The 57,671-nt window shown below is 64.2% G+C and carries 48 protein-coding genes and 3 pseudogenes (2 of these 51 cut by a window edge); 29 read left to right on the top strand and 22 right to left on the bottom strand.

All coding sequences use genetic code 11. The features are described 5' to 3' along the window. From NH14_RS16330 to NH14_RS16310, 5 genes are all read left to right on the top strand, one after another. Window positions 1-481: the 3' portion of a choline ABC transporter substrate-binding protein gene (locus NH14_RS16330; RefSeq protein ID WP_035525560.1), read on the top strand. 470 nt of this gene lie to the left of the window's left edge; only the last 481 of its 951 coding nucleotides appear in the window; its start codon lies off the left edge, out of view; it ends in the stop codon at window positions 479-481. 60 nt (window positions 482-541) lie between these two features. Continuing rightward, the gene (gene cdhC, locus NH14_RS16325; protein ID WP_035525562.1) at window positions 542-1,471 is read left to right on the top strand and encodes a 3-dehydrocarnitine:acetyl-CoA trimethylamine transferase CdhC; all 930 of its coding nucleotides are present in this window, start codon (window positions 542-544) and stop codon (window positions 1,469-1,471) included. Between the two features lie 59 nt (window positions 1,472-1,530). Next, window positions 1,531-2,496: an L-carnitine dehydrogenase gene (locus tag NH14_RS16320; protein ID WP_035525564.1), complete on the top strand. Its 966-nt coding sequence runs from the start codon at window positions 1,531-1,533 to the stop codon at window positions 2,494-2,496. Window positions 2,497-2,585: 89 nt separating this feature from the next. After that, a complete protein-coding gene (locus NH14_RS16315) occupies window positions 2,586-3,089 on the top strand; it encodes a thioesterase family protein (RefSeq protein ID WP_035525565.1) in 504 nt (167 codons plus the stop codon). After that, window positions 3,076-4,068 carry an alpha/beta hydrolase gene (locus tag NH14_RS16310; RefSeq protein ID WP_052147987.1) on the top strand — a complete coding sequence of 331 codons (993 nt, stop codon included), beginning with the start codon at window positions 3,076-3,078 and terminating at the stop codon, window positions 4,066-4,068. The genes NH14_RS16315 and NH14_RS16310 overlap by 14 nt, the downstream gene beginning before the upstream one ends. A 23-nt stretch (window positions 4,069-4,091) precedes the next feature. Here the strand turns inward: NH14_RS16310 and NH14_RS16305 are convergent, their stop codons facing one another. The 3 genes from NH14_RS16305 to NH14_RS16295 form a co-directional block, all read right to left on the bottom strand. Further along, window positions 4,092-5,825 (bottom strand): sensor domain-containing diguanylate cyclase, encoded by a 1,734-nt coding sequence (locus NH14_RS16305; RefSeq protein WP_052147988.1) that lies wholly within the window; start codon window positions 5,823-5,825, stop codon window positions 4,092-4,094. Then, entirely contained in the window at window positions 5,822-6,964 is a 1,143-nt protein-coding gene (locus NH14_RS16300) for an extracellular solute-binding protein (protein ID WP_084225336.1), read from the bottom strand. Before NH14_RS16300 ends, NH14_RS16305 begins: the two co-directional genes overlap by 4 nt. Window positions 6,965-7,503: 539 nt before the next feature. Beyond that, window positions 7,504-8,544 carry a LacI family DNA-binding transcriptional regulator gene (locus tag NH14_RS16295; protein ID WP_035525566.1) on the bottom strand — a complete coding sequence of 347 codons (1,041 nt, stop codon included), beginning with the start codon at window positions 8,542-8,544 and terminating at the stop codon, window positions 7,504-7,506. A 249-nt stretch (window positions 8,545-8,793) separates the two neighbouring features. Here NH14_RS16295 and NH14_RS16290 point away from each other — a divergent pair, with 249 nt between their 5' ends. The 6 genes and pseudogenes from NH14_RS16290 (at window position 8,794) to NH14_RS16265 (ending at window position 14,988) form a co-directional block, all read left to right on the top strand. Then, complete coding sequence (locus tag NH14_RS16290) at window positions 8,794-10,203, top strand: uracil-xanthine permease family protein (protein WP_084225338.1); 1,410 nt, start codon at window positions 8,794-8,796, stop codon at window positions 10,201-10,203. A 26-nt stretch (window positions 10,204-10,229) separates the two neighbouring features. Beyond that, the gene (locus tag NH14_RS16285) at window positions 10,230-11,726 is read left to right on the top strand and encodes an amidohydrolase family protein (RefSeq protein WP_084225340.1); all 1,497 of its coding nucleotides are present in this window, start codon (window positions 10,230-10,232) and stop codon (window positions 11,724-11,726) included. 68 nt (window positions 11,727-11,794) lie between these two features. Then, on the top strand, window positions 11,795-12,511 hold the full coding sequence (locus NH14_RS16280) for a sulfite exporter TauE/SafE family protein (protein WP_035525567.1): 717 nt from the start codon (window positions 11,795-11,797) through the stop codon (window positions 12,509-12,511). A gap of 86 nt (window positions 12,512-12,597) precedes the next feature. After that, window positions 12,598-13,692 carry a porin gene (locus tag NH14_RS16275; protein ID WP_035525568.1) on the top strand — a complete coding sequence of 365 codons (1,095 nt, stop codon included), beginning with the start codon at window positions 12,598-12,600 and terminating at the stop codon, window positions 13,690-13,692. 13 nt (window positions 13,693-13,705) lie between these two features. Then, window positions 13,706-13,978, top strand: a pseudogene (locus tag NH14_RS16270) (GMC oxidoreductase); the annotation flags it as partial. Window positions 13,979-14,490: 512 nt separating this feature from the next. Then, window positions 14,491-14,988 carry a hypothetical protein gene (locus tag NH14_RS16265; RefSeq protein WP_152617121.1) on the top strand — a complete coding sequence of 166 codons (498 nt, stop codon included), beginning with the start codon at window positions 14,491-14,493 and terminating at the stop codon, window positions 14,986-14,988. A 168-nt stretch (window positions 14,989-15,156) separates the two neighbouring features. On the opposite strand, the gene NH14_RS16260 is transcribed toward NH14_RS16265, so the two are convergent. Continuing rightward, window positions 15,157-15,999, bottom strand: coding sequence for an FTR1 family iron permease (locus tag NH14_RS16260; RefSeq protein WP_035525571.1), 843 nt, complete (start codon window positions 15,997-15,999; stop codon window positions 15,157-15,159). Window positions 16,000-16,013: 14 nt separating this feature from the next. After that, complete coding sequence (locus NH14_RS16255; RefSeq protein ID WP_407947155.1) at window positions 16,014-16,337, bottom strand: cupredoxin domain-containing protein; 324 nt, start codon at window positions 16,335-16,337, stop codon at window positions 16,014-16,016. 417 nt (window positions 16,338-16,754) lie between these two features. Here NH14_RS16255 and NH14_RS16250 point away from each other — a divergent pair, with 417 nt between their 5' ends. Further along, window positions 16,755-17,399 carry an FMN-dependent NADH-azoreductase gene (locus NH14_RS16250; protein ID WP_035525573.1) on the top strand — a complete coding sequence of 215 codons (645 nt, stop codon included), beginning with the start codon at window positions 16,755-16,757 and terminating at the stop codon, window positions 17,397-17,399. A 22-nt stretch (window positions 17,400-17,421) separates the two neighbouring features. On the opposite strand, the gene NH14_RS16245 is transcribed toward NH14_RS16250, so the two are convergent. Further along, on the bottom strand, window positions 17,422-18,378 hold the full coding sequence (locus NH14_RS16245; RefSeq protein WP_035525575.1) for a LysR family transcriptional regulator: 957 nt from the start codon (window positions 18,376-18,378) through the stop codon (window positions 17,422-17,424). A 101-nt stretch (window positions 18,379-18,479) separates the two neighbouring features. Here NH14_RS16245 and NH14_RS16240 point away from each other — a divergent pair, with 101 nt between their 5' ends. Beyond that, window positions 18,480-19,838 (top strand): NAD(P)/FAD-dependent oxidoreductase, encoded by a 1,359-nt coding sequence (locus NH14_RS16240; protein WP_035525577.1) that lies wholly within the window; start codon window positions 18,480-18,482, stop codon window positions 19,836-19,838. A gap of 287 nt (window positions 19,839-20,125) precedes the next feature. Here the strand turns inward: NH14_RS16240 and NH14_RS16225 are convergent, their stop codons facing one another. Genes NH14_RS16225 through NH14_RS16215 form a run of 3 tightly spaced genes read right to left on the bottom strand, consistent with a single transcriptional unit; the run spans window position 20,126 to window position 23,558 of the window. Then, window positions 20,126-21,250, bottom strand: coding sequence for a DUF2817 domain-containing protein (locus tag NH14_RS16225; RefSeq protein ID WP_035525579.1), 1,125 nt, complete (start codon window positions 21,248-21,250; stop codon window positions 20,126-20,128). Window positions 21,251-21,268: 18 nt separating this feature from the next. Then, window positions 21,269-22,480 (bottom strand): 2Fe-2S iron-sulfur cluster-binding protein, encoded by a 1,212-nt coding sequence (locus NH14_RS16220; RefSeq protein WP_052147990.1) that lies wholly within the window; start codon window positions 22,478-22,480, stop codon window positions 21,269-21,271. Between the two features lies 1 nt (window position 22,481). Further along, window positions 22,482-23,558, bottom strand: coding sequence for an aromatic ring-hydroxylating dioxygenase subunit alpha (locus tag NH14_RS16215; protein ID WP_035525580.1), 1,077 nt, complete (start codon window positions 23,556-23,558; stop codon window positions 22,482-22,484). Between the two features lie 143 nt (window positions 23,559-23,701). Between NH14_RS16215 and NH14_RS16210 the strand changes: the two genes are divergently transcribed. Continuing rightward, a complete protein-coding gene (locus tag NH14_RS16210) occupies window positions 23,702-24,646 on the top strand; it encodes a LysR substrate-binding domain-containing protein (RefSeq protein ID WP_035525582.1) in 945 nt (314 codons plus the stop codon). Window positions 24,647-24,648: 2 nt separating this feature from the next. On the opposite strand, the gene NH14_RS16205 is transcribed toward NH14_RS16210, so the two are convergent. The 3 genes from NH14_RS16205 to NH14_RS16195 all read right to left on the bottom strand — a co-directional run bounded on the left by NH14_RS16205 (window position 24,649) and on the right by NH14_RS16195 (window position 29,128). Further along, window positions 24,649-25,431 carry an ABC transporter substrate-binding protein gene (locus NH14_RS16205; protein WP_035525584.1) on the bottom strand — a complete coding sequence of 261 codons (783 nt, stop codon included), beginning with the start codon at window positions 25,429-25,431 and terminating at the stop codon, window positions 24,649-24,651. Window positions 25,432-25,572: 141 nt separating this feature from the next. Continuing rightward, a complete protein-coding gene (locus NH14_RS16200) occupies window positions 25,573-27,501 on the bottom strand; it encodes a potassium transporter Kup (protein WP_035525585.1) in 1,929 nt (642 codons plus the stop codon). Window positions 27,502-27,688: 187 nt separating this feature from the next. Beyond that, on the bottom strand, window positions 27,689-29,128 hold the full coding sequence (locus NH14_RS16195; RefSeq protein ID WP_035525587.1) for an MFS transporter: 1,440 nt from the start codon (window positions 29,126-29,128) through the stop codon (window positions 27,689-27,691). Between the two features lie 370 nt (window positions 29,129-29,498). On the opposite strand from NH14_RS16195, the gene NH14_RS16190 reads away from it, so the two are divergent. Continuing rightward, a complete protein-coding gene (locus tag NH14_RS16190) occupies window positions 29,499-30,209 on the top strand; it encodes a hypothetical protein (RefSeq protein WP_035525590.1) in 711 nt (236 codons plus the stop codon). 77 nt (window positions 30,210-30,286) lie between these two features. Here NH14_RS16190 and NH14_RS16185 read toward each other — a convergent pair whose 3' ends face one another. Continuing rightward, entirely contained in the window at window positions 30,287-30,994 is a 708-nt protein-coding gene (locus tag NH14_RS16185) for a 2OG-Fe(II) oxygenase (RefSeq protein WP_035525592.1), read from the bottom strand. Next, window positions 30,991-31,806 (bottom strand): 2OG-Fe(II) oxygenase, encoded by an 816-nt coding sequence (locus tag NH14_RS16180; RefSeq protein ID WP_084225344.1) that lies wholly within the window; start codon window positions 31,804-31,806, stop codon window positions 30,991-30,993. Before NH14_RS16180 ends, NH14_RS16185 begins: the two co-directional genes overlap by 4 nt. A 202-nt stretch (window positions 31,807-32,008) precedes the next feature. On the opposite strand from NH14_RS16180, the gene NH14_RS16175 reads away from it, so the two are divergent. Beyond that, window positions 32,009-33,250 carry a multidrug effflux MFS transporter gene (locus NH14_RS16175; protein ID WP_035525594.1) on the top strand — a complete coding sequence of 414 codons (1,242 nt, stop codon included), beginning with the start codon at window positions 32,009-32,011 and terminating at the stop codon, window positions 33,248-33,250. A gap of 34 nt (window positions 33,251-33,284) precedes the next feature. Here NH14_RS16175 and NH14_RS16170 read toward each other — a convergent pair whose 3' ends face one another. Then, window positions 33,285-33,497 (bottom strand): hypothetical protein, encoded by a 213-nt coding sequence (locus tag NH14_RS16170; protein ID WP_035525595.1) that lies wholly within the window; start codon window positions 33,495-33,497, stop codon window positions 33,285-33,287. Between the two features lie 61 nt (window positions 33,498-33,558). Continuing rightward, entirely contained in the window at window positions 33,559-34,614 is a 1,056-nt protein-coding gene (locus NH14_RS16165) for a GlxA family transcriptional regulator (protein ID WP_052147991.1), read from the bottom strand. A gap of 255 nt (window positions 34,615-34,869) precedes the next feature. Between NH14_RS16165 and urtA the strand changes: the two genes are divergently transcribed. From urtA to urtE, 5 genes are all read left to right on the top strand, one after another. Continuing rightward, window positions 34,870-36,171, top strand: a complete 1,302-nt coding sequence (urtA, locus tag NH14_RS16160) for an urea ABC transporter substrate-binding protein (RefSeq protein ID WP_035525597.1) — start codon at window positions 34,870-34,872, stop codon at window positions 36,169-36,171. 92 nt (window positions 36,172-36,263) lie between these two features. Continuing rightward, the gene (gene urtB / locus NH14_RS16155) at window positions 36,264-37,874 is read left to right on the top strand and encodes an urea ABC transporter permease subunit UrtB (RefSeq protein WP_035525741.1); all 1,611 of its coding nucleotides are present in this window, start codon (window positions 36,264-36,266) and stop codon (window positions 37,872-37,874) included. A gap of 1 nt (window position 37,875) precedes the next feature. Beyond that, window positions 37,876-39,075 carry an urea ABC transporter permease subunit UrtC gene (urtC, locus tag NH14_RS16150; protein ID WP_035525599.1) on the top strand — a complete coding sequence of 400 codons (1,200 nt, stop codon included), beginning with the start codon at window positions 37,876-37,878 and terminating at the stop codon, window positions 39,073-39,075. 3 nt (window positions 39,076-39,078) lie between these two features. Continuing rightward, window positions 39,079-39,930: an urea ABC transporter ATP-binding protein UrtD gene (urtD, locus tag NH14_RS16145; protein WP_052147992.1), complete on the top strand. Its 852-nt coding sequence runs from the start codon at window positions 39,079-39,081 to the stop codon at window positions 39,928-39,930. 75 nt (window positions 39,931-40,005) lie between these two features. Beyond that, window positions 40,006-40,698, top strand: a complete 693-nt coding sequence (gene urtE / locus NH14_RS16140) for an urea ABC transporter ATP-binding subunit UrtE (protein WP_035525602.1) — start codon at window positions 40,006-40,008, stop codon at window positions 40,696-40,698. 106 nt (window positions 40,699-40,804) lie between these two features. Here the strand turns inward: urtE and NH14_RS16135 are convergent, their stop codons facing one another. Next, complete coding sequence (locus NH14_RS16135; RefSeq protein WP_052147993.1) at window positions 40,805-41,071, bottom strand: hypothetical protein; 267 nt, start codon at window positions 41,069-41,071, stop codon at window positions 40,805-40,807. 338 nt (window positions 41,072-41,409) lie between these two features. Between NH14_RS16135 and NH14_RS33195 the strand changes: the two genes are divergently transcribed. Beyond that, window positions 41,410-41,871, top strand: coding sequence for a hypothetical protein (locus NH14_RS33195; protein ID WP_035525604.1), 462 nt, complete (start codon window positions 41,410-41,412; stop codon window positions 41,869-41,871). Between the two features lie 463 nt (window positions 41,872-42,334). Here the strand turns inward: NH14_RS33195 and NH14_RS16125 are convergent, their stop codons facing one another. After that, window positions 42,335-43,279: a LysR family transcriptional regulator gene (locus NH14_RS16125; protein ID WP_035525607.1), complete on the bottom strand. Its 945-nt coding sequence runs from the start codon at window positions 43,277-43,279 to the stop codon at window positions 42,335-42,337. A 166-nt stretch (window positions 43,280-43,445) separates the two neighbouring features. Here NH14_RS16125 and NH14_RS16120 point away from each other — a divergent pair, with 166 nt between their 5' ends. Both NH14_RS16120 and NH14_RS33530 read left to right on the top strand, forming a co-directional pair. Continuing rightward, complete coding sequence (locus NH14_RS16120) at window positions 43,446-44,663, top strand: FAD-dependent monooxygenase (protein ID WP_035525608.1); 1,218 nt, start codon at window positions 43,446-43,448, stop codon at window positions 44,661-44,663. A gap of 51 nt (window positions 44,664-44,714) precedes the next feature. After that, window positions 44,715-45,128: pseudogene (locus NH14_RS33530) on the top strand (transposase); the annotation flags it as partial. A 90-nt stretch (window positions 45,129-45,218) separates the two neighbouring features. On the opposite strand, the gene NH14_RS16110 reads toward NH14_RS33530, so the two are convergent. Next, the gene (locus NH14_RS16110) at window positions 45,219-46,181 is read right to left on the bottom strand and encodes a LysR substrate-binding domain-containing protein (protein ID WP_035525610.1); all 963 of its coding nucleotides are present in this window, start codon (window positions 46,179-46,181) and stop codon (window positions 45,219-45,221) included. A gap of 108 nt (window positions 46,182-46,289) precedes the next feature. Here NH14_RS16110 and dsdA point away from each other — a divergent pair, with 108 nt between their 5' ends. Further along, window positions 46,290-47,615 carry a D-serine ammonia-lyase gene (gene dsdA, locus NH14_RS16105; RefSeq protein ID WP_035525612.1) on the top strand — a complete coding sequence of 442 codons (1,326 nt, stop codon included), beginning with the start codon at window positions 46,290-46,292 and terminating at the stop codon, window positions 47,613-47,615. Window positions 47,616-47,628: 13 nt separating this feature from the next. On the opposite strand, the pseudogene NH14_RS16100 reads toward dsdA, so the two are convergent. Together NH14_RS16100 and NH14_RS16095 are read right to left on the bottom strand one after the other, a co-directional pair. Then, window positions 47,629-47,940, bottom strand: a pseudogene (locus NH14_RS16100) (Arm DNA-binding domain-containing protein); the annotation flags it as partial. Further along, complete coding sequence (locus NH14_RS16095; RefSeq protein ID WP_162531584.1) at window positions 47,888-48,028, bottom strand: hypothetical protein; 141 nt, start codon at window positions 48,026-48,028, stop codon at window positions 47,888-47,890. The gene NH14_RS16095 and the pseudogene NH14_RS16100, both read right to left, overlap by 53 nt. 512 nt (window positions 48,029-48,540) lie before the next feature. On the opposite strand from NH14_RS16095, the gene NH14_RS16090 reads away from it, so the two are divergent. The 4 genes from NH14_RS16090 to NH14_RS16075 all read left to right on the top strand — a co-directional run bounded on the left by NH14_RS16090 (window position 48,541) and on the right by NH14_RS16075 (window position 54,573). Beyond that, window positions 48,541-50,556, top strand: a complete 2,016-nt coding sequence (locus tag NH14_RS16090; RefSeq protein ID WP_035525614.1) for an ATP-binding protein — start codon at window positions 48,541-48,543, stop codon at window positions 50,554-50,556. Next, entirely contained in the window at window positions 50,553-51,287 is a 735-nt protein-coding gene (locus tag NH14_RS16085; protein ID WP_035525616.1) for a response regulator transcription factor, read from the top strand. Before NH14_RS16090 ends, NH14_RS16085 begins: the two co-directional genes overlap by 4 nt. Before the next feature lie 41 nt (window positions 51,288-51,328). Next, window positions 51,329-52,942: a type VI secretion system protein TssA gene (gene tssA / locus NH14_RS16080; RefSeq protein WP_035525618.1), complete on the top strand. Its 1,614-nt coding sequence runs from the start codon at window positions 51,329-51,331 to the stop codon at window positions 52,940-52,942. A gap of 65 nt (window positions 52,943-53,007) precedes the next feature. Then, window positions 53,008-54,573: a serine hydrolase gene (locus tag NH14_RS16075; RefSeq protein ID WP_202031679.1), complete on the top strand. Its 1,566-nt coding sequence runs from the start codon at window positions 53,008-53,010 to the stop codon at window positions 54,571-54,573. Between the two features lie 74 nt (window positions 54,574-54,647). On the opposite strand, the gene NH14_RS16070 is transcribed toward NH14_RS16075, so the two are convergent. After that, window positions 54,648-57,671, bottom strand: the 3' portion of a protein-coding gene (locus tag NH14_RS16070) for a type VI secretion protein IcmF/TssM N-terminal domain-containing protein (protein WP_035525620.1). Its footprint extends 846 nt past the window's final position; 3,024 of the gene's 3,870 nt are visible here — the last part of the coding sequence; the start codon falls outside the window, past its right edge — the gene reads right to left on this strand; its stop codon occupies window positions 54,648-54,650.

Here is a 57,671-nt window from a genome sequence, read left to right as displayed (position 1 = left end):
GAATGCCGCGATCCAGAAGATGATCGCGACCAACCAGTTCGGTCTGGGCGGATTCAAGCTGGTCGAATCGAGCGAGGCGGGCATGCTCGTGACCGTCGAGCGCGCGGTGCGCGAGAAGAAATGGGTGGTCTTTCTCGGATGGCAGCCGCATCCGATGAACATTCAGCTCGACATGAAATATCTGACCGGCAGCGAAAACGTATTCGGTCCCAACGACGGCGAAGCGCGCGTCTATACGCTGACATCGCCCGATTTTCTGACGCGCTGCCCGAACGCCGGAAAACTCGTCAGCAATCTGCGCTTTACGACGCAAATCGAAAACGTGGTCATGCAGTCGGTGATGAAGAAAGAGAAGCCCGCCGACGCCGCCAAGGCCTGGCTGAAACAGAATCCGCAAGTTCTCGATACATGGCTGGCAGGTGTCAAGACCTATGACGGCAAGGACGGCTTGCCCGCTGTGAAAGCGTATCTCGGTCTTTGATCCCGTATCTCCAGCAGCACTGCGTACTTTCCATTGCAACGTCTAACAGGAATTGCAAGCATGAACCTCGAAGTAATCGTGACCTGTGCCGTTACGGGAGCAGGCGACACCGTCGGCAAGCACCCCGCCATTCCCGTCACGCCCAAGCAGATTGCCGACGCGGCAATCGAGGCTGCAAAAGCAGGCGCGACCGTCGCGCATTGCCATGTGCGTGATCCCAAAACCGGGCGCGGCAGCCGCGATCCGAACCTGTATCGTGAAGTCGTCGATCGCATCCGCTCTGCGGATACGGACGTCATCATCAATCTGACCGCGGGCATGGGCGGCGACCTCGAGATCGGTCCCGGCGAAGATCCGATGCGTTTCGGCGCGAACACCGACCTGGTCGGCGGCTTGACGCGGCTTGCGCATGTGGAAGAACTGCTTCCGGAGATCTGCACGCTCGATTGCGGCACGCTCAATTTCGGCGATGGCGACTATATCTATGTGTCGACGCCGGCTCAATTGCGCGCAGGCGCGAAGCGCATTCAGGAACTCGGCGTCAAGCCCGAACTGGAGATCTTCGATACGGGCCATCTGTGGTTCGCGAAGCAATTGCTGAAGGAAGGCTTGCTCGATGCGCCGCCGCTGTTCCAGTTGTGCCTCGGCATTCCTTGGGGCGCGCCGGCCGACACCACGACGATGAAGGCGATGGCCGACAACCTGCCCGAGGGCGCGCAATGGGCGGGCTTCGGCATCGGCCGCATGCAAATGCCGATGGTCGCGCAAGCGATGCTGCTGGGCGGGCATGTGCGCGTCGGCCTCGAAGACAACATCTGGCTCGACAAGGGCGTGCCCGCGAGCAATGGTTCCCTGGTCACGCGCGCCATCGAGATCATCGAGCGTCTGGGCGGCCGCGCGCTGACGCCCGCCGAAGGCCGCAAGAAACTCGGCTTGCGCGCACGCGGCGAACGGCTGCTCGACAAGCGCGCCGCCGAACAGTACGCGTGACACGTCGAAACACATCGACCGCTTTAACCCCATTCAACCCTTCCAGATCATCACCGCAAATGAAAGAGATCACCAGCATCAAGACATTCGCCGCCATCGGCTCGGGCGTGATCGGCAGCGGCTGGGTCGCGCGCGCGCTGGCGCACGGACTCGACGTTGTGGCATGGGACCCGGCCCCGGGCGCGGAAAAACAGTTGCGCGACAATGTCGCGAACGCCTGGCCCGCGCTCGAACGCATTGGACTCGCACAAGGCGCCTCGCAGGAGCGGTTGCGCTTCGTGAAGACGATCGAAGAATGCGTCGCGCAGGCCGACTTCATTCAGGAAAGCGCACCCGAACGCGAGGAACTCAAGCTCGCGCTGCATGAGCAGATCAGCCGCGCGGCGAAGCCCGATGCGATCATCGCGTCGTCGACGTCGGGTCTGTTGCCGACCGACTTCTATGCACGCGCGTTGCATCCCGAACGCTGCATCGTCGGCCATCCGTTCAACCCCGTTTATCTGCTGCCGCTGGTCGAAGTGGTGGGCGGCGAGCACACGGCGCCTGCGACTATCGATGCCGCAATGCGTATCTATCACGAGCTTGGCATGCGGCCGCTGCATGTGCGCAAGGAGGTGCCGGGCTTTATCGCCGACCGTCTGCTCGAAGCGTTGTGGCGCGAGGCGCTGCATCTCGTCAACGAGGGCGTTGCGACCACGGGCGAAATCGACGATGCGATCCGCTTTGGCGCGGGCATCCGCTGGTCGTTCATGGGGACGTTCCTCACCTACACGCTCGCGGGCGGCGACGCGGGCATGCGCCATTTCATGCAGCAGTTCGGTCCCGCACTTGAATTGCCGTGGACCAAGCTCGTCGCGCCGAAGCTGACCGACCAATTGATCGATCGCGTTGTCGACGGAACCGCGCAGCAGGTGGGGCCGCGATCGATCAAGCAACTCGAACGCTATCGCGACGAATGCATCACGAACGTGCTGCAAGCGATTGCCGACACAAAAGCGCGCCATGGCCTGGGTGCCGACGAATAAAGTCGAGCACTGTCTGGACACTCGCAGGGCATTGAAGCACGATGCCCCGCGAGCACGAACCCTCATTCAAAACAACGGAGCCATTGACCATGCCGCGACACGCTCAATTGTCGGCGTATCACGATGTCGTGCGCGCCGAGTGGGTCGATTACAACGGCCATCTGCGCGACGCGTTCTATATGCTGATCTTCAGCTTTGCCGTCGATGCGCTGATCGACGAGATCGGCCTCGACGACAGCGTGCGAAAAGCGCGCGGCCGCTCGATCTATACGCTCGAAGCGCATATCCACTATCTGCAGGAAATCAAGCAAGGCGCGCAGGTGCGCGTTGAAATGCGCGCGCTCGCTCACGATGCGAAGCGGATTCATCTGTACCTCGAAATGTTCGCGGACGATGGCGACCAACCCGTCGCAGCCGGCGAGCAAATGCTGCTGCACGTCGATACGAGCGGGCCGCGCTCTGCCGCGTTCGATAGCGATGTGCAAACGCGCGTGCGCTCGCTCGTCGACCGGCAGGCCGCGCTGCCGGTTGCCGAATATGCCGGGCGCGTGATTGCTTTGCCTGCGCAAGCCCGCAATCATGCTCGAACCTGAGATCGCCGCGTTCGTCGAGCGCGCCAATGCGTTGTATTCGGGCGATCACCCCGCTGCGACCGTGGACGATCAACGCGCGACGTACGAACGGTTTGCCGCCGCGTTCACGCCGCCGTTGCCCGATGGCGTGCGCACGCACGATGCGCCGTTCATCTCGCCCGCTGGTCAGACGGTGATGCTGCGGTTGTATGCGCCCGCCGGGCGCGCGCAGTCGAAGGGCACGGTGCTGTATTTTCATGGCGGCGGGTTTGTCGTGGGATCGATTCAAAGCCACGATCTGATCACGGCGCGCCTCGCAGCGGATACGGGCCTTTGCGTGGTCGCGCTCGACTACCGGCTTGCACCCGAACATCCCGCACCTGCCGCCCACGACGATTGCCTCGCCGTCACGCGTGCAGCGCTCGCCGGGCGCTTGCCGTTCGGAGCGCTGCCCCGGTCGCTGCAACTCGCAGGCGACAGCGCGGGCGGCACGCTCGCCGCGAGCGTCGCGCTGCGTTTGCGTGACGAAAGCATTACCGGCGTGGATGGCATCGCGCTGGTCTATCCGCTGCTCGGTATCGAGCCGCAGCTGCCCGCGCGCGATACGCAAGCCGACGCGCCGATGCTCACGCTCACCGACGTAAAACACTACGGCGCGCTGTACTGGGGCGCGGACGTCGAGAATCGGACGCTTGCCGCATGGACCGTTCCGCTCGAAGCCTCTCGCTACGACGGCTTGCCGCCCACGCTCGCGATTGGCGTCGAGCACGATCCGTTATGCGACGACGCGCGCGTGTTCGCCGAGCGCATTCGCGCGGCGGGCGGCCACGCGCATGCCCCTGTGGGCGCCGGCCTCGTGCACGGCTCCTGGCGTGCGCTGGCGACGAGCCCTGGCGTGCAATGGATGCATCGCGAGGTATGCCGGTTCCTGGCCGGGAACGCAGCGGCATGCTCCAATGCCGGGCGCGGTGTATTTCGTGTTGACCGGGCCGCCGGGTGAAGACGTCTCGATCGGCGCGGGCGTCAGCCCTCCGACGCGCTCGCCAACTCCTGATAGCGCACGAAGTGCGAGCCCGCTGCGGCTTTCGCCGCATACATGGCGGTATCGGCCTTCGCCAGTAGTTCTTCGGCATACTTGCCGTCGGCGGGAAATTCGCTGATGCCGATGCTCACGCCCACCGTCATCAGATGCTCGCCCAGTTGCACGGGCGCCTCCATCGCCAGTTGCACGCGGCCAGCGGCCACGCGCAGCGCGTCGGTCGAGCGCACGCCGCCCGCCAGGATCACGAACTCGTCGCCGCCGTAGCGGGCGACCACATCGGTGCCGCGCAACGCCGCGCGCAGGCGCTGCGCAACGGCCACGAGCGTCTGGTCGCCGGTCGAATGCCCGAATTGATCGTTGATCTGCTTGAAGTCGTTCAGGTCCACGAACATCACTGCCAGCGGCTCGTCGCTCAGCGCCGCGCGGCGTATCGCCAGCTCGAACTGTTCGAGGAAGTGCGCGCGGTTGGGCAGGCCGGTCAGCGGGTCGTGCCCCGCCCGGTGCGCCAGCTCCTGCTGGCGGGCATGCAGCGCATCCACCTGGGAGCGGATCTCCATGCGCATGCGGTCGAAGCAGCGCGCGAGCACACCGATCTCGTCCGAGCGCCCGACCGGCAAACGCTCGATGGCGTCCTCGTCGAAGATGTGCGTCACTGCATAGGCGAGCGTGCGCAGCGGCCGCGCCAACGCGCGCGCGAACAACATCGCCAGCACGATCGCGATGGTGCTGGAGATCAGCACGAGACGCATGATTTGCGCGCCGAGTTCGTTGGCGGGGGCGAGCACGTCCGTGAGCGGCCGCGCGAGCCCGAGCGCGATAAAGCGCTTGCCGCCCGCGAGGCCGAACGGCGAGCGCACGAACGCGAACACTTCGGCCGGCGGCTCGTTGCCGCGCGCAAAGCCGTTGAACGTCAGGCTCGGCGGCCCGTTCGTGAAGAGCGGCTCGGTGGCGGGAAAGCTTTTTTGCATCAGCACGCGGTGGCCGCGCTCGAAGCCGAAGGTCTGGCCGGGGTCCGGATGAAGCAGAAAATCGCCCCACTCGTTGGCCATATACACCGCGTAGTCGGACGGCAGATCGCGTTCGATGCGCTCGAACACCTTGGTGAGATCCACGTCGATGACGAGCACGCCCACCTTGTCGCCGTTTTGATTGGTCACCGGCGCGCCCACCATCACCACCGGCAGCGTCGAGCCCGGTTCCGAACCATGCTGCGCCTTCAGGCCGATCGGCGAGATGTAGACGCGCTCCGCATTCGCTGCCAGCGCGTCGTACACGTACGGAAACTGGCCCTTCTCCTGCAATTGGTCATCGGGCACGACCTCGATGCCGCTCGCGTCGCGCTCGACGCGAACGCGCTCCAGACCGTATTGCCCGCGCGAAATCAGGCGTATCTGCAGATATTCGGCGTGATGCAGCATGAAGCCGCTGAACACCTGCTTGAGCCGCGCATCGGCGGGACGCGGCGCGTCGCCTTGCGCGACCGCCATCGACGAAGGCAGGGTCGCGAGCACGAGCGCGTCGTCGGCAACGTCGCCGAGCGCGGCGGTGAAACGCTGGCTCAGCAATTGCGTCGAGGTGAGCAGGCTGCGCTCCGCTTCGTGCATGAGCATCTTGCGATTGGCGCGATAGGTCGAATAGCCCGTTGCACCCGACGCCGCCACGCCAATGCACACCAGCAGGATCGAAAGCCGCGAAGTCAGTCCGAGTTTGATCATGGTGCGAAGCGCTCCAGCGGGTCGCCCGCTTTGATCCGGCGCCACAGCACTTCTCGCTCGTCAGTGCTCTCGACGCCCTGGATCCAGACGAGGCGCGGCCCCGCACCGGCGCGATCGCCGGAAGCAACTCCAGACAAGGGCGTCATGGTGTTGGCAAGCCCTTCGCGCTGCGTCAGCTGCTTGCCGACATCGGGCTCCAGCATGGTGTCGATCCAGTGGTAGGCCAGCGCCGGATTGGTCGCGTTGCGCGTGATGGCCCAGCAATCGAGCCACGCCAGCGCGCCCTCGTCCGGAATCACGTAGCCCACGTCGACGCCGGCATGGCGCAGCTGCTCGACTTGCTGCGTGCCGTAATTGCCGAACATCAGCGCCACGTGATGCTGCACGAACTGCTCGGTGGCGTCTTCGGGCAACGTGTAGTACGTGAGCAGATTGCGCCGCAAGCGCACGAGTTCGCGCGTGACGGTGCGCAGTTGCTCGGGCGTCAGGTGGAACGGGTCGGGATAGCCCAGCGCCAGCGCGGTGAACGAGAAGTTGTGCTGCGCGCTGTTGAAATCGAGCACCTTGCCGCGATAGCGCGGATCCCATAGCGCCCGCATCGAATGAGGCGGCTCGGCAATCTGCTTGCGGTCGTAGATAAGCCCCATCGACGAGTAGGTGAACGGAATCGCGTAGGTGCGGCCCGCGCTCACGAGCCCGCGAATCTCGGCTACCCGCTGAAAATAAGGCTGCTGCCAGCGGCGGTTTGGAATGCGCGAAAGGTCGAGCGCGGTGAGCAGGCCGGCTTGCGCGTAGCGCTCGATCTCGGCGGTATTGGCCGCCAGCACGTCGAACGGCTGCGGCTCCGCGCTGTGCATGCGGGCCCAGAGCGCTTCGTCGGAATCGACGAACGTGACTTCGACTTTGGCGTGGAAGCGCTTCTCGAATGCGCGAACCCAGTCCTCGTCCGCATAGCCGGGCCACGCGAGCACGCGCAGCACGGACTGCTTCGGGCCGTGAGAATCCGCGAGCGTATGCGCCCAGAAAAAGGACATCAACAGGACGGCCAAAGCCGCCGGCGTGACCCATCTGCCCGCGCGGCGGGGTGTGCCTTTTCCCCGGATGAAACGGCCAACGACCGTATTGAAGCGTCGCCTCATTTCGCCAACTTATTCGATGCTGCTTCAGGCTTGCGCGAAGCGCATTCTCGTTTTTGACCAAGCGAAAACGCCGCTTCGCTCGACCCCTTATCCCGATGGGAATCTTTTATGCGTTCCCGCTGCACATCTTATCGAAAATCGAAAACCAGAATATGCAATTGGAATATTTTTCGACGCAAGGGAAAGTGCGATTGGATGAAATGGGACGAACCTTTAAACGATATCTAACTTCTTTAAATCCTCTTTTAGTATGAAAAAAAACCCGAGGCTCGTCCGACGGAGACAGTCGAAGCCAGCCTCAGGCAAGTCACTCATTTAATGCCGGTCCTATTTCGCCCTGATTGGTCCAAGAGCCTCAATGACGTCTTCAGAACGGTTCACGAATCCTCCGTTGCGTGTATTTGCGTAAAGGGAGAATAGGCATGCCGACACGTAGCGGAAATCAGGTTTTCCTGATTTGTGACTCAGGAATTGCCTGGAGCCGTTGAAAACCCGCGAAGGTGGTTTGCAGGCATCCAGGCTTTGTTGCGCGCGAAACCTCAGGCGTTGTCCCGGGCAGCAGCCGAAGACTCGCGAATCACCAGTGATGGATCGGGCGGCGTGGCAAAGTCCGCCCCGCCCTTGCCCGCCAGATGATCGAACAGCAGCGCCACGGCTTGCGAGGCCATTTCGTCGAGGTGAAGATCGACGGCCGTGAGCGGCGGCCGGCAACTGCGCGCGCGAATCCCGTCGTAACGGGTCGCGATTTTGATGTCCTCGGGTACGCGCCGGCCTGCGTCGGCAATGCCCTGCACCGCGCCCACGGCAAACGCGTCAACCAGCGCGCACAGCCCATCGAGCTGCGGGTGCTGCTGCAACAGCGCAGCGCATGCTTCGCGGCCTGCTTCCTCGCCGCCCGCTTCGTCGGCCACGGCGATCACGGGCGTCATGTCGTGCTCCGCGCAGAATTGCTCGTACGCAGCGCGCGATTCGACATATGAATTGCGCTGCTGCGCGCCAATCAGAAGCGCAATCCGCCTGCTGCCCTGCTCATGCAGATGGCGCAGCAACAGCGCCGTGGTGGCGAACGAGTGGATGTCGACATAGGGCAGCGCGTCGTTGCCGGGCATGCGCCCGAGGCACACGACCGGCAAGCCGCGCGCCTGCAGATGGGCCACGTTCGCATCGTCGGCGGTGGGTTCGATCACGATGGCGCCGTCGATGTCGAGCTGCTCGAGCGGCAACCGCCCCGCCATGATGGGCGGCACGAGCACCAGCGCGAGACCGCGCGTGAGCGCGGCAGCGGCCGCGACCGCCGCGATTTCCATCAGAAACCCGAGCCGCGACGCGCCTCCGGCGATTTCGAACGGCATCGACGAAAGCAGCGCGATGGTGCGCGCTTCGCCGGTGCGCAGCCGCTGCGCGCGCACGCTCGGGCGGTAGCCCAGTTCGCGCGCCACGTCCTTCACGCGCTGGCGCGTTTGCGGATCGACATAGCCCTTGTCGTTCAACGCATGCGAAACGGTGGTCGTGGAGACGCCCGCTGCGCGGGCAACGTCGGCAATGGTCGGCCGCGGCTTGGGCGGCGCTGAACTTTGCATGCTGTTTTTCTCGCTTGGAGTCCGGGGTTTGTGGGCTATCGCGACCAATCGGTCGATAAATAATCCGGCTTGACAAGGCCTTCGGGACGCACCATTCTACGATAGCAAATCGATTTTGGGCGCCCGCCCAATTTTTTGCGCGCGATCCCAAATCGATTTGGGATGCGGTTTTTGTAAAGCAGCTTCCCCAGAACAACGACACACCCTCGCAGACGTGAGGCGGTCTGCGGCACATGGAGACACGCAGTCATGACGAAAGCCCAGCAGGTTCACCCCGTAGACGAGCGCTTGCCGCTCGTCAAACTGATGTTGTTCGGCCTTCAGCACGTGCTGGTGGTGGCCGCTTCCCCCATCACGGCGGTCTTTCTGGTCGCGAAAGCGCTCGGGCTGTCGTCGGCGCTGACCGTCGACTTGATCAGCGCGACCTTTCTCGTCTGCGGAATCGGCACGCTGCTGCAATCGTTCGGCCCGCTGCGCTTTGGCGCGCGCCTGCCGTTCATCATGGTGCCGGGCGGCGCGCCGGTGGTCCTGTTCGTGCTGATCGCGCAGCAAACCGACCTGCGCACGGCCGCCGGCGCGACCATCCTCACAGGCCTGTTCTACTTTCTGCTGCTGCCGGTGTTCCGCCGCTGCCTGCGCTTTTTCCCGCGCATCGTGATCGGCACGATGCTGATCCTCGTCGCCGTCAACCTGATCCGCATCTACGGCGTGGTGATCGTTGGCCGCCCCGGCACCGCCGAGTTCGGCAGCCCCGCCGGGATCGGCCTCGCGCTCGCCACGGTCGCCTTCACCGTGCTGTTCGCGAAGCTCTTCAAGGGCATGCTCGGGCAACTGGCCGTGCTGCTGGGCCTGCTTGCGGGCGCGGCGCTGGCCTCGGCGCTGGGCTTGATGAGTTTCGCCAGCGTCTGGAGCGGCGCGCTCGTCACGCTGCCCACGCCGCTGCCGTTCGGCATGCCGCGCTTCGACCTCTTCGCCGCGCTGCCGCTCTTGATCTTCAGCGTGATTTCGATGGCGGAGGCCACCGGCCAGACCGTGGCGATCGCCGAGATCGTGGGCAAGGAAATCGACCCGCGCGTAGCCGTGCCGCAAACCATTCGCGCCGATGCGCTCATGTCGATGGTTGGCGGGCTTTTCGGCACCTCGCTCATCATTACGAGCAGCGAAAACATCGGCATCGTGGAGGCAACCGGCATCCGCTCGCGCTTCGTCACCGCGATGGCCGGCGCGCTGCTGATCGTAATCGCGCTGCTCGCGCCGCTCTCGCGCCTCGCCAACGCCATTCCCGCCGCGGTGGTGGGCGGCACCGCGCTGATCGTGTTCTCGATCATCGGCGTCATGGGCATCAACTTGCTGCGCCAGGTGGACCTGCGCGCGCGCGCCAACATGTACACGCTCGCCGCCGCGCTCACGATGGGCATCCTGCCGATCGTCGTGCCCGGCGTCTACAGCCGCTTTCCCGCGACGCTGCAAATCGTGCTCGGCAACGGGCTCGCGATGGGCGCGCTCACCGCCGTGATCGTCAACTTGATCTTCGAACACCTGAGCCTGCGCTGGCGGCCGCGCACAAGCCGCACAAGCCGCACCGCCCATGCGGCCCACGCATCCCATGCGGCTGGCGCGCTTGAAGCAACCGTCAACGAAACCCCTTCCTGCCACTGAACCCCATACAGCCCAACTTCATCATCATGCAAACTCGCTCCACAGCCGCTTCGCCCTGCTCCCTTTCCCGCACCGAACTGTGCGCCGATGAACTGCTGCTGTTGCCCGAAACGCTGCTGCTCGCCGAAGGTCCGGTGCGCGAGCATGCGGTCGTGGTCGCCAACGGGCGCTTTCGCGACATCGGCCACGCCGACGAACTCGTTGCGCGCTACCCGCTGCTGACGCCGCTCGCGCTGCCGGGCAAGCTGCTGATGCCCGGCTTCGTCGACGCGCATCACCATCTCACGCAGTCGTTCGGCAAGGCGCTCGCGTTTGGCGAGCCCTCGGAGATCTACCGCCGCATCTGGGTCCCGCTCGAAAACTGCCTCGACGAGAACCTGCTGTACCTGTCGACCAGGCTGGCCGCGCTCGAAGCGCTGCGCGGCGGCTTCACGACCGTTTGCGACGCCGGCACGCGCTCGGACAGCGACATCTCGACGATCGCCGCGGCCACCCAGGAAGTGGGCGTGCGCTGCGTGCTCGGCAAGATCTGCAACGACATGGGCGACCATATCGACGCCCGCGAGCGCGGCGCTATCGTCGCCCGCGCGCAGGCCCATCTGGGGCATTGGAGCGGCCATGCGCTCGTGCATCCGTCGCTGGCTATTTCGGTGCCCGAAGCAGGTTCGGACGGCATGCTGCAAACCGTGGCCGCTATGTGCGCCGAGGCCGGCGCGGTGTTCCAGACGCATGCCAACGAGCACCTCGCCTCCGTCGAGCGCTCGATCGTCGCGCGCAAGATGCGCCCCATCGAGCACCTTCACCATGCGGGCGCGTTGGGGCCGCAAACGCTGATCGCGCATGCCACGCTCGTCACGCCTTCCGAGCTGAACCTGCTGCGCGACACGGGCGCGGCCGTGAGCTACAACCCCGTCGCGAGTTCGTGGAAGGGCAACGCGGTGGCCCCGGCGCTGCAGATGGCCGCGCTCGGCATTCGCTTCGGCCTCGGCACCGATGGCACGCGCAGCGACGCATTCCGGTTGCTCGACGCAGCCGAGACCGCGCAACGTTTCGCCTTCGGCCTTGCTACGGGCGACTCGTCGTGCGGCGCGGGCAAGCTCTGGCTCGATCACGCGCTGCGCGGCGGTGCCGACGCCGTGCGCCTTGGCGCATTGACCGGCGAAATCGCGCCGGGCAAAGCCGCGGACTTTCTGCTCGTGGATCTCGACGTGCCCGAAATGCGGCCCTCGTGGGAGCTCGAATGGGAGCTCGTGCGCCTCGCCAATCGCAGCCAGATCGATGCGGTGTTCGTGGCGGGACGCCTGCGCCTGTGGCACGGCTGGCCCATCGACTGGGACGCGCGCGCGCTGCTGCGCGAAGTCGATGAAGCCGCCGCCGCCGTCGTTGCGCTCGCACCTATCAAGCGGGTGCATGCTGCGCCTTTGTCGATCAACCCGGTCACGCCAGACACCCCCACGGTTTGCGGCGCAACGCAGGCTCAGTCCGCCACGCAAACGCTCTCGCCGCTGGTATCGAGTAGCTGAAACACGCGGGCGCGATTGCCGTTCGATCCGCCCCGCGCATAGCTGTCCATCCTTAGGAGAACCCATCTGTGAGTCTGACCGTATTCCTCATTCTTGCCGCCACCGTAACGATTGCCGCGTTCATTCAAGGCGCGGTGGGGGTGGGCTTCGCGCTCATCTGCGCCCCCGTGATCGGCTTGATCGATCCGGGCCTCTTGCCCGTGTCGCTGCTGATTCTGATGCTGCCGCTCAACGTCTATCTCGCGTGGCGCGAGCGCCCGGCGCTCGATTCGAACGGCACGCTATGGATCACAGTCGGGCGCACGGTGGGCGCGGTGGGCGGCGTGCTGATCATCTCGCGCATCTCGGCGCACGACCTGAACCTGTTCATCGGCGCATCGACGATTGCCGCCGCTGTCGCCACGCTGTGCGCGCCCACCTTCGCGCCAGGCCGCAACGCGCTGATCACGGCGGGCGCCGTGACCGGCATCACCGAAACCGCAACGGGCATTGGCGGACCGGCGCTCGCGATGGTCTTCCAGCACTACCGAGCGCCCGCGCTGCGCTCGACCATCGCGCTGTGCTTCGCGATTGGCGAAGCGGTTTCGCTGGTGATGCTCAGCTTCACCGGCCAGATCAGCGTGGACCGGTTCGTTTCCGCGCTGCTGCTCGTGCCGCCCGTCATTCTTGGCGCCTTCATCAGCCAGCACGTGCATCAGCGACTGAACAGCAAGGTCCTGCGCATCAGCGTGATGGGCTTCGCGATCGTTTCGGGCGCGGCAATCCTGTACCAGACCTTGACGTGAATCCCCGAAGTCATTGCAGACAAGAACGGCTCGTTCAGAGCCGGCTCGTTCAACAGAGAAAATAGAGCATCGCGATGAGACCCCCAATGAAGAAGTATCTGTTAGCGCCCGCCTGCATGGCGCTTAGTATTGCCAACATTTCTGGTGCGCACGCACAGAGCAGCATTACGCTGTACGGCAGTCTGGACGCGGGCGTTGGCTACGTCAGCAATCTGCACGGCTCGCATGCGTTCATCGCTGAACAGGGCACGTTTCAGGCCGATCGCTGGGGCCTGACGGGTACCGAGGATCTGGGCGCTGGGCTTAAGACCGTGTTCAAGCTGGAGTCGGGCTTCTCGACGCTCACCGGCGCAATGTCGAGCGCCGGAACGCTCTTCAACCGCCAGGCCTGGGTGGGTCTCGTGAAGAACGGCATCGGCACCGTCACGCTCGGCCGCCAGACCGACTTCCACTTCGAAATGCTCGGCCCGCTTTCGACCGCCCAGTCGCTTAGCGACTTCTCCGCCTTTCATCCGGGCAACGTCGACGGGCTCGCCAACACCGTTCCCGTCGAACTGTCCAATACGGCGAAGTTCGTGAGCCAGCCGTTCGCAGGCCTCACCATTGGCGCGCTCTACGGCTTCACGAATTCGAGCAGCAGCACGACAGGCCACACCATCAGCTTCGGCGCGAACTATGGCTACGGCCCGCTGAAGCTGGCCGCCGCCTGGTCGGAGTACCACGACCGCTCGCTCAACCTGGCCGGCGGGCTGGGCCTGAATGCATTCGAGGGCGTGAGCCTCTCCAATGGCGCACCGTTCGTAGCCGAGCGCGTGCGCAATGCGGGTATCGGCGGCAGCTATCAGTGGGGGAGGGTTCAATTGCATGCGCTCTACACGCAGGTGCGCATTGAACGGCATGGCGAGGCGCAGAACTACCGCACCATCGACGGCGGCGCCAATTTCCAGATCACGCCCGCCTATATGGTGGGCGCGGGCGCCTGGACCACGACGCTCGCCGGCAAGCGCTGGACCCAGGCGACGCTCGCCAATGTGTACTCGCTCTCGAAGCGCACGCAGCTTTATATGGACGTGATGGTCGAGCGCGCATCGTCGGGCGCGGTTGCCAGCACGATGGGGATAGGCGCATCGTCTTCGGGATCGCAGACGGTCGTGCTGGCTGGGATTCATCACTTCTTCTAGCGCGGCGGCGGGGCACAGCCGCCGTTGGTTGAATCAATCGGACCAGCGCGCCGTGGAGCAGGATATCCTCCGCCGCGCCGACACCCAGTACCATCCGGTGGGCACCTGCAAGATGGGCAGCGATCCGCTCGCGGTGGTGGATGCGCAATTGCGCGTGCATGGGATCAACGGGCTGCGCGTCGTGGATGCGTCGATCATGCCGACGGTGGTGAGCGGCAATACCAATGCGCCCACGATCATGATTGCCGAGAAGGCTGTGGATATGATCCGGCAGGCGGCGAAGTAATCGGTCTGCTCGGAATAGCCGCCCATTGACGTTGACGATATCAAGCGTCAATGGGCGCTTTTTTTATTTCTATGCGATGAAGTCCAGGTAGTCGAGTGTCATTCCTCGCGATACCTTCCCCGCGGTCCGCACCTCCCAATTTAATCGCAAAAATCCTCGCGGCTCGTCGATCTCGCCACGTTTATCTCCTGCGACAAGCGGTCCAGGGCGTCACCCTGTCACTTAGCGCAGACGCTCATTATCCCGATAATGAATGCCAGAGCGTCGCTGAAACAGCAGCGACCCGGGGTGAGAGCCGGAAATGCAAAGGCGGACCGCCGCCGCTCGCGAGCGGCGTTTTTTTCGTCCGCATGCCAATGCCAATGCGCGCCTTCAATGGCCGGGCCTTGGCGGGGGAGCTTCGGCTCACCGGTTCCTTTGCGCCGGCCTCTCAACCCCGTCTTGCGCCCGGCCACCCCCACCCCGATTGAGAGCGGGAGCCGGGCCTCACACCCAGCACAGGAGATTGCGCTGTGAACACTCCCACCGACGACAGGCGAGGGCACTGTATCGACTTCACTGTCCCCGACACTCCGGTTTTTAATTTCGCTCCCGAACTCGGTTATTTCGAAGTGCTCGGCACCATGGAGCAACTCATTGACGAAGCGTTAATCCCGCGCGAACTCGAATGGCCCACGGGTTTCAATCACCGGTTATGGAACGACGAAAAATTCGAATGGCGGTTGTGCCGGCAGCGCCCGGAAGGCGCTCGCGGCCCACGGCGGTTCTACGCTGAGTTCGATTACTGGTCAGTGCGCTCGACGGTGCGTGGGCGGCCCATGAGTGTCGTGCGTGCGCTATGGACCCGCCGCGAGGCCGAACGGATTGCCGCGATCCTCCAATGGACCCGCGAGGATGAAGCGCAGGTTCACGCGGTGGCACGCGCACATCGCGACGGCGCGTTCCAGCAATTCAAGCAGCTTGTGCCGGCGCTGAACGGGCTGGCGAGGAAAGGTCGCCGCCGCGCGTAGGAGCAGCGGCGCGGCATTCATCATGTCGCCACCGGTTACTGAACCGTCTGCCACCCCCGCGCATCACCCTCGAGTGCTTAGTGGTTCTATGAAGTAACACGGCAAACAATCATGCCCGCCCGAGGCGCATCTTTATCCCGTGGGACTAGCTCGCTCCCGCAGCCGCCGCTACGCAGATTGTCGTGACTGCCCTGCAGCTGCCGCCGCCTGTGGACGGCCCACTGCGCGAGCGAGCAGCACGATGATGACCAGGGTCGCGATATAGGCCGCAATCTGAATGCCGGCCGGCCGCGCGGTATAGCCAACGAGCGTATGAAGCATCTTGCCGACGACGCTGGAATCGCGGAGCAACCAGGACGTGTCCCAGATCGTATCGCCCCACGACGGCAGGATTCCCACCGCCGCCAGGTAGCCCACGCCCTGGCTCGCCATGCCCGCAGCAAGCAGGATAACAAGTACGTTGGTCACCGCGAAGAGACGCTTGAGTGGTATCCGCAGAAGACCTGCATACATCGCGGCACCCAGACCGACGCCACCGAAGACACCCAGCAATCCGCCGACGATCATCTGCGGCGTCTGCCCCGCGTCTCCCGCTGCGATGCCATACAGAAACAGGACAGCCTCCGAACCCTCGCGCAGCACCGCCACGCCAACGACAATCGCGAGCCCGGTCAGCGGCCGGCTTCCCGCCGCCACCGCCTTGCCTACTGCCGAAATCTGCTGCGCCATTTCGCGGCTGTGCTTGCCCATCCAGATGCAGTGCCATGCGAGCATGGCGACCGCAATAAACATCACGCCGGCGTTGAACACTTCCTGGCCCATGCCCGACGCCCACGACGAAATGACGTCCGCAAACAGGGCAATGAGTCCCGCGCCGATGACGCCACCGAGCAAGCCACCGCTCACCCACCATCCACGATTGAGGACCCCTTTGGTAGCCGCCAATACAATCGACACGACCAGGGCGGCTTCGAGGACTTCACGGAAAACAATGAGAGCGGTGGATAGCATGATGTCGCTTGCGCTTATTTGACGATCAGATAGGTCTTCGATTCTGCTTCGTGGTACTCGTCGTGAAACTCATACTTGCCTGCCTTCAACGGTCCGATAAAGACATCAACCTGTTTGCCGGCGGGAATCACCTTCTCGGCCTTGAAGTCATCGCTTTCGAATTCAGCGGGCGTCGCATCAAGATTCTTCACCGTAACCTTCACCTTTTTGTCCGCTGGGATGGTCAGCTCGGCCGGCGAGAACTTGTGGTCTTTCACAGTCAGGCTGTATGACTCATCCGCTGCGAACACGTTGTGTGCTTGCAAGACCCCCGAGGCCAGGACCATAGCGACGAACATGCGTGTTGTTTTCATGAGGATCGGCTGTTCAGTAACAAATAGTAATAAAGGAGATAATAAGATCGATTCGCATCTTCTGAAGATTAACCACTTTGGCACTATGGATTTCACTTTGTATCAAACAGGAACACGGCATCAAGGACGCCCCGAAGAAGCCAGGCGGCGCTTACCTGAGTTGAGCTGATCCCCCAACGCAAACCCGCTCTCGATGGCGAGGATGGCCGATGTGTCACGGCCAGGGCTTATCAGCACCCTGGTATGAACAACATGCGCACCGCGATGGTGCCGTCGCGCGCGCAGCTTGATAGGATCGCTCCTTAGCGCATATAGCGCAAAAACCGCACTCGCCTCGCGAACATCGATTTTCACGAACGTTCCCGGATTGGATCGGTGCATGGAATCGGAGGCCGTCGAGGCGTGAACCAGATCTTGCATATCGAGTGCAGCCCGCGCGGCGACGCCTCGGTCAGTAGCCAGGTGACGCGCTACGCGGTCGAGTCGCTGCTGGGCGAAAACCCCGGGGCGCGCGTGCAGCGGCGCGATCTGGGCAACGCGCCGCCGCCGCACCTGAGCGCCGAATTCGTCGACGCCATGCTGGTCGCGGCCCACTCGCGCAGCGCAGCGCAACACGAAGCCCTCGCGCTTTCTGAACAGCTAATCGAAGAACTCGAATTGGCCGACGTGGTCGTGATGGGCACGCCCATGCATAACTACGGCGCGCCCTCGGGATTGAAGGCCTGGTTCGATCACGTCATGCGCCTCGGGCGCACCTTCACCATGACCGCGCAGGGCAAGATCGGCTTGCTCAGGGATCGCCCCGTGATGGTCGCGGTCTCGTCGGGCGGACTCTTCACCTGGGGCGGCGCCGCGCGCCAGCCCGACTACCTCACGGGCTACATTCGCGCGGTGTTCGCGACCATCGGCATTCGCAATGTCGAGTTCGTCACCGTCGAAGGCGTCAGGAGCGGCCCCGAGCAGCAAGCCATCATGCTCGCCAGCGCGCGCCGCTGGATCGACGCGAACATCGTCGCGCTCAAACGCAGGCGGCCACGGGGGATTTGAACGTCTGAGCGCGCCTGACTCCCTACTTTCTCCGCCGCGCGCCGGAAGAGGCCAGCATCGCGAGATCGATCACCGGCGCGCCCTGTTCGATGAGGAAATCGCGAAACAGCCCGGTCACCTGGGAAATGCGCCGGTCGGCCAGCGTCACTACGTACCATTCGCGCTCGACCGGGTTGCCCGCGAACGGCAGTTCCTTCAGCAGCCCGGCGCGCAGTTCCAGCGCGCACGCATGACGCGACAGAAACGCCACGCCGAGCCCGGCTTCGGCCATCTGCTTGATTGCCTCGTTGCTAGATAGTTCGGATCCCACATGAAATCGATGACCAGACGTCTTGAAGAGGCTCTCGACCGTCGTTCTCGTCCCCGCGCCGCGCTCGCGCACCAGCAGGTGCGCCGATTCCAGATCCTTCATTGAAATACGCTTGCGCTGCAAGAGCGGATGCTCCGGCGCGGCGACGAACACCATCGGATGCTTCGCGAATTCAGCCGCATGCGTGCGCAGTTCCTTGGGCGGACTGCCCATGACCGCGAGATCGATTTCATGCGTGGCGAGCATGCGAATGATCTCCTCGCGATTGCCCACCTTGAAGTAGGTCTTCACATGCGGGCGCGTGGCCGTGAATCGGACCAGCAGCGGCGGAATCAGATATTCGGCGGTTGTGATCGCGCCGATGCGCAAGGTCCCGCCCAGATCGCCCTTCAAGGCCGCCACTTCGTCACCCGCTTCTCGCCAGAGATGCAGGATCTCGCGCGCATAGCGGCCCACGATTTCGCCCGCCGTGGTCAGTTCCACGCCCCGGCCCACCCGTTGCAGCAACGCCGCGCCCACGGCTTCCTCCAGCAGGCGGATTTGCAGCGACACGGCCGGCTGCGTCAGATGCAGTTCCTGCGCCGCGCGCGACACGCTCCCCATGCGCATGACCATGTCGAGCGCCTTGAGCTGCCGGAACGTGGCCGCCTTTCCTATAAGTGAAAGCATATCGGTCGCCTATAAACATTAAATTGTTCTTGGGTTCGCGAAACGATATCGTGAAATCAAGTCGCGCGATATTCAAACCGATTTCATTCTGGAAGACAACAATGGCACTCATCCCTGGCATTCTCGCGAAGGAGCGCGCGGCTAACCCGCCCCGCATCCTGATTGTCGGCGGCGGCGCCGGCGGCCTGCAACTCGCTACGCGCCTGGGCAGCACGCTCGGCCGCCGCGGACAGGCGCACATCGTTCTCGTCGACCGCTTACCGACGCACTTCTGGAAGCCGCTTCTGCATGAAGCCGCATCGGGTCACCGCGATCCCGCTTCGCACACGATCGAATATGCGGCGCAGGCAAAGCGCTATGGCTTCGAGTTCGTGCAAGGCGAATTGAAGTCGGTCGATCGCGCGCGCCGCATCGCCACCATCGGTGCGGTGCTGGACAACGACGGCGCGCAGATCGTGCCGCAACGGGAGGTGCCATATCACGACCTCGTGCTGGCCGTGGGCAGCGTGACTAACTTCTTCAATGTGCCTGGCGCCGCGCGCCATGCGCTGCCGCTCGAACACGTCGGGCACGCCGAGGATTTCCGCAAGCGGTTCCTCGCAGCCTGCGCGAAGGTCAATCACCTCGCCGATGCTCCCGGTGCGCCGCTCGTGCGGCCGGTGTGCATCAACGTGATCGGCGCCGGCGCGACCGGCGTGGAACTGGCCGCCGCGCTGCGGCACGCGGTGGGGCAACTCGCGGCGTATCGCTTCCAGGCGCTCGATCCTGCCCGCGACGTCCAGATTCGTCTGATCGAAGGCGCGGCGCGCGTGCTGCCGGTGCTCGACCCGCGCATTTCGGCGCGCACGCAGGCGCAACTCGAACGCCTGCATATCGAGGTGCTGACCGACACCCGCGTGGCGAGCGTCGAAGAAGATGCCATCGTGACTTCGGACGGCGCGATACTGCCCGCCGATATGACGATCTGGGCCGCTGGCGTGGCCGGGCCCGCGATGCTGCGCTCGATCGAAGGGCTCGCGCTGAGCGCGTCGAATCAGGTCATCGTGACGGATACCTTGCAAACGCCTGACGATCCGCACGTGTACGCGTTCGGCGACTGTGCGGCCTGCCCCGTAAGCGGTTCGAGCCGTTACCTGCCGCCGCGCGCCCAGGTTGCCCACCAGCAGGCGGTCTATCTGAGCCAGGCGTTCGCGCGGCGCATCGCAGGCAAGGCGGTTGCGGGATTTGTGTTTCGCGACGCTGGCACGGTGGTCTCGCTCGGCGCGTCCGGCGCGCTTTACCAGGCGGATCTGCGCCTGCGCGAGCGCTCCGTGATCGTCGACGGGCTGGCTGCGTCGGGCTTGTACCGGCTGCTGTATCGCAAGCACCTGTTGGGCGTGCACGGCACCCGGCACACGCTGCTCCAGACGCTGGGCCAGTTTCTGCAGCGTTACAACCGGCCCTCGATCAAGCTCCATTGAGATGTGCCAGCGGCGGAGCGTGCATCGGCTCCGCCGCTTCGATCACGCGTCCCGTCCAGCCTCGTTCGATTGCCATTTGCTGCGGAACCACTCGGCAATCGCCACGTTCTGCTCGAACAGCGAATACTTCACGCCGCCGCCGTAATCGGGACCGGTTGACGGCCGAGCCGTCCGGTGCAAACACCGCGCGGCCTCACGAACGGAGCCGCAGCGGCAAATCATGTCGAAGTAGCGAGTCGAGCGGGCATGGGCGTTCAAGCGGCGATACTGGCAAATCGCACCGCGTTTCATGGCGCTCCCGCAGGCTCGATGCCCGGCAGCGCCGCCAGCGCGCGCTCCCAGATCTGCCGCGTGCGCAGCCACACGAGCTCGCGCCAATCCGCATCGGCAGGAAGGAACGCTTCGAACAGCGCACGGCTGATCGCGCGGCCTCGCGTGTCGCGCGGGTCGCCATACAGGTGCAGCCAGTGGTCGTCGCGCAAAGCCGTGTGCATCGGCGCTTCCGGGTACGTGCCGCATTCGATCACAAGCTGCATCAGGTGCGTGTCCGGCAAAGCGTCCAGCAGCGCCTGTGAGGCATATCCAGTTGCGCGCGCAACCACACCGGTTTCGCTGACGGCGGCGTCCGCGTGCGTGAGCAGCGTGTAGAGCCACGGGCCGTAAAGACGCTGCGCATCGGCCAGTGCGGGATAGGCCGTTTGCGCAATCGCCATCAGCATCGGATGGCCGAACGCGCCCGCGCCCGTGTGCAGATCGAACGAAATCCCCACCTGGGCCGGTTTGATGAAGCGCTGCGCAATCTCGTGCAGGGTCCGGTTGGACCAGGTGGCGGTCTGGCCTCCATAGAACAGTCCATCCGCGTGGCGATACTGGCCCGCGCCCACGATCGCCTGCACGCCCGACCAGCCGAGCGATTCAACTTGCCGCCCCAGCAACGTATCGGCATGGTGCCGCTGCGGACCGTCGATATCGCGGCATGCGTAAATTTCGTGCAGTTCCTCGTAGCGCGGATTGAGCGGCAACGGCGCGCCGAAGTCGACGTAGTTGCGATTCAGATCGACGTTGTCCTCATTCACGCGCCTGACCCATGCCGTGCCCCACGGATTGATCAGATGCACCATCATCACCGCGACGTCGTCGGGCAGGCTTCGCGCGGCCAGTTCGTGCAGCCATTGCGTCTGGCACGTCGAGCCGTAGTAGCCCTCCACCCCGTGCGTACCCGACACGGCCACCAGCACGCGGCGCGCATTGGCGTTGCCGAGCCAGGCTACGTCAGTCGCGAGCGCCTCGCCGTTGGGACCCTTGAGCGGATGCGCATAGGTCGTCACCGTTGCACCCGCCAATTGGGCGGCGTGCAGAAAATGTTGGCGTTGGGCCGCGAAATCGGGTTCGACGGGAAAGCCGATCTTCATGAAGTCCTCTGCGAGTCATCAAGCGGGTTGTGGGGAGCGCGCCGCGCCGCTTCGCACGGACGCCCCGGTCAACGCCAGCGTAACGTGGCCCGCGGGTTTCGCGCAGCACAGCAGCACCGTGCCTTCGGCGGGCGGGTCGAGCGGCGCGGTGGCGTACTCGATGTTGCCTTGCGCCAGCGGCGTCACGCAAGTATTGCAGATGCCGATACGGCAACTGAACGGCACCGCATAGCCATGCTGCTCCGCCAGTTCGAGCAGCGACTCGCAGCGGTCATCCCATGCCACGGGTTCGGCATCCGGATGAAAACGCACAGTGGTTGCGTGCGCATCGAATTCCAGTTTCGTCTTCGCACCCGAAATTTCATTAGACGATGTTTCGCGCGTGGGCTCCGGCTCGGCATCGGCCTCAAGCACGGTTGCAGGGCCGAAGAACTCGTAACGGATGCGTTCGCGCGCCACGCCGAGGCTGCGCAGGAGCCGCCAGTTGGCCTGCATGAACGCTGGCGGCCCGCATAGATACACTTCGTAGTCGTCGAGCGGCAGCAAGCCTTGCAGCGTTTCGCGCGTAATGAGCCCCTCGCTGTCGAAACTCTGCGCCAGACGGTCTTGCGCGCGAGGCTGCCGGTAGCAGGTGTGCACGCGCACGTTCGGACACTCGGCCGCCACGGCCTGCACTTCGCTGCCGAACGCATGCACGGCACCGTTCTCGCATGCGTGAATGAAATACATGCGCCGTTCGCGCGCGCCTTCCATCGCACGAAGCCGATGCAGCATGCTGACGAGCGGAGTCAAACCCACGCCGCCGCTCATCAGCACCACGGGCCGCGCGGTGTCGTCGCTGCACACGAATGCGCCCGACGGCCCCGCCACGTCGAGTTCATCGCCAACTTGCACCACATCGTGCAGATACGACGAGCCTCGCCCTGGCTCCAGGTCCTCGCGCCCCACCGGGGCCGGCTCGCGCTTGACGGAAATCCGCCAGCGCGTCGTATCGGCCGGGTCGCCCGAGAGGCTGTACGTGCGCAGCAGCCACTCGCCGCCCGGCAATGGCAAGCGCAACGTGACGAACTGCCCTGCCGCGAACGGTGGCAGAGCCTCGCCATCGGCGGGCACGAGTTCGAACGAGACGATCGAAGCGCTTTCGCGCGTGCGCGCGCTCACGCGCAAGCGGCGAAAGCCCGTTGGCGCACGGCTCGCCGATTCCGCCGCGGTCTTGCCAGCGTCACTCATTTCACGTCTCCGCGCGCTCGCGTTGCACGAGGTGAACCGGCGCAAGCGCGGGTTTTTCTGTCTGCCGCTCGCGCTCGATCATCTGCGCAAGCGCGCGCCTGAAGCGCAGCGGTCCCGCGTCGATGGCGAGGTCGATGTTCGGCGTACGTGCGTTCTGCATGCCCGCGTGCACGGCCGTCAACACCGCGCGGTCTTCTTCGAATGCATGGCGCACGTCCGCGTCGAACTGGCGCGACACCTGCTCATCGTCGGGCGCGAAGTTGCGCGTCTGGAACCAGTAGTAGCGCGTATGCGATGCGTCCACCGGCGTCATGAAGTTATAGGAGTTCATCAGGAACACATCGGCATGCGGGGGTGCATCGTCGCCGCCCGTGCCGGCCGGCGTGAAGACGGCCTTGATGATCGCATGCGACGGAAAACGCACCTCGTAATGTTGCTTGCGGTCGCAACGTCCTGCGAAGCGCACGAACTGCGCGTAGAACGGCGCCACCTCCACATCGCGCATCCAGCGCGACACGGTCACGCCGTGCGCGGCCACCTCGGTCTTGAGCGGTTCCGCCTCGCAGGCCGCGTTGCCAAACGACGAGCGATGCACCCACGCAACGTGCGAGGGGTCCAGCAGATTGTCGGTGACGTAGAGGTAGTGGCAATCGACCGTCATTGCGTCGCCGCGATTCACGCCCCACGCCGGGTCGCCCCATTCGTCGATCTGCACGATCTTCGCGGGATCGGCCTGTTCAGGCTCGCCCATCCAGATCCAGAGCAGACCGTAACGCTCCGCCAGCGGGTAGCTGCGCACTTTCGCGCCGGAAGGGATCCGCGCGCTGCCCGGCGCACGCACGCAGGCGCCCTCGCAGTCGAACGTGAGTCCGTGATAACCGCACTCGACATGATCGCCGACGAGCCGGCCCATCGAGAGCGGCAGCTTGCGATGCGGACACGCGTTTTCGAGCGCGACGGGCGTGCCATCCTCGCGCCGGTACAACACGACCGACTCGCCCAACAAGGTCACTGGCGCTAGCTCACGCGTTACTTCCGCGTCCCATGCCGCGACGTACCACGCATTCCTTAAAAACATTCCGTTGCCTCCAACCTGGCGGTGTCGTGTATTGGGTTTCAAGGATAAAAAGCCAGAAAGCAAAAGAATAGATGTAAAAACCTGCCTGTTCGTTTAGAGTTTCTAAACTGTGAATATCTTTCAGAGATTCAAGCGATAACAAAATGACGACGAACAGCTTTCCCCCATTGCGTGCGCTGCAGATCTTCGAAGCCGTCGGCCGATGCGGTGGCATTACCGAAGCGGCCCGGCGGCTGGGCATTTCCGCGGGCGCGGTCAGCCAGCAGATCAAGCTGCTGGAAGACACGCTGGGGATGCATCTCACGCAAAAGGATGGCAAGCGGCTGCGCCTCACCGCGATTGGCCGGCAGTATCACGAGAGTTGCGCAACAGCCTTCGAAAGCCTTCGCGTGGCGCATGCCGAAATAGAACGCGCGAAGAACACGCGCAATCTGAGCGTCAGCGCGCTGCCTTCGCTGGTGTCGAAGTGGCTCGCGCCGCGCGTGCTCGAATGGCAGCGCCAGCATCCCGAGCTCAGCGTGTATCTCGATGGCACGCACACCGAGCCATCGCCGGACGGCTACGAAATCGACTTTCGCATCAGCTATGGCGAGCGCGGCTTGAATGCCGAGAATGCGGTCGAGCTGTTCCGCGATTGCGTGGTGCCCGTGTGCAGCCCGCGTCTGCTGGAATCGGGCACGCCGCTCGAGACTCCGGCCGATCTACTCGCCTACCCATTGATAACGGTGGACTGGCTGCCGAAGTTCGCCTCGCCGCCTTCGTGGAGCGAATGGTTCGCCGCCAACGATGTCGATTGCGGGGATTTCGACGAGAACCGCCTCGTGTTCTCGCTCTCGAGCGTGGCGATTCAGGCGGCCATCGACGGCTACGGGTTCACGCTCGCGCAAGGCTCGATGATTGCCGACGACCTGGCCGCCGGCCGCCTCGCCATGCCCTTCGCGCTCGGGCTCGCGTTGCCGTCGCCCTACTTCCTCAAGTGGAAGCCGAACGCATTCGACCGGCCCCATTGCCGCCAGTTTCACCGCTGGCTCGTCACGCGCGGCAAGGAGCAGCAACAGCGCAACGAGAGCCTGCTGAGCGTGATCTAGTTTTAGCTAGCCAGCACGTCGAAATCGAAATAACGCCGCGCGATCTTTTGATAGGTCCCGTCCTTGATCATCTCGCCAATCGCCTGATCGATCATCTCGCGCAATGCGTTGTCGCTCTTGCGAAAGCCGATCGCCGCGCCCACGCCCAGCGTCTTCGCGTCGTTGACCGACGCGCCAAGGAACGCGTAATCACGGCCCAGCGGCGTTTTCAGAAAGCCATTGCTACCGGAAATCATGTCGGTCAGCGTCGCGTCGAGCCGGCCCGCGCGCAGGTCGGTGTAGACCACTTCCTGATTGGCGTACGAGATTACGTTAATGCCGGCCGGCGCCCAATACGCCTTTGCATAAGCCTCCTGAGTGGAGCCTTGCGCCACGCCGATATTCTTGCCCTTCAATGACGCGACCGTCGGTTCGAGCTTCGCGCCGCGCGGCCCGATCAAAGCGCTCGGCGTCTTGAACAGCATGGTCGAGAAAGCCACCTGCGCTTCGCGCTGCGGCGTCACCGACAACGCGGACATGATCGCATCGAACTTGCGGCCCTGCAGCGCCGGAATGATGCCGTCGAATGCGGTCTCCACCCAGACGCACTTCGTCTGGAGCCGCCGGCAGATTTCGTTGCCGAGATCGATTTCGAAACCTACCAGCTTGCCGTCCGGCGCTTTTGATTCGAACGGCGCATAGGTCGGGTCGACACCGAATTTCAACTCGGTCAGTGCCTTGGCATGGGCGGAAAGCGCCGCAAGGGACAGCGCGAGGCACACCAGCGTTTTCTTCGTGGCATTCATGGGAGGTCCTGTTCGGGTAGGTCGCTTTCGGAATGGCAAGATGGTAATCGCGACGACGACCCAAGCATATGGACTCAAAAAACCAAAGAACAGAGGTGTGCCGATGCTCGATGCTTAAGTTTTTCTAAACTTCGAAGGCGATCAGATCTCCACGCGCGCGCCCAATTCGATCACGCGGCTGGCCGGCAGATTGAAGTACGCGGCGATATTGCCTACGTTATGCAGCATCACGGCGAAGAGCCGCCCGCGCCAGAAGCCCATGCCGCGGCCCGCGGCCACCACCACCAGCGCACGGCTCAGGAACCACGAAGCCTCCTGCGGATCGAACGCGAACCCCGAGGACTTCGCGGCCGCGAGCGCCTGCGGCAAATTCACGTCGTCCTTGAAGCCGTAAATCACGCTCACCTGATAACAGCCCGGCGCCAGCAGCGCCACCTTCACGCGCTCGCTTTCGGGCACTTTCGGCACGCTCTTCGTCACGACGGTCAGGAACGCCACGCGCTCGTGCAGCACGCGGTTATGGCGCAAGTTGTTGATGAGCGCATGCGGCACGGATTCGAGGTCGGGCGTGAGGAAGATCGCGGTGCCGCCCACGCGCACGGGCGAACTGGCAAGCAGCGCATCAAGGTAGGGCTTGAGCGGCTTCTTGCCCGCGCGCACGCGCGCCTCGGCCATCATCAATTGCCAGCCGCGGCCCCATGTGGCCATGATCGTGAACATCACCGCGCCAAGCGCGAGCGGGAACCAGCCGCCCTGCACGATCTTCAGCAGGTTCGCCGAGAAGAACAACGCGTCGATCACGAGAAAGAACGCGGTGGCGAGCACGCATAGCGCCCAGTTGTAATGCCATGCGTAGCGCACGACGAAGAACGTGAGGCAGGTGGTGATCAGCATCGTGCCCGTGACGGCGATGCCGTAAGCGGAGCCGAGCGCCGTGGATGAGCCGAACCCGACCACGGCCGCAATCACCGCAACCAGCAGGATCCAGTTGATGCCCGGCACGTAGATCTGGCCGAACTCGCGCTCGGACGTGTGCACGATGTTCATGCGCGGCAGAAACGAAAGATGCATGGCCTGCATTGCCATCGAGTACGTACCGGAAATTACGGCCTGCGAAGCAATCACGGTCGCGATCGTGGCGAGCACGATCATCGGAAAGATCGCCCATTGCGGGAAAAGGCGGTAGAACGGATTTTGCACCGCGCCGGGATTGGCAAGCAGCAGCGCGCCTTGCCCAAGGTAATTGAGCGCGAGCGCCGGAAACACGAGGCCGAACCACGTGAGCCGGATAGGTCTCTTGCCGAAGTGGCCCATGTCGGCGTAAAGCGCCTCCGCGCCCGTGAGCGAGAGCACCACCGCGCCCAGCGCGACGAACGCCACCCAGTGATGATGCAAGCAGAACGCCAGCCCGCGCCATGGATTGAGCGCCACCAGCACCACCGGCGCGACGGCGATATTGGCGACGCCCGCCACGCCGATCACCACGAGCCAGAGCACCATCACCGGCCCGAACACCGCGCCAATGCCACCCGTGCCGTGCTTTTGCGCGACGAAGAGAACGATTAGCGCGACAAGCGTCACCGGAATCACAAAGGTTTTGAGTTCGGGCGCCGCCACTTCGAGCCCCTCCACCGCGCTCAGCACGGAGATGGCCGGCGTGATCACGCTGTCGCCGAAGAAGAGCGCTGCGCCCATCACGCCCACGATCAGCAGCGCATGGCGCAGCCGCGGCCGGTGCGAGACCGACGAAGCGGCCAGCGCCAGCAGCGCCATGATCCCGCCCTCGCCGTGATTATTCGCGCGCAGGATCAGCGCGACGTATTTGAGCGAGACGACGATCATCAGCGACCAGAAGATCAGCGAGACGATGCTGACGATATTGAAAGCGTCGAGCGCGAGGCCATTGCCGGGATCGAACACCGTGGAGAGCGTATAGAGCGGGCTCGTGCCGATGTCGCCGTAGACCACGCCTAGCGCCGCGAGCGCAAGGCCGCCGAGCGCCTGGGGATGCGCATGGTGCGCGCCGTGCGAGGGGCCGGCCGCGGGCGTGGCGGATGAGGAGTCTCCCATGTCTGCCTCCTGGTGCGCGATACAGCGCACGCCCATCAAACACCCAAAACGCGGCGATGGCAATTGGGGCGATGCTTTTCGGGTGCTTCGGGTGCGTTTGAATACCTCCACGCCGCCGAAAATGCACCGCCCGGCTTTCTCGCGTATTAAACCGCTCGATAGCGTTAATTCAACTGCTTTATTTCGGCTAGTTCCCCCAAGCCTTTTCGCGCGCAGCCGATTCCGTTCCAGCCCCCGCCTCCGACGATTCCAGCGCTTCGAGCGAGGCATCCTTCGTCTCGATGCCAAGCACCCACACAGCCAGCGCCGCGACCGCAAACGACAGCGCACCGAGCGAAAACACGCCGCCCTGCCCAAACACCGGCAACACAACACCCACCACATAAGGGCCGATCAGCGAGCCGACCCGCCCAATCGCCGAGGCGAACCCCGAACCCGTCGCACGCGCGCCAGTGCCGTAAAGCTCAGGCGTATACGTATAAAGCGCGGCCCACATCGCGAACAGGAAGAACTGCATCACGAGCCCCGTGCTGATCAGCAATACGATGCTCGCCCCATGCAGCGCCGTTTGTCCGTAGACGAACGCCATCGCGCCGCCGCCCACGAGCGACGCAATGCAAGTGGGCTTGCGGCCCCAGCGCTCGACGAGCCACGCAGCGCACAGAAACCCCGGTATCCCGCCCAGCGAAATCAGCACCGTGTAGAACACCGATTGCGTGACTGCGAAGCCCGCCTGCTGCAACAGCGCGCCGAGCCACGAAGTGAGCCCGTAAAAACCGAGCAGCGCGAAGAACCAGAGCAGCCACACCATCGTCGTGCGGCGGCGGTACGCGGGACTCCAGATCTCGCGCAATGCGCTGCGCCCGCGCGAAGACGCGGGTTGCGCGAGCTGCTGCGGTGCGGGCAAGCTCGTCAGCCCCATGGAGCGCATCACGCGCGTTTCGACGTCCGAGACCACGCGATCGGCATCCGCGAGGCGCCCGCGATGCTCGAGCCAGCGCGGCGACTCCGGCACGATCCGGCGCACGACAAGCACGAACACCGCGGGAATCGCGAGCAGCGCGAACACGGCGCGCCAGCCGAGCGCGGGCAACACGAAGTACGCAACAATGCCAGCGGTAATGAAGCCGAGCGGCCAGAAGCCGTCCATCAGTGCAACCATGCGGCCACGCTGCGCGGAGGGCACGAATTCCGAAAGCAATGCCTGCGCGATCGGGAACTCCATGCCCATGCCAAAGCCGAGCAGGATCCGGTAGACGATCAGCGAGTTCACATCGTGCGCGGTCGAGCACAGATAAGATGCGATGCCCCACAGCACCATGCTCCACTGAAACACCGGACGACGGCCGAAACGGTCGGCGAGCAAACCGGCCACCGCAGCGCCGATCGTCATGCCGAAGAAGCTCGCGCTTGCCACGAGCCCGGCCTGCGCGCTTGACAGGCCAAACTCCTTCTTGATCGAGCCGAGAACAAAAGTCATCGTGCCGAGATCGACCGAATCGAAGAAAAATGCAAGCGCAATGATCAGAAAAATCAGCTTGTGATAGCCGGAAAACGGCAAGCGTTCGAGCCGTGCGGCGGCGGTCGCGCGCGATTTGGGCGACGAAGAAACGGAAGCTTTGCGCATGGCGTCCTCTGATGGAATAAGGCTGTGCCACGGGACGTGGCACAGCCGTTCGCTTCAGTAGACGTGAACAAAATCCCTTGCCATAGAAGGCGAGCGGCATAGTGACAGAACACAAGCGTCATGAACGCCAGGGCGGGAGCCATTTTTGCTCCTTGCGAAGCCGCTGGGTGCGCAACTTTTAACCGCAGTGGCAATCAGGAAATCCTGTTGGCAATTTACTTCTGAAGAAAGAAAAATTTGCTCGCTTGTTCCAGTTGTTCCACTTGTTCCTTTCGCCTCGTTTGCCCGATTTTTCCGCTCGCGCACTGGCCCTTTCCACGAGAGTTGCGTTTCATCTCGTCGATTTCTATGCTTTTTGCATCCGCCATGGATGATCGGTCATGACGGCGTTCAAGAAGCGAAGCAAGAGGAGAGTCGTTCCATGAAGATGCCGCCCCTGCCGGAACGAGAGGAACGCGAAGTGCGGGTGCCGGAGAACATGATCGACCCCGCGACTCCCGAAACAAGCAACGATCCCGCGCGCCTGAACGCCGGCGCGTGGTTCAGCCTCGCGATAAGCTTCGGTTTCTTCCTGCTCATGGTCGCGATTGGTGTGAAGTATCACATTGCCGCGCAGTCCCATGAGGAGCTAGCAGGACCCGATCGCCTCGTTGCCGCGAATGCGTCCGTGCCCGCCTTTGCTACAGCGCCCGCCATTGCCGCAGCGGCCGCCATTGCGCCAGCGTCCGCCATTGCGACAGCGTCCACGCCCTTACCCGATGCTTACGATACCCTGCTCGTGCAGGCGCGCGAATGCGCGGCTGAAGCCCAATGGGATTGCGTGATCGAAACGACCAGCGGCGCCATCGCGCAACGCGGCAATACGCCGGAAACCAAAGCGCTGCTCTCGCAGGCCATGGTCAAAGGCGGATGGGTTCCGCAGAAAGCGCACAACGTGCGCGAGGTCTCCACCATGCCGCCGGAACCGAAGCGCCCCGTCACGCATGGGCATCGGCATAGGGCTCATGCTGAGCGGTTGAGGTATGGCGCTATAACACGGCCTAATTCCGCGGATCAGATGGCGGATATTTATCGGCATTGAGGATTTGCCTGGCCTGCCGTGGACCATGCAGAATCTATCGAAGTAAATTCACTTCAGCATATGGTTTGCGATCCTTTTCATCTGCTTCCGGCTCCATCATGAAAGACCAGTTCCATCCCCACACGTTCACCATCACGCACGCGGCTGATCGCGTGCTTTAGCTTGACCCGGTAATACCCGTTCGTCCCTTCAACCGGACGCTGCACCGTAGCGATAATGGCCGCATCACCGAGTGCGAGCGGCACCACCATCGCCCGCGACTGCATACGCGGGCGCTGCTCGGTCATGACGAATTCGCCGCCCGTAAAATCCCGTTGCGGCGCGCATAGCAGCGCGACCACCTGAAACGGAAACACTTGCTCGCCCTCGTCATGGCGATGCAGCGCGAGACGATCGCCTGCGCGCAGCCGGCTCAGATGCGATTGCGGTCGATGCTGTCCGGCGCGGCGGTTTGCGTCGAGAAAGGCATCGAACTCGGCAGGAAAGCGTGTTTCAAGGCCCGCCAGCGCATGCCAGCGGTTCGCCATGGGCGCCAGACACCGATAAAGCGCCTCACGCCACGCATGCAAAGGCGGCGGCAGACCTTTATCGAAGTAAAACCGTTCGCCGCTTCCGGGTTCCCCCGATACGGACGATAACGGTACGCACCTTCCATCCATCAACCGCGCAAGGGCCTGTGCTTCGCGCGAATCGAAACAATTGGGCAGCACGGCATAACCTTCGGCGTCCAACTGCGCACCAATAGCGTCGACATCGAAACGCTCGATCATGGCGCGCGCATTCATGCCGGCTCCAATACCGATGCTGACGCCGAAGCCGCGCGCGCATCGTGAAAGATCAGCCCAAGCGTATGCCGTGTGCCGCTGCGCACGACGCTCACGCCATGACGCATCGCTACGCGGCGCACGCCTGCGCGCCCACGCGGGTTCACCGTCATGTCCGGCCGCTGATTGACCGCGAACACCACGGCATCGCCCTGCTCCAGCGCGACGACATCGGCGTGCTGATCGCGGCTTCCCGTTTCGGTCATGACGAACTCGCCGCCCGTGAAATCGGTGCCCGGCGCCGAAAGCAGGATCGCCACCTGAAGCGGGAACACATGGTCGCCGTAAAGGTCCTGATGCAGACAGTTGTAGTCGCCCTCGCGATAGCGGAGCATGAGCGGCGTGGGCCGCGTCTGTCCTGCTGCGTGGCAGCGCGCGAGAAACGCTTCGAGCTCGTCGGGATACTGCACGTCGATGCCCATTTGCCGGTTCCACCGGTTGGCGACCGGCGCAAGGCGGCGGTACAACGCGTGGCGCAGCCGTTCGAGCAGCGGCGGCAACGGGTAGGCGAAATACTTGTATTCGCCGCGCCCAAAATTGTGGCGCGCCATCACGATGCGCGAGCGAAAGCAGTCGTCGCGCGGATACAGCGCGGCAAGCTGCTCGCACTGTTTCGCCCGGAGCACGGACGGCAGCACCGCATTGCCATAACGGTCGAGCGACTCGGCCGCGTCTGCCCAGATCGCGTCGCCGCTTGTGGCCCAATTAGTGGCACAACCCGTGGCGCAACTCGTGGCCCGATTCCTAAGCGCCGCCAGTTCTACATCGGCCATGTCTTGTTTCCGGTGAAAAATGGAACGAGTTCAGTCTACCGGCGCGGCAACCACATGAAACTCCGCACCTTGCGCTGCAATTCATGCGCGGCAAACTCGATCGACAGGGGGATGTTAGTATATGGCCCGCCGATGGCTTTGGTCATGGCGCAACCGTGCGGGACGCAATCGAAACGCCCGCTACGCACCCATTATTTCCGCCATGTCCGCCTCTTCCTCCGACCGCGCGACCACGCTTGCGCGCGCAACCAATTCGCCGCGCTTCCTGCTGGCGCTGATCTGCCTCTACGCATCCGCGGGCCAGCTCGCAATCGACATCTACGTCCCCGCGCTGCCCGCGATGGCGCGCTATTTCGCGACCACGCCGCAGGCCATCCAGTCGAGCGTCTCCGGCTACATGGCTGCCTACGCGCTCGGCCAGCTCGTCTTCGGCCCCATCGCCGATGCATACGGGCGCAAGCGCGTGCTCGCGTTCGGGCTCGTGGTCTACACGATAGGCTGCGTGCTGTCGCTCGCCGCGCCCAATCTGGAGACCTTCGTGCTGGCCCGCTGCCTGCAGGGCTTCGGCATCGCCACGACCAATCTGCTCGCCAAGGCCATCATCACCGACTCGTTCAGCGGCAAGGCGCTAATGCACGCGTTCACCTATATGTCGATCACGTGGGGGCTCGCGCCCATCGTCGCGCCCGTGATAGGCGCGCACCTGCAAACGTGGTTCGGCTGGCAGGCCTGCCTCGTATTCCTGCTCATCTATTCGCTCGGGATGTGGGCGATGCTTTGGCGCTATCGCGAGACGCTGCCGCAACCCGTGCATCTGGAGCCGCGCACGCTCATGGCGAATACGGGCAAGGTGCTCGCGAGCCCGGTGTTCCAGAGCTGTTTTCTTGCGCAGGGGCTGTGCTACAGCATTCTGCTCGTGTTCAATATCGTCGGGCCGTTCATGGTGCTGAACACGCTGCACAAGCCGCCGACCTATTTCGGCTATCTCGCGCTCGGTATCGGCATGATGTATTTCCTTGGCGGCTTGTCGAACCGGCTGCACGGTCCGCGCCTGCCGAGCCCCGAGTGGCGGCTGCGGTTTGGCTCGCGCGTGATGGCGGGCGCGGCGATCACGATGCTCGCGCTCTCGCTGACGGTGGGCCTGCAAGTCTGGACTCTCGCCGCGCCGGTGCTCGTGATGGGTTTGTGCGCGGGCGCGATGTATCCCACGCTGATGGCCAAGGGTAATTCGCTGTTCCCGCACATTGCGGGATTGACGAGCGCGATACTCGGATGCGCGCTGCTGCTCGTGTCCTCGGCGATGATGGGGCTTGCCGGCTTTGTTTCCGTGCACGTGCTCACGCCGCTTGCGGCGTTCTTCGTGATCCTCGCGCTCACGGTTGTCGTGATGGTGGGCAAGCTGCTGCGCTATCTCGAGCGGATGGAATCCGAAGCGGCGGCGTGAAATCGCCCGTGTGAATGCGTGCGGCGAGCGCGCACTACGACGGCAAGGTTCCCGCCGAGCCCTTCAACGCGTCATACAGCGAATCGATTGGCAAATCGCCAATCTCGCTCCGGACGTAAGCCGTGAACGCGCGCTCGTACAACGCGCGTCCTTCCAAAGTATCAATCGTCATATCAAAGCCGCCCAGCACCAGTTCGGCAACCGAATCGGCTTCGATCAGAATGTGCTCGGCTCTGTCCCTGTTCATATCCACTCCTTGTTGCTGCATGCCCTCGAATTTTAGGGGATATGGCGCGGAAGTGGGCGTATCAATGTATTTCAGGCAGCACAGGCGGCACATCGGGCGTGTCCGGCAGCCGCGTCGTGCGATATTCGTTGGGCGACTCGCCAAACTCCTTGCGAAACTCGCGGCCCAGATGCGAGGCATCGGAGAATCCGCATGACGATGCGATATCGGCCACCGTGCGATCCGAACTCGTCAGCAGCCACGATGCCATGCGGATACGAATCTGCCGCGCGTATGCGCCGGGAGAGCGGCCCGTCTCCGACGTGAACAGCCGTTCGAGTTGCCGCACCGACACTTCGAGCCGGTGGGCAAGCTCCGGCAAGCTCAGCGGCTGGCCCATATGCTGCTCCATCAGCAAGATGGCGCGCCGGACCTTGGGATGCGTGGCGGGTTCGAGGCCCGGCGGATGCGGCTGGGGCGCGTTGCCTTTCTGTGCATCGTCCACGAGCAGAATGCGCAGCGCCTTGCGCACGATCGTGGCCTCTACATGGCGCAAGAGAATGGCCGCCGCCACGTCGATCGACGCCCGGCCGCCCGAGCACGTGATGCGCCGCCGGTCGATCACGAAGAGCCGGTCGGCAACGAGATCACGCTCGTCCACATGCGGAAAGCGCTCGACGAAATCCCAGTAATGAAACCAGCTCACGCACACCCGGTAACCGCTCATCACGCCGGCGCGCACGAGCGCGAACGCACCCGTGCAAACGCCCACGAGCGTGGCCGGCGTGTCGGCCATGGCGCGGATGAAGGCGAGCGTCGCGTCGCTGGCCGAGGGTCCCGAATGCAGCAGCCCGCCCACGATCACCACGTAATCGAATTCCCCGGCTTCGGCGAAGGTGGTCCACGGCGTGATCTGAATCCCGCAACTGGCGCGCACGGGAACGAGATTTTCTCCCACGATGGTCCATGAGCAGCGCACGGGCCGGCTCATATCGCCCTCGTCGCTCGCGAGCCTCAGGAGATCCACGAAGCCGGAAAAAGCGGTCAAGGTGAAATTGGGCAACAGCACGATCCCGAAGCGCAACCGCTTCGGGTTTCTGGCCTCGCTTTCAATGCTGTCAATCAAGTGGTTCGTCATGGGAGAACGCCTGCATCAATGCATCACGGTAATCATCTCATGACAACGTGCCGCGCTCATCCCTGAATGCGTGCGCCGCGCACCACAATGGCGCGCACGCACCGGCATCATGAATCGCTGCACTGCCGTCACTCATTCAATCCGCTTTTCCGTCCGTGGTCTGCCCTGCTTGCGCGCATTGGCCCGGAAGTTGCATTCACTCGCGATCGTTCTGCCTCCTGGATCAACACCACTTTCAATCCTTAAGGACAATAAATGAAAAAGCGCGAGTTTCTGAAGATTGCATCGGCAGCGGGGATGGCGGGGATCGCAGCACAAGTACCTGCCGTGTTCGCGCAGAGCGCCGATAAAGGCCCGATCAAGGTTGGCATCCTCCACTCGTTGTCCGGCACGATGGCGATTTCGGAGACGTCACTGAAGGACACCGCGTTGATGACGATTGCCGAAATCAACGCAAACGGCGGCGTGCTGGGCCGCAAGATCGAGCCGGTGGTCGTGGACCCCGCATCGAACTGGCCGCTGTTCGCCGAGAAGGCGCGCGGCCTTCTCACGCGCGACAAGGTTGCGGTGGTGTTCGGCTGCTGGACCTCGGTGTCGCGCAAGTCGGTGCTGCCGGTGTTCGAGGAGTTGAACGGGCTGCTGTTCTATCCGGTGCAATACGAAGGCGAAGAGATGTCGCGCAACGTGTTCTATACGGGCGCCGCGCCGAACCAGCAGGCGATTCCCGCCACCGAATACCTGATGAGCGCCGAAGGCGGCGGCGCGAAACGCTTCTTCCTGCTCGGCACCGATTATGTTTACCCGCGCACGACCAACAAGATTCTGCGCGCATACCTGAACTCGAAGGGCGTGCGCGACGCGGACATTCAGGAGGTCTACACACCGTTTGGCCATAGCGACTATCAGACCATCGTCGCCAACATCAAGACCTTCTCGCAGGGCGGCAAGACCGCGGTCATCTCGACCGTGAACGGCGACTCCAACGTGCCGTTCTACAAGGAACTCGGCAACCAGGGGCTAAAAGCTACCGACGTTCCCGTCGTGGCGTTCTCGGTGGGCGAGGAGGAACTGCGCGGCATCGACACGAAACCTCTCGTCGGCAACCTTGCCGCCTGGAACTACTTCATGTCGCTGCGCGATCCGCAAAACACGAAGTTCAAGACGATGTTCGCCAACTGGGTGAAAAAGAACAATCTGCCCGGCGGCGACAAGCGCGTGACGAACGATCCGATGGAAGCGACCTATGTGGGCATCCATATGTGGAAGCAGGCGGTCGAGAAGGCGAAGAGCACGGACGTCGACAAAGTGCGCGTCGCAATGATCGGCCAGAAGTTCAATGCGCCCTCGGGCTTCGAACTGGAGATGGACGGCAATCATCATCTGCACAAGCCGGTGATGATCGGCGAAGTGCGCGCGGACGGCCAGTTCAATGTCGTCTGGCGCACCAAGACGACGGTGCGCGCACAACCATGGAGCCCGTTCATCGCTGGCAACCAGGGTAAGCCGGACGTCGTGTCGTCGATTCCGGATTTCCTGCGCCGCCGCCGCGTCGCGTGATTGCCTGATCGGCGCCCGGTCCGTCGTGGTCCATGCCGCCCGCCTCGCCCCTGGCGGGCGCTCTCAAACCGCTGCACGATGCACGCCTTTTCATGACCCACAGCCAATCGCTGCGGGCGCTGCTGGTTTCGATCCTGCTCGCGCTCGCCAGTCCCGCCGTCTTTGCGTTGACGGCCGCCGACCTCGCTCCGCTCGCGCAGGACGACTTCGACGCCAAATCCGCGGCGATCGACAAGCTGATCGCCAGTCACGACGCGCCGTCTCGCGCGATGCTCAAGGCGCTCTCCGAAGACAGCGTGCTCGTGACCGATAGCGGCGAAGTGCTGCTGCAAAACGGCGACACGCTCAAAGACGCCATCACCGGCAAGACCGTCTCCGCGAGCGACGCGCAACCGGTGACGCTGAACAACCTGCTGCGCTCGAAGGTGGCCGGCGCGCTGTCCGGCTTGCAACTCGATTCACCGGATCTCGCCATGCGCCGCTCGGCCGTAGAGGCGCTGCTGAAAAATCCCGACCCGTCGATGAAGGAGCAGATCGATGCGGCCCGCGCGAAAGAAACCGACCCGGCCTTGAAGCAACGCCTCGACACGCTATGGGCGATGACCGCGCTGCATAACCCTGACGCCGCGACGCGTCTTGAAGCGGTAAAGCTCGTCGCGGCGCGGCAGGATCTCGACATGTACGAGTTGTTGCGTCCGCTCGTCGCGAAGCAACCCGATGGCGCCTTCGCCGAGCCAAACGCTGCGATTCGCGCAGCCGCTCAGGAAGGCATCGATTCGCTCGATGCCATCCAGCGCCGCAGCGAGATCGCCGGCACCGTGTTTGCCGGGCTGTCGCTCGGCAGCGTGCTGTTGCTCGCGGCGCTTGGCCTCGCGATCACCTATGGCCTGATCGGCGTGATCAACATGGCGCACGGCGAGTTCCTGATGATTGGAGCCTACGCGACATATGCGGTGCAGAACCTCTTTCAGAATTACGCGCCCGGCGCATTCGACTGGTATCCGCTGCTCGCGATTCCGGCCTCGTTCGTCGCAGCGGCGCTCGTGGGCATGGCGCTGGAGCGGCTCGTGCTCAAGCACCTGTACGGCCGGCCGCTCGAAACGCTGCTCACCACCTTTGGCGTGAGCCTGATTCTGATTCAGGCCACGCGCATGATCTTCGGTGCGCAGAACGTTCAGGTATCCAATCCATCGTGGATGAGCGGCGGCGTGACCGTGCTGCCGAATCTGATCCTGCCGTACAACCGCATCGCGATTCTTGCGTTCTCGCTGATCGTCGTCGGCATCGCATGGGCCGTGCTGACGAAAACGCGGCTCGGGCTATTCGTGCGCGCGGTCACGCAGAATCGCCGCATGGCGGCGTGCGTGGGCGTGAAGACGGCGCGCGTCGATTCATATGCGTTCGCATTCGGCGCAGGCATTGCGGGGCTGGGCGGCTGCGCACTCTCGCAGATCGGCAACGTCGGCCCGGATCTGGGCCAAGGCTACATCATCGACTCGTTCATGGCCGTGGTGCTGGGCGGCGTGGGGCAGATCGCCGGCACGGTCATTGGCGGCTTCGGGCTCGGCCTCGTCAGCAAGGCGATCGAGCCGTTCTGGGGCGCGGTGCTCGCGAAGATCGCGGTGCTCGTGCTCATCGTGCTGTTCATCCAAAAGCGTCCGCAGGGCCTGTTCGCCCTGAAGGGCCGCAGCGCGGAGGCCTGAGATGACCACGGCAATGTCCTCTGTCTCTCCTCGTGCCGCGGTCGAAGGCATCGATTCTCCATCTGCGCACAACGCGCAAGACGGCTTCGCGCTCGGCCTGCCCGCGCGCCCGCGGCTGCTGTCGCGCAACGCCTGGCTCGCACTGATCGCGTTGATCGTTGCCGTGGGCCTCGGCGTACCGTTCTCGGCGCTAGTGCTGCCCGAGTCCAGTGCGTTCCATCTGTCCGCGTATGCGATGACGCTGGCCGGCAAGTTCATGTGCTATGCCATCGGCGCGCTCGCGCTCGATCTCGTGTGGGGCTATTGCGGAATCTTGAGTCTCGGCCACGCGCTATTCTTCGCGCTCGGCGGCTATGCGATCGGCATGTATCTGATGCGCGCGATCGGCCATGACGGCGTGTACGGCAGCGACCTCCCCGACTTCATGGTGTTCCTCAACTGGAAAACCATGCCGTGGTATTGGGCCGGCACGCAGCACCTGGGATACGCATTGCTGCTCGTCGTGCTGGTGCCCGCCGTGATTGCGTGGGTGTTCGGCTTCTTCACGTTCCGCTCGCGCGTGAAAGGCGTGTACCTGTCGATCATCACGCAGGCGCTCACGTTCGCCGCAATGCTGCTCTTCTACCGCAACGAAACCGGCTTCGGCGGCAACAACGGCTTCACGGACTTCAAGCGCATTGCTGGATTCCCGATCACGCATCCCGGCACCCGCACCGTGCTCTGCCTGATGACCTTCGCGGTGCTCGTGCTCGCATTTCTCGCTGCACGATTCATCGTCACGTCGAAACTGGGGCGTGTCGTCACCGCCGTGCGCGATGGTGAAACGCGGCTGATGTTCCTCGGCTACAGCCCGCTTGCGTACAAGCTCTTCGTGTGGGTCGTCTCCGCCGTGCTGTGCGGAATTGCCGGTGCGCTGTACGTGCCGCAGGTCGGCATCATCAACCCGAGCGAGATGTCGCCGGGCAACTCGATCGAAATGGCGATCTGGGTGGCCGTGGGCGGCCGCGGCACGCTGATCGGGCCGATCATCGGCGCGTTCGCGGTGAACGGCGCAAAGAGCTTTTTCACTGCGTACTTCGCCGAGTACTGGCTTTTCTTCCTCGGCCTCATCTACGTGCTGGTGCCGCTGCTGCTGCCCAACGGGATTATGGGCTTGATCGGATCCGGCCTCGAGCGACGCCATCGCCGCGCGAAGGAATAACTGATGGCACCGAACTCCATGCTCATGAACGAAGACATATCGGACCATGCGTTGAGCGGCGTGGCGTCGCTTGGCCGGGTCGTCACGCCCGGCGAAATCGACGTCTCGCACGGCGCAATCCTGTATCTGGACGACGTGGTCGTCAGCTTCGACGGCTTTCGCGCGCTCGATGCGCTCACGCTTTCCATCGACGCCGGCGAGCTGCGCTGCATCATCGGACCAAACGGCGCGGGCAAGACCACGATGATGGATGTGATCACCGGCAAGACCCGGCCCGATCACGGCAAGGTGTTCCTCGGCCAGACCATCGACCTCACGCGCATGAACGAGCCTGAAATCGCGCATGCAGGCATCGGCCGCAAGTTCCAGAAGCCGACCGTGTTCGAGCAGCACCCGGTTTGGGAAAACCTCGAACTCGCGATGAAAACCGACAAGGGCTGGTGGACCTCGCTGCGCGCACGCCTCGATCGCAGCGCGCAGGCACGCATCGAGGAAACGCTCGGCATCATCGGCCTCGAAAGCGAAGCGCGGCGCGCAGCTGGCGAGCTTTCGCACGGCCAGAAGCAGCGGCTCGAAATCGGCATGCTGCTGATGCAACAGCCGGCGTTGCTGCTGCTCGACGAGCCCGCCGCCGGCATGACCGACGACGAGACGATGCAGCTTGCCGAACTCCTGAACCAGTTGCGCGGCACGTGCTCGATGATGGTTGTCGAGCACGACATGGAGTTCGTGGCGGCGCTGGCGGGCGAGACGGGCAAGGTCACCGTGATGGCGGAAGGCCGTGTGCTTGCCCACGGCACGCTCGACAACGTGAAGCAGAACGAATCAGTGATCGAATCGTATCTGGGCCGATAAAGCGCGCAACGAATGCTGTACCGATTCTGGTGCCGATACCCGCGTCGATATCACGCAAAACAGGAAACCACAAACATGCTGGAAGTCGACGGACTGAACCAATACTACGGCGGCAGCCACATCCTGCGCGACGTGAAGCTGGCCGTGCCCGAAGGCAAGCTAACCGTGCTGCTTGGCCGCAATGGCGTCGGCAAGACCACCTTGCTGCGCTGCCTGATGGGCGTCGTCCACGCGAAAAGCGGTTCGATTGCCTGGCGCGGCAACGCGCTCACGAAGCTGCCCACCTGGGCGCGGGTTGCGCAAGGGCTCGCCTACGTGCCGCAAGGGCGCGATATTTTTCCGCGGCTTTCCGTCGAGGAAAATCTGCTGGTGGGCGCGGCAAGCCGCAAGGCGCCATCGGGCGTTCCCGAGCGCATTTACGACCTGTTTCCGGTGCTATGGAACATGCGCTCGCGACGCGGCGGCGATCTTTCCGGCGGCCAGCAACAACAGCTCGCGATCGGCCGCGCGCTGATGAGCGAGCCGCAGCTTCTGATTCTCGATGAGCCGACCGAAGGCATTCAGCCGTCGATCATCCAGGACATCGGCCGAACGCTGCGCCAGCTCGTCGAGGAGATGGGCATGACGGTGCTGCTCGTCGAGCAGTACTACGACTTCGCGAAAGCCATCGCGGACCACTACTGGGTGATGCGCCGCGGCGAGATCGTCGCGGGCGGGGAAGGGGCCGCGATGGATCAGGACGGTGTGCGGGAACTGATTGCGGTTTGACGCGCTTTCCAGTTGCGCTGCACCATCGGGCAGCGCGCCGCGTGCACCCAGTCAGGCTGGCTCGTGGGGCACTATGCGCACCCCACGGAGCGAATCGCGAAGCGATTTAATGCCCGTGCGCCGCGTGCCATCCGGCACGTTTTTTGGGCCGTTGACGGACCGTGCCGTCATGCAACCCTGCCGAGACGATAAAAAGAACCCCGGCGAAAGGCCAGGCGAAGGTGGCAAAGACAAAGCTGAGCCAATACGCATCTTGCGGCGGGTAGGCCTGGAGTGCCCAGACCAGGCACGCAGCTGGCAACATCAGCAGACACAACGCCGACCGGTGCAGAAAAACGGCGGCCCTTGCATTCTTGAGCGTCTCAGCTTGCATGCCTACCTCCATAGGGAATGGCACTGAGACATAGAGTCGCACGGCAGCCGCCGCACGCAAACTTGGTGAAATCCCTGACGCGAGGCTTTCTACAGAATATGCGGCTGTGCAGCAAATATTGTTGACTGCGCCTCGACCATGCATCAACCAGGCATGCCTAATTGATTGGTTCTTCAACAACATCGCGCGAGCGCGATCAGGCGACCCTGAATTGCGAATGCAAATCCGGGCTACCGTCCCCTCGGCGTCATGCAGCAGGTTTAGTTTTCCAGCTTTCCAAGGGCATCATCCGGGCAGACGGCTCACCCGGACCCAACTTAAACCTCGCCGAGCAGTACATGGCGAAAGCAACCAATCCTTCACGATTCGACGCCAGCCCCGCGTCGAAACAACCTTATTCGACGCTGCCAGCGCCGAACACGGGATCGGCGCCGACCGCCGCGAGCGACGCGAATCCGCCGCCGTTCGCCACGCTTGCGGCTGCACAAGCTGCGGAGGGCAACGCGCTCGAATCAGGCGATGTCGTTCATCTGACCACCGGCGCGACAGGCCTGCCAAACGGTTTCCCCGATACGCGCTTCGGCTCGAACCTCTACAACTTGCAAAGCGGTCCTTATCAAATTTCGCGCGCCAGCCTGAACTACGGCCAAGCAGTCAAGGCTGGAGAATTCAAGCGAAGGGGCTGTAGGGATGTCGCCATTCTGAGCATTCTGGCGAGCGTTGAAATCGCCGGTAACGACCAGGAAGCAAAAAAACCCCGCAAGGCAAGCCTTTACGGGGTTTTCCTTCACGTCGCATAGCAACGTTTTAATACTGGTGCAAAATTAGATAACCTAACAAAATGATGAATTTGGTTGTTTCAGCTTTGAACAGACAGCATCGGAGAATTTAATATGCGTACGATCGATTCTACATCTGGAAACGATTATGCATGCACCCACGACGCACTGCGGGCTATCGTGCTGTCACAAGTTCAAAGGCAGGTGACGGAGCGGTCTGATCATCCACGCTGGTGCCTCAGAGACGACAGTTCGGCGATAGAGAGCGGCGCGCGCCGGCGAATCGAACTTGCCAATGTCAATGAATGAGTCTTACCGCCCCGGAGCCGTCACTCGACCCAGTGACGTTTCGATGACAGCAACCTGGCTGCAACGGTCACTCGCGCGGGCACGTCTGCCGACGAATGCCAGGCCCTGGCTGCAATTGGGAGGGCTCGAGTTCTACCTTTGTACGCTCGCTCCCTTGAATTTGACCGCTCAGCATCTAGCTTTTCCGCACGATCTTCTTTTCTTGCGTCTTTTTCGCCGATTCTGCGAACAGATCGATCACCATCTCGCGCAGCCATCGATTGCCTTCGTCCTGTTGAACTCGCGCATGCCAGAGCAAATGGATCGGCGCAGCGGGTAATGTCAAAGGCAATGCGCGCAGGCTGAGGGAGAACGGCGCAGCCAGTTGCAGAGCCAGTTGCTCCGGCAACGTGGCTATCAGGTCGGTGCGTTGCAGGATATAGCCGACGCTCATGAAGTGCGGGACCGTCAATCGCACCCGGCGGTGCACGCCGCGCTGTTTCAGCCAGTCGTCCACTCGACCGTGTCCGGTGCCGGCGGACACCACCACCAGATGCTCCGCCTCGCTCCACGCGGCGAGCGTGAGCGGCGCATCTTCGAGCGCATGGCCGCGCCTGAACAGGCAGACATACCGCTGATCGAACAGGCGGCGCTGATAAAACCCGCCCTTGAGTTGCGGCAAAAGCCCGATGGCGAGATCGACCCTGCCCTCGGCCATTTCGTGTCGCAGATCGATGCTCGTGTCGCGAACCGTATTGAGCGCGATGCCGGGCGCCTCGCGCGACAGCCGTTCGACGAGCGCAGGCAGAAAGACGACCTCGCCGATATCGGTCATGCCGATGGTGATCGTGCGCGTGACGCGCAGCGGATCGAAACCCGTCTCGGGATGGAGCGCGGCGTGCAGAATCGCGAGCGCCTGACCGACCGGCTCCGCGAGGCTCAAGGCGAAGGGCGTGGGTACGACGCCGCCCGGCCCGCGCACGAACAACGGATCACCGAGCCGCCGACGCAACTTGGCGAGCGCGTTGCTCACGCCCGGCTGACTCATGTTCATCTGCTCGGCGACGGTCGACACGCGCCGCTCCCGCATCAATCGATGAAAAAGCAGCAGCAGATTGAGATCGATATCACTCAGAGTCATGGCGCGGATCCTTAAGCCTCATTGATTTCAGTGATGTCGTAGATTCACGCCATTTTATTGTGAAATGCGCGGCCGATACCGAGAATTCAGACACACCGCACGCAATCGGCCTTGGCCAGGCGGAAATGCGGTGCCGGATACACAGCCTGAACACTGGAAACGCCTCATGGAACAAATGGATCTGAACATCGCAATCATCGGTGCCGGCATCGGCGGCCTGACGCTCGCGCTCGCGCTGCGAGAACGTGGCATCGACGCGCAGCTCTATGAGCAGACCGACGAGCTTCGCGAGGTCGGCGCGGCCGTCGCGCTCTCGGCAAATGCGACGCGGTTTTACGAGCGCATGGGACTCCGCGCAGCGTTTGACGCAGTGTGCGCCGAGATCCCCGCGTTGATCTATCGCGATGGGCGCAGCGGCGAAGTGATCGGCCGGCATCACGGCGAACCGAGCTATCGCGAGCAGTTCGGAGGATCGTACTGGGGCGTGCATCGCGCGGATCTGCAGGCCGTGCTGTCGAAGGCGGTCGGCCTCGAGCACATTAATCTCAGCCACCGGCTGACCGATATCGTGCAGCATCCCGATCGTGTGAGCCTGAGTTTCGCCAACGGCCGGCGCATCGACGCCGATCTGGTGATTGGCGCGGACGGGGCCCGCTCGATTACGCGTCGCTGGATGCTCGGCTACGATGACGCGCTATATTCCGGCTGCTCGGGTTTTCGCGGCGTGGTGCCGGCCGAACGCATGCATCTGCTGCCCGATCCCGAGGCGATTCAGTTCTGGGTCGGCCCGCAGGGCCACCTGCTGCATTATCCGATCGGCGACAACGGCGACCAGAACTTCCTGCTCGTCGAGCGTCATCCGTCGCCGTGGGCGTCTCGCGACTGGGTCACGCCTGCGCGCGAAGGCGAGCAGTTGCGTCTGTTCAAGGACTGGCATCCTGCGGTTGTGCAGATGATCTCGGCGGTGCCGATCAGCCAGCGCTGGGGCTTGTTCCATCGTCCGCCGCTCGGGCGCTGGAGCAAGGGCCGCGTGACCCTTATCGGCGATGCCGCGCACGCGCTCGTGCCGCATCACGGTCAGGGCGCCAATCAGTCGATCGAAGATGCCGTGGTGCTGGCCGCTCAATTGGTCAAAGCGGGCCCGGGTCGCTGGCGCGATGCACAGGAGGCTTACGAGCGCTTGCGTCGGGGCCGCACGCGCAAGGTGCAGTACGCGTCGATATCGACGGCGGATGTGCTGCATTTGCCGGACGGACCTGAAGCACAGGCGCGCAACGCCCGGCTGCGATCACGCGAAAGCCTGCTGCATCATCTGGACTGGATTCACGATTTCGACGCCCTGGAACAAGAGCCGACGGAACGTCAGGGCGGTACCTGGCTCTGAACAGCGCTTAGCCGGCATCCCGTTCTTACAAGAAGACGAATTAGTGAATCATTGTGGGAAACGCTCGAATTGTTGCTGCCGGAACGACGCGCCTCGCCAAAAGCTGGGCGACCGCGCGTTGATGACCGTGCGGCGTTGAATGGCATTCTGTTCGTGCTGTTCACAGGCATCCCATGGGAAGACCTGCTGGCGTCGCTTGCGCGAATGGCAGGACAGCGGCGTATGGGTTCGGTTGCATGCAATGATGTTGTCGCGCCTTCGCGGATACGATGCGATTGATTGGGGCCGCGTTGGCATCGACAGCGCGAGCGTGGCCAACTCCCGGGGGGCCAAAAGACAGGCCCAAATCCAACTGACCGCAAACGTGGCCGGCCACGTACGCGTCCAGACAAGGTTCATGCCGACAAGGGCTACGATTACCCGCGATGCTGGAAGGCGCTAGCGGAGCGAGGAATCATGGCGCGGGCCTAACCCCCGGTAGTACGTCACGTACCGCGCTATCATCCCCTCGTAAGTGGTCGCTGTCGGCGTGTACAAAGGCATAGGCTCACTACATCAGTTTGAGCAGACACGGTCGCCTCCCCCGCTCATCAGCAATTGCATCCGCGCATCATCGAAGCGCGCGCACTCGCCCTTGAGCCAGTTCGAAAAAGCCGCCGTGCGTGGATCGTCGGGTTGGCGGGAAAGCAGCATATAGCGCGCGGGCGCCCGAGCGTGCTTTCCGAACACATTGACAAGCCGCCCACTCCTGATCTCGTCATGAACCAGGGCCGCGCGCCCCATCGCCACGCCCTGATGGTTTAATGCGGCAGTGATAGCGAGGCTGGAGAAATTAAACTGGGGGCCGCCCAGATACTGGGTCCACGCCGGGCGAAACTCCTCTAGCCATGTGCGCCACTCCACGAACTCGGGCGCATCGACCCACGGCGATGCGTCGTGCAGCAACACGACATCTTCGAGCGATTCCCCATTGGCGCAGGCCGGATGCTGCGCCAGATACTCGGGTGTGGCGACCGGAAAGAGGTACTCGTCCATGATGACGTCGGCGTGCAGCCGACTGTATTGAACCGGGTCGTATCGCACTGCCACGTCTATATCGTCGGCGTCCATGGCCTGCCGGTCCAGAATCTGGAACTCGGCCTTGAGGCGGACCGAGACTTTCGGCTGTTGCCTGTGAAACTCGCTCAATCTCGGCATCAACCATTGCAGCGCGAATGAGGGCAGGCAACTCACCTGTAGCGGCGCATTCGACATGCCGAGGTCCTGAAGCGTCCGATTGATGTCGGCGAAAGCGCTCGACAGCGTGTCGAGGAGGACCTCGCCCTTCTCGGTCATCTTGAGCCCGCGTGCCTGGCGCATGAAAAGCGCATAACCCAGGCGCTCCTCCAGATGACGAATCTGCTGGCTGACGGCACTTTGCGTCAGGTTGAACGCCTGGGCGGTCTTCGTGAAGCTCAGGAGCCGGCCCGCGGTTTCAAAACAATGAAGGGCGCCAAGGATTGAACCGTCTAGTCGCATATGTATAAGTAAGGCTAATGCCTTCATTAGAAATTAACGCTTTTCCGCGATTTCATGGAATCGTAGCATCGTCGGCACCATATAGCTTAACGAGCCACGGATCGATCTATGAGCATTCTGCTTCAATCTTCCTCCCTATTAGCAAGACTACAGTCACTCCGCCCGCTACTGTGGCTGAACCCGGATGTCGGCAGCCCATTGCCCCACGACGCGCCATCGCTCGACGACATTGCGCTCGCCGAGGCGAGGCTGGCGCGATGCGAGCCGCTAATGGCCAAACTTTTTCCCGAACTCGCCGCGAGCGCGGGAAAAGTGGAGTCGGACCTGATGGCGGCCGATGGCCTGCACCAAGTGTTATCGATTTCGTCCGACGCGCGGGGAGCCTGGTTCATCAAGCGCGATGACGCATTGCCGATCGCGGGTTCCATCAAGGCGCGCGGCGGCTTTCACGAAGTGCTCGCGCTCGCGGAATCGATTGCGATCGAACATGGGCTGCTCGACGCGGAGGGCGATCGGCGGGTCCTCGCGTCGACCGCTGCACGCGAACTGTTCGCGAAGCACGCCATCATCGTCGGCAGTACCGGCAATCTCGGCTTAAGCATCGGCGTAATGGCCGCCGCTCTGGGATTCGAGTCGATCGTTCATATGTCGACGGACGCGAAGTCCTGGAAGAAGGAGCGGTTGAGAAGACGCGGTGTACGCGTGGTCGAGCACGACGGTGACTACGCGCAAGCAGTCGCCGCCGGACGATCGCAGGCGCTAGATCGGCCGCGCTGCCATTTCGTGGACGACGAGCGTTCATTGTTGCTGTTCCTCGGATATGCCGCGAGCGCCCGCCATCTGGCGGCACAACTTGCGGAGTCGGGCCGCATCGTGGATGCAGCGCATCCGCTATTCGTCTATATCCCCTGCGGTGTCGGCGGTGCACCGGGCGGGATTACCTATGGCCTTAAGGCGCTTTTCGGCGAACACGTGCATTGTTTCTTTGCGGAGCCTGTAGCTTCGCCGTGCATGTTGGTCCAGCTTGCGGCCGGTTTCGACGAGCCGGTGTCCGTTTATGACACGGGTCTCGACAACCGGACCGAGGCCGATGGCCTTGCCGTAGGACAGGCTTCGCAACTGGTCAGTCCTTTGATGGCGTCCCAACTGTCGGGTGTATTCACCGTAAGCGATGAAGAACTCTACGCATGCCTGCTGGCGGTTCAACGCGCAACCGGAGTGGAACTGGAGCCATCGGCAGCGGCTGCCGTCGGCGGCCCTGGCTGGTTGACCCAATCACCCTGCGGCCGCGACTACCTGCGCAGTCTCAATGCGGACATGCAGCGGTCAACGCACGTAATTTGGGCGACGGGCGGGTCGCTGGTTCCGCCAGAGGAGCATCGCCGTTTCCAGCAACGTGCAAAAGCACTCGCCGGTCCCGCGTCAGTGAAATAGCCATTGCGTACGACATCCATGCATGCGCAACAGCTTCGAAAGTATTGATCGCCGAACGACGCGCGGCGCGCTTTTCCAACCTTTTTGCAGCGACAGGATCGACGACGCCAGCAAGCTTCTCTCGGGCCTCGTCTCGCTTCTTGCGGGCTGCCGCAAGTGAGACATCTGGACAGACGCCGAGCGCCAGCGTCTTGTCCTTGCCTGCGAACCGATAGTTCATCCGCCAATATTTTGCGCCGGATTTGTCGATCTGAAGGTACATCCGACCGCCGTCAGATAGACGGTTGCCCGTGCCCTCTGGGTTGTAGCGGGCATGCTTGACCAGGCTTGAGCCGCGCTTCGGTGACCGCCTGGATGACCTTGATCCGGTCCACTTTGCGCATCGTCATCGTGATCGTCCCAGTCGCATTCATTGCCGGCGCTCCATGTGGATGTCCGGCACTCAACCTACACAGAACACGACATCTATTTGGGACCTACACACGATGATTCGAGTTATAAGTCAGATTTCTACGCAATATAAATCCGTCGAGCACGCCGCGTTGCACTAGAGATTACCTGAACGAAACGAACATACGTCACTCATAAAAATTGGATTCCTTATTAAAACCATGAATCGACCAGATCGTCCGGCGTTTGGTACTACCTGAGATTTGCATTCAGGGAATACGGTACACCCACGTCACGCACGCCCCGAATCGCACCCCGCAACCCCTGATACCTGAAGGCCGACTCAATCGCGCCTGATCGAAGCTGGTTTGCATACTCTTCCTCTTGCCGCGCTCACGCCGCGAAGCCGCCGAAAGAAAGACCTTGGGCGGACAATCTCGTGCACCGAACTGACGAATGATTTTGATATGATTTCTCAAAAATCGTAGCGAGCTCCGTCCATGAAAGACGTCGGCGCAATTCGGGGATCATTTGCATGAATACAGTGCCGTGGACGGCGACTCGCGCGCGCACGCTCCTGCAAGCCATTGCGCTCGGCACGCTCTATTACCTGCTCGCCCGCCCCGTCGCGAACCTCGAGAGCGCCAACTCCCTCGCTGCCATCGCCTGGCCGGCGCCGGCCACCGCGATTGCTTTTCTCTGGCCGCTGCCGCCGCGTCAGTGGTTCCCTTTCCTGCTCGCGGTCCTGGCCGCAGTCGCGTCCAACGGCCATTTCAGTGCCGAATCCTGGCGTAGCGACGTCGGCTTTTGCCTCCTCAACGTCTTCGAGGTCGCGTTTTGCGCGTGGCTGGGCCGGCGCTATGTCGGTGCGAGCGGCACACTGTCCACCACCTCGGCGCTGATACGCTTTCTCGTGCTGCTGCCGCTCGTGGGCATCGGGCTCACTGCCATGCTGGGCGCCACATTCGCGGCCGATCTGGGCGGCGACAGCTGGTGGCGGGAATGGCAGATCCTCTTCGTCGGCAATGGCGTCGCCGTGCTGGTGCTCGTGCCCGCCCTGCTCGCATGGCGGGACCGATCATCCGGTGCGGCACCCGGCGGCCTGCCCGGCGGGCGTCTCAGTGCGCTGGCAGGATGCCTCGCCGTCGTCACAATACTCGCCGCAACGGCCGCCCTGCACCTGTCCGAAGAAGTGCAGCGCGGCGTGCTCGCGCTCGTGCTCGCCGCCGTTGCCATTTACGGCGGCCTGCCCGCGGCTGCGACGACGGTGGCGACCGCGGCAATACTCGGCGTCAGTCTGACGCTCGTGCATCTCGGCCCCTACCAGTACGAGGGTGCGAACAGCTCCTGGAGCCTGCAGGTCGATATGGCCGGGCTCGCCATTCTGACGTTCTTCGTCGCCGTGGCCACGCGCGAGCGCCGGCAGCTTGCATTGCGCCTCGAGCGGGCGCGGCGCATGGAGTCGCTCGGCCTGCTCGCCGGCGGCGTTGCGCACGACTTCAACAATATCCTCGCGGCCGTCGACGGCTACGCGGAAATCGCCCATGATCGCCTGCCCGAGGGTTCGTCCGCCCGCCCGGCGCTGGACGAGGTGCGGACCGCATCTGCGCGGGGCCGTGACCTCACCGAGCAAATTCTGCTCGCCGCGCGCCGCGGCGATCGCGTACGCGAAATGCTCGAGCTTGCGTCGGTCGTCGGCGAAGCCGTCGCGCTCGCGCGCCCGCTCAGCCGCAACGGCGTCGTCATCGATATCGAGGCAAACGGAGGCCCGTGGCCCGTCGCCGCTCACCGTGGCCAGCTCGTGCGCGCCGTGCTCAATCTCGTGCGCAATGCGTGCCTCGCCGCGCGCTCGCGTGTGGTCGTGCGCGTGGCCAGCGCCGGGTCGATGGCTGCGCCGCTCGCCGTTGGCGACACGCCGCCGGGCTCCGCCGTCTGGATCGAGGTGGAGGACGACGGCGCGGGCATTCCCGCCGAACATCTTGTACATCTGTTCGAGCCGTTCTATTCGACGCGCGCGCAAGGAAGCGGCACCGGTCTTGGCCTTGCGATCGTTGCTGGCGTCGCCTGCGAGCACCAAGGCGGCGTGAGTGTCGAGACGAGCGGCACTGGCACGCGCTTTCGACTCGTCCTGCCACTGGCCGAAGCGGCACCCTCCCCGCGAGCCGGGCAGTTGGGCAATGGCGAGGCCGTCGTGCTGATCGGCGGCGATCCGGCTTCGCGCGAGCGCAGCGAAAACTGGCTCGCGGAGCTGGGCTTCGAGCCGCTCGGCTATGGCGACGCGAGCGAGGCGTTCGAAGCGCTCGCCGATGCCACCGATCTGCGCGACAGCATTGCGCTACTGCTGGCCGACCTCGACGGCCTGTCGATGGACGGCGCCGACCTCGCTGAGCACCTGCGCGAACAGGTGCCGGCGCTGCGCGTGATCCTGTGCTCGGATAACTCCGATGTCGTCACTGTCGCGCGGGCCGCGCGTGCGACGGTCCTGCCCAAACCTTTCGACCGCGAGGCGCTCGGCCGCGCCGCCGCCTCCGCCCTCAAGACCCTGCCATGACCCTGCCGCCGCAACCTTCCATTCTGATCGTCGACGACGACCACTCGATGCGCACCATGCTGATCGAGTACCTGTCGGGTCACGGCTATCGCGTGGATGGCGCCGCGAGCGCCGCCGAGGCGATGAGCGTGTTCGACGCGAAGCCCTACGATCTCGTGCTGCTCGACCTCGGCCTGCCTGACGGCGACGGCACGGAGCTCGCGCGCCGCTGGCGCGAGCAGGCGCCGGTGCCCATCGTCTACATCACGGGCCGCAACGAGGAAGCCGACATGGTGATGGGGCTCGAGCTCGGTGCGGACGACTACATCACCAAACCCTTTTCGCTGCGCGAGGTGCTGGCGCGCCTGCGGGCGGTGATGCGCCGCGCGGGGCAGACGACGCAGGCGCCGATGACGCGCGGCAAGCATCCGCGCGCCTATCGCTTCGCGGGCTGGACGCTGAACCTGAACACGCGCCGGCTCACCTCGCCCGACGAAAGCATCGTGCCGCTCACCAACGCCGAATTCAATCTGCTCGTGGTGTTCCTGAGCTCGCCGCAACGCATCATCTCGCGCGAGAAGCTGCTGGAGAGCACGCGCGCGTTCGACGACATCTACGACCGCGCCATCGACGTGCAGATCCTGCGGCTGCGCCGCAAGATCGAGCGCGATCCGAAGAACCCGACGCTGTTGCGCACCGAGCGCGGCGCGGGCTATTTCTTCGATGCGCTCATCGAGCCTCTGTGGACCTGAGCGCCCTTCCCGACCAACTTTTCCAGACAGCCCATTGTCCAGTGAACGACTACACGATCCTCGCAACACAACCGGTCAGCGAAACGCAACCCTGCGGGGCCGACGTGCGCGACGAACCCGAATTCGAGTCGCTGCAGAACGAAATCGCCAGGATGTCGAACCCAGCGGCTAGCGGCACGCCGGACTGGGAGCAGGTGGTGCAGCTCTCGTCGACGCTGCTCGCGAGCAAGGGCAAGGATGTGCTCGTCGCCTGCTATCTGGCCGGCGGCCTGCTCGTCACGCGCGGCCTGCCGGGCTTGAGCGACGGCGCGCAGATGCTGGCCGCGCTGCTCGACATGTGGTGGGATCAACTGCATCCGCCGCTCGCGCGGCTGCGCGCGCGGCGCAACGCCCTGCAATGGCTGATCGACCGCGTGCGCGCGCATGCCGAGGAACACGACTGGTCGAGCTGGCCGCCGCAGGACCCGCAGCAGGTCGAGAGCCTGCGCACGGCGCTCGATACGATCGATCGCGTGCTCGCCGACAAGGACAGCGAGGCGCCCTCGATGCAGCCTTTGCGCGCGCTCGCCGGCACCGTGCCGATCGCCGAAGCTGCGCCGCCCCCGCCGGTCGCCGAAACGCCGGCGGCAACCGATGCACCCGCAACGGCAACCACGCCAGCCAGTGCGCCGCGCAGCGAGGCACCTGCTATGGCCCCTGCGCTCACCGCCGCCGCGCCTGCCGCAGCGGCGCCCGGCTTCGCGGACACCGCGCTCGCGTCCACGGCAGTCGATGGGCCCGAAAGCGCCGAGCGCGCCGCGACTGAAGCGCTTGAGCGGCTCGCGAATATCGGCGCCTGGTACGCCGAAGCCGATCCGTCCAACGCGATGGGTTTTCGCCTGCGGCGCATCGCCGTGTGGACCGGCATCGAACGCGTGCCGGTGGGCGCCGGCACGGACACCGCGCTGCCCGGCCCGATCCCACCGCTGCAGGATGCGCTGCGCGCGCTGCAGTCGCGCGCGGCGCACGCCGATCTCGTGAGCTTCGCCGAAACCCAGCTGCGTCAGCATCCGTTCTGGCTCGACCTGAATTGCGTCGCCGCGGCGGCGCTCGCGCAACTCGGCGAGACATGGGCCGCCGCGCGCAAAGAGGTGTGCAACGAAACCGCGAAGTTCGTCGACCGCATGACGGGCATCGCGCAGCTGAAGTTTGCCAACGGCGTGCCGTTCGCGAACGCGGACACCGTGCAATGGCTGCAGTCGCTCGCGGCAGGCAGCGGCGGCGAAGCCGCGGCGGCGCCCGATCCGCTCGCCGGCGCGCTGTCGCGCGCGCGCGCGCTCGCGGCCGAAGGCGAACTGGCCGACGCCGCGCAGTGCCTGCAGGACGCGATCGAGCGCAACGCCGCCGTGGGTGCGCGGCTGCGGCTGCGCACGGCGCTCTGCGATCTGCTGCTCGAGCATCGCCCGGGCGCGCGGCTCGATTCGTTCGCGCGCGCCGTGGTCGCGGAGATCGACCGCTACGGTGTCGCCGCATGGGACCCGGCGCTCGCCGCCGACGGCCTGCGCGCGGCTTGGGCAGTGCTTAGCCGCAACGACGAAAACCAGGCTGAGACCGACGCCCTGCTCGCGCGCATCGCGCCGCTGAACGCGGCCACGGCCGTGCGCCTGATCACCTGATTGCCTGAGCGGCGCGTCGCTCCTTCGTACGCCCCCACCACGCACAACAAAGCAAGCGAGAGACCATGAAGACGAACCCGGCAGTGACTTCCCATTTCCTGATGCGCCGGCGCGTGCTCGGAACGGCGCTGTGCGGCGCACTGAGTGCGTGCGGCGGTGGCTCGGTGGTCTCGCTCGGCCCGGACGGCCCGGCGTCGGACACCCAGATCGACAACGCGCTTGCGCAGCTCGACGCGCTCGCCCGCAACCTGATGGCGAGCTCGGGCATTCCCGGAATGTCGGTCGCGGTCGTGCAGGGCGCGAAGACCGTCTTCGCGAAAGGCTATGGCGTCACGAGCGTGAAAACGCAGCAACGCGTCGACGCCGACACCGTCTTCCAGCTTGCTTCGGTATCCAAATCGGTCGGCGCGACGGTGGTCGCCGCGCAAGTCGGCAAGGGTGTCGTGAAGTGGGACACCCCCATGTCCAGCGTGCTGCCGTGGTTCACGCTGTCCGATCCGGCCGTCACCGCGGAGGTGACGGCCGGCGATCTCTACGCGCATCGCTCGGGATTGCGGGACCATGCCGGCGACAGCCTCGAAGAGATCGGCTACGACCAGACGCAAATACTGCAACGTCTGCACTATCTCGGGCTCGACCCGTTCCGCACGACCTATCACTACACGAACTTCGGGCTCACCGCGGGCGCGGCCGGCGTCGCGGCCGCGGCGGGCACGGACTGGGCCACGCTTTCGCAACAGGCAATCTACGCGCCGCTCGGTATGACGCGCACCAGTTCGCTCTACGCCGATTTCGCCCAGCGCACGAATGCCGCGGCGGGCCACGTCCTCGTCAACGGCCAATACGTGCCCGGCCCGCTGCGCGACCCGGACCCGCAATCGCCGGCGGGCGGCGTCAGCTCGTCCGCGAACGACATGGCCCGATGGCTCGCGATGCTGCTCGGCAACGGCACCGTCAACGGCCAGACGGTGATTCCCGCCAGCGCGCTCCAGCCAGCACTCTCGCAGCAGATCCAGAGCCGCGCCGCCAGTGCGACGCTGCCGGCCTCGTATTACGGTTTCGGTTTCGTCGTGAGCACGCTCGATAGTGGCCGCGTGACGTTCAATCACTCCGGTGCATTCACCACCGGCGCCGCGACCACCTTCATGGTCGTGCCGTCGATGAACCTCGCGATTGTCGTGCTCACCAACACGGCGCCGATCGGTGTGCCCGAAACGCTGGCCTACCAGTTCTTCGATCTCGCGCAGTACGGCGCGGCGCAGCGGGACTGGGCGACGTTTTTCAGCACGACGTTCGGCCAGTACTCGAAACCCACGGGCGCGCTGGCGGGCGCAACGCCACCGGCATCGCCGACACCCGCGCAGCCGCTCGCCAATTACGCGGGCGTCTACGCCAATGATTATTTCGGTCCGTTACAGGTTGTCGTCCAGAACAATGCTCTCGTGCTCACGCTCGGTCCCGCCGGCACCCAGTTCACCTGCACGCACTGGAACGGCGACGTGTTCAGCTACGTCCTGCCGCTCACGGAGGCGCCAGCCGGCTCGCGCTTCGAGGTCAGCTTCGCGGGGCGGCAGGTGACGCTCGACTATTTCAACGACGAGGGCCTGGGGACGTTCACGCGCACCGCGTAGCCGGGCGCTCAAATGCGGTTCGGCGGCGCGGCGCACGCGCCGCCCGCCCGACTCGCCCGCCGTCGCAGCGCGCCTTACATGCCGTCGCCGCGCGCCGCGCCCGCGAGCACGGGCGCGTGCCAGCAGGCGCCGACGATCGCGGGCAGCCCGAGATCCGCAAGGCTCGGCGCGCTGCCCGCGACGCTCGGCACCGAGGGCGGCAGCGGCGGATTCTGCGCGGCCATCTGATCGACAATGCTCAGTTGCTGGCGTTGCGCCTGCGCGTCCTGGATCTGCTGCTTCTGCTCCGCCGTGGTCTTCTGCAGCGTCTCGTAGGTATTGATCGCGCGCGCCGCGTCGAGCACCGTGTCGTTGCCTGTGAACGCGTAGCTCACCGTGAGCGTGCGCACGCCGAGCGCATCGAGCGCGGCCTGATCGGCCGGGAAGTCGGCCGGCACGAACTGGCGCTGGCCGTTGGCGAAGTCCTTGAGGAACGCGGCGACGCCAAGCGGCCCCGGATAGCTGCGGGTCAGCACGAGATTGCCGATCTTGATCTGCAGCCGCGTGTCGCCGCACTGGCCGGCCGTCCACGCAAAGCTGCTGCTCACCGGGAAGTTGTAGTTGTTGAGCGCCTGCACGCCGGCCGCGCACTGAACGGTGAGGATCGTCACGTACGGCTTGGACTTCGCGCCCGCGTTGACGCCCGTGGGCTGCGCCGTGATCGTGAGCGGGACCGAGAGCGCGCGGTCGGCGTCGGCCTGCTGCTTCGCCGCAGCCAGCGTCCGGTCAAGCTGGTCGAGCGTTTGCTGCGCCTGCAACTGGGCTTGTTGCGCCTGCAACTGCTGCGTCTGCTTTGCGGCGGCGCTGCGCTGCTGCGTCTGCTGCTGGGCGACCTGGCGTCCGAGCGCGCCGTTGAGCAGGGTCACGAAGGCCGGCGTGAACGGCACGCTGTAGCCCTGCGTCTGCACGACGTCGTAGCGGCTCGCGTCGCGCACGAGGAAGGGCTTGGCGGCCCCGTCCGCGAACGCCCATACCGTGCCCTTCGCGCCGAATAGCTGATCGACCGCCGCGCTCTTGTCGAGCGCGCCTTGCAGCGGCCACACCACGCTTGAATCCCAGTTGCGCTGCAGCTCGCACGAGGTCTGCTGCTCGATATAGCTCGAGAGGAAATCGAATGGCCCGCGAATCAGCCGCCAGGTCAAGAGATCGGAACCGTCGCCGGCGCCGATCAGCGTGTGCAGGCGCGTGAGCGGCTCCAGCGCGCCCATCATCAGCGAGGGCTGCGGCTGTGGCTGCGCGCTCGTTGCGACCTGATGGAAATCCGCCGCGAGCTGATAGTCCTTGCCGCTGCCCGTGCCGCTGTCGATCGCGAGCTTGTTCAAGGCTCCGAGGTAAAGGCTCAGCGCGTCCACGGCGCCCAGGTTGCTGTTGACGGTCTGGCCGCCCGCGATCGGGCCGCCCGCCAGCGTCTCGCGGATGGCCGAGGCGCCCACCGCGTTGAGCGCGCCGGCCAGCTTGATGGCCCGGTTCGTCGCTCCGAGTCGTGTCGCCTGCTCGCGTAGTTGCTCGAACTGCCGTGCGAGCATGAGCCAGCCCGGCAGCGGCGCTTCGTCGGCGGCGGCGCCGCGCGAGGTGTGGAAGTCGTCCTTGAACTCGTCGGCGAGGCGTGCGATCAGGCGGAAGTAAGGGCTCTGCGCGCCGCTCACGGTGCCGAGCGCGGCGCGCCAGTCGGCTTCGTTCGAATACGGCGTCGCGCCGCTCGCGAACGTGTCGGTGAAGCGTTGCCACGCCGTCACGCGCTGCGCGCGATACCAGACATCGAAAGCGGCGCGCTCGCGGTCGAACTGCGCCGTGTCGCTCACGGCAGCGCGGATCTGCGCCGCGAGCCGGTCGAGCGCCTGCTTGCCCGCCACCGTGTAGACGGCCGGCACCACGACCTCGGGTGCGCTGGCCACCTGCGGCACTTGCGCGGTCTGGGCGGCCTGCCCCATCGGCGCTGCCTGCGGCGCGCGGCTCACGAGGCCGCTGCCCCAGTAGTCGCTCGCGCGCACGGGTGCCGCGCCCGCGCCATCCGGCACGAGGCCGACAAGCCAGGTCATCTGCGGATCCGCGCTCACGAGCTGGTCGAGCAGCGCGCGCTGCGCCTTCACGCGTTCGCGCAGCCACGGCGCGTCCTCGAGCGACCAGACGAGCGACGAGATCGCGAGCTGGTTCAGTTGCTCGTTCAGGCGCGTGGGATAGAGCTGAGTCGGCACCGGCTGCGGCAGCGCCTCCAGCGCTGCGCGATCCGCGCCGCCGAGGCGCGCCTGCTCGATGCCGATGGAGCGCGCGAGGTTCAGGATCTGGCTCGCCGCCTCGACGGGCGCGTCACCCGCGGACGCGAGCGCGGCCTGTTCATTCTGGTCGACGGCGGGCTGGATCGCCTCGCGGTACTGCTTCACGAACACGCCATGCAGGCGCGCTTCCAGATCCGGCAGTCCGGCGCCGTTGCCAAGCAGTCCCGAAAGCCAGCGCCGGTCGTTCTGCGCGACCTGCGTGAGCACGTCGTTCGACACGGCCAGCACATTGGCATCGTGGGCCAGGTTGCCGTTCAATGCGGCCTGGTCGGGGCGCGTGCTGCGCACGAACGCAAGAGTCTGCATGTTGCCGGCGAATGAGACCGACAGCAGGATGCCGATCATCACGAGCAGCAGCAGCCACGCTGCTATGCCCACGCTTTGCGTGACGCGCCGCCAGTGATTGACGAGCAGGGCCGGCTTCGCCGTATGCCGGTCTTGCGGCAGGATGCGGCCGAAGAAGTCGTGCAGGAACAGCCCGGCGATGCCGCCTGCGTGCACGGGCGTCGGCGGCAGCAGCACGCCCGGCAGCGACGACAGCGCCCCGCCCTCCTGCTGCCCGCTGCTGAAGAAGATGCCGCGCAGCAGCGGCCGCTCGAGGTACGGGTTATCGGCGAGACAAGCCGCGAGAAATTGCGCGAGCCCCGTGCGCAGCTGATCAAGCTCATTCGGAAACATCAGCAGGTCGGGCGACGCGTCCGGGTTGCGTGCTATGAGCGCGAGCCGCAACGCGGCAAGACGTGCGCCGATCGAGTCGAGCGCGCGCGCCGCGAAGGCGGCCTC

It is taken from the genome of Paraburkholderia sacchari, from assembly GCF_000785435.2.
Classification (GTDB): Bacteria; Pseudomonadota; Gammaproteobacteria; order Burkholderiales; family Burkholderiaceae; genus Paraburkholderia; species Paraburkholderia sacchari.
Note: the sequence above shows the minus strand (reverse complement) of the source record. Positions and strands in the feature narration are given on the sequence as shown.

Coding starts and splice junctions, on each gene's coding strand:
- NH14_RS16295 (WP_035525566.1), bottom strand. CDS start 8,544: ATGCAAAGTTCAGCGCCGCCCAAGCCGCGGCCGACCATTGCCGACGTT.
- NH14_RS16110 (WP_035525610.1), bottom strand. CDS start 46,181: ATGCGACTAGACGGTTCAATCCTTGGCGCCCTTCATTGTTTTGAAACC.
- NH14_RS16125 (WP_035525607.1), bottom strand. CDS start 43,279: ATGACTCTGAGTGATATCGATCTCAATCTGCTGCTGCTTTTTCATCGA.
- NH14_RS16285 (WP_084225340.1), top strand. CDS start 10,230: ATGCAAACTCGCTCCACAGCCGCTTCGCCCTGCTCCCTTTCCCGCACC.
- NH14_RS16215 (WP_035525580.1), bottom strand. CDS start 23,558: ATGTTTTTAAGGAATGCGTGGTACGTCGCGGCATGGGACGCGGAAGTA.
- NH14_RS16315 (WP_035525565.1), top strand. CDS start 2,586: ATGCCGCGACACGCTCAATTGTCGGCGTATCACGATGTCGTGCGCGCC.
- NH14_RS16195 (WP_035525587.1), bottom strand. CDS start 29,128: ATGCGCAAAGCTTCCGTTTCTTCGTCGCCCAAATCGCGCGCGACCGCC.
- NH14_RS16275 (WP_035525568.1), top strand. CDS start 12,598: ATGAAGAAGTATCTGTTAGCGCCCGCCTGCATGGCGCTTAGTATTGCC.
- NH14_RS16190 (WP_035525590.1), top strand. CDS start 29,499: ATGATCGGTCATGACGGCGTTCAAGAAGCGAAGCAAGAGGAGAGTCGT.
- NH14_RS16135 (WP_052147993.1), bottom strand. CDS start 41,071: ATGCAAGCTGAGACGCTCAAGAATGCAAGGGCCGCCGTTTTTCTGCAC.
- NH14_RS16225 (WP_035525579.1), bottom strand. CDS start 21,250: ATGAAGATCGGCTTTCCCGTCGAACCCGATTTCGCGGCCCAACGCCAA.
- NH14_RS16255 (WP_407947155.1), bottom strand. CDS start 16,337: ATGTTCGTCGCTATGGTCCTGGCCTCGGGGGTCTTGCAAGCACACAAC.
- NH14_RS33195 (WP_035525604.1), top strand. CDS start 41,410: ATGGCGAAAGCAACCAATCCTTCACGATTCGACGCCAGCCCCGCGTCG.
- NH14_RS16260 (WP_035525571.1), bottom strand. CDS start 15,999: ATGCTATCCACCGCTCTCATTGTTTTCCGTGAAGTCCTCGAAGCCGCC.
- NH14_RS16245 (WP_035525575.1), bottom strand. CDS start 18,378: ATGCTTTCACTTATAGGAAAGGCGGCCACGTTCCGGCAGCTCAAGGCG.
- NH14_RS16320 (WP_035525564.1), top strand. CDS start 1,531: ATGAAAGAGATCACCAGCATCAAGACATTCGCCGCCATCGGCTCGGGC.
- NH14_RS16305 (WP_052147988.1), bottom strand. CDS start 5,825: ATGATCAAACTCGGACTGACTTCGCGGCTTTCGATCCTGCTGGTGTGC.
- NH14_RS16095 (WP_162531584.1), bottom strand. CDS start 48,028: ATGAATGCGACTGGGACGATCACGATGACGATGCGCAAAGTGGACCGG.
- NH14_RS16210 (WP_035525582.1), top strand. CDS start 23,702: ATGACGACGAACAGCTTTCCCCCATTGCGTGCGCTGCAGATCTTCGAA.
- NH14_RS16185 (WP_035525592.1), bottom strand. CDS start 30,994: ATGAATGCGCGCGCCATGATCGAGCGTTTCGATGTCGACGCTATTGGT.
- urtB (WP_035525741.1), top strand. CDS start 36,264: ATGACCCACAGCCAATCGCTGCGGGCGCTGCTGGTTTCGATCCTGCTC.
- NH14_RS16165 (WP_052147991.1), bottom strand. CDS start 34,614: ATGACGAACCACTTGATTGACAGCATTGAAAGCGAGGCCAGAAACCCG.
- urtE (WP_035525602.1), top strand. CDS start 40,006: ATGCTGGAAGTCGACGGACTGAACCAATACTACGGCGGCAGCCACATC.
- NH14_RS16290 (WP_084225338.1), top strand. CDS start 8,794: ATGACGAAAGCCCAGCAGGTTCACCCCGTAGACGAGCGCTTGCCGCTC.
- NH14_RS16200 (WP_035525585.1), bottom strand. CDS start 27,501: ATGGGAGACTCCTCATCCGCCACGCCCGCGGCCGGCCCCTCGCACGGC.
- NH14_RS16300 (WP_084225336.1), bottom strand. CDS start 6,964: ATGAGGCGACGCTTCAATACGGTCGTTGGCCGTTTCATCCGGGGAAAA.
- NH14_RS16120 (WP_035525608.1), top strand. CDS start 43,446: ATGGAACAAATGGATCTGAACATCGCAATCATCGGTGCCGGCATCGGC.
- urtD (WP_052147992.1), top strand. CDS start 39,079: ATGGCACCGAACTCCATGCTCATGAACGAAGACATATCGGACCATGCG.
- NH14_RS16085 (WP_035525616.1), top strand. CDS start 50,553: ATGACCCTGCCGCCGCAACCTTCCATTCTGATCGTCGACGACGACCAC.
- dsdA (WP_035525612.1), top strand. CDS start 46,290: ATGAGCATTCTGCTTCAATCTTCCTCCCTATTAGCAAGACTACAGTCA.
- NH14_RS16205 (WP_035525584.1), bottom strand. CDS start 25,431: ATGAATGCCACGAAGAAAACGCTGGTGTGCCTCGCGCTGTCCCTTGCG.
- urtC (WP_035525599.1), top strand. CDS start 37,876: ATGACCACGGCAATGTCCTCTGTCTCTCCTCGTGCCGCGGTCGAAGGC.
- NH14_RS16175 (WP_035525594.1), top strand. CDS start 32,009: ATGTCCGCCTCTTCCTCCGACCGCGCGACCACGCTTGCGCGCGCAACC.
- NH14_RS16075 (WP_202031679.1), top strand. CDS start 53,008: ATGAAGACGAACCCGGCAGTGACTTCCCATTTCCTGATGCGCCGGCGC.
- NH14_RS16170 (WP_035525595.1), bottom strand. CDS start 33,497: ATGAACAGGGACAGAGCCGAGCACATTCTGATCGAAGCCGATTCGGTT.
- NH14_RS16090 (WP_035525614.1), top strand. CDS start 48,541: ATGAATACAGTGCCGTGGACGGCGACTCGCGCGCGCACGCTCCTGCAA.
- NH14_RS16240 (WP_035525577.1), top strand. CDS start 18,480: ATGGCACTCATCCCTGGCATTCTCGCGAAGGAGCGCGCGGCTAACCCG.
- cdhC (WP_035525562.1), top strand. CDS start 542: ATGAACCTCGAAGTAATCGTGACCTGTGCCGTTACGGGAGCAGGCGAC.
- NH14_RS16180 (WP_084225344.1), bottom strand. CDS start 31,806: ATGGCCGATGTAGAACTGGCGGCGCTTAGGAATCGGGCCACGAGTTGC.
- urtA (WP_035525597.1), top strand. CDS start 34,870: ATGAAAAAGCGCGAGTTTCTGAAGATTGCATCGGCAGCGGGGATGGCG.
- NH14_RS16220 (WP_052147990.1), bottom strand. CDS start 22,480: ATGAGTGACGCTGGCAAGACCGCGGCGGAATCGGCGAGCCGTGCGCCA.
- NH14_RS16310 (WP_052147987.1), top strand. CDS start 3,076: ATGCTCGAACCTGAGATCGCCGCGTTCGTCGAGCGCGCCAATGCGTTG.